Origin of the sequence: Streptomyces sp. NPDC091649, assembly GCF_044756785.1 — a bacterium.
Classification (GTDB): Bacteria; Actinomycetota; Actinomycetes; order Streptomycetales; family Streptomycetaceae; genus Streptomyces.
Map to the genome: position 1 here is coordinate 112314 of NZ_JBIVTR010000012.1, position 57671 is coordinate 169984.

The window sequence follows — 57671 nt, forward strand, 5'->3', positions numbered from 1 at the left end:
GGGATCGAGCGGGATGAAGGTGCGGCGGTCGGCAGCAGCTCGCGGATCCGCGGTCACTTGAAGCCCTTCTTCACGTCGGAGAGATAGGCACTGCCGCGCAGCACCCGCTTGCAGCGCGGGCAGTACTCGGCCCAGGAGTCGAAGCCGAGCCGGAGGTCACGCATGGTGCCGCGCAGGTTCTCGACGTAGGGCCCGGTGTCGATGGGTTCCTCGCAGCGGCGGCAGGCGAACACCTCGTCGTCCGTGCGGCCGGTGTACTTGAACAGCTGCATGCCGACGGCGGCCGGGCGCTGGACGATGTGGAAGAACTTGCCGAACGGGATGTAGATGAGGGTGAAGACCACTGACGCCATGTGCAGGATCGCCAAGAACTGGTAGCCGCCGCCGTGCAGGAAGATCGAGGAGAAGGTGAGCAGCAGGCCCGTCACGGAGATGACGATGAGGGCGATCAGTGGCACGAGGTCGTAGGCGAAGCGCTGGCCGGTGGCGGCGCCGCGGTCCTTCATCCGGCGCCACAGGAAGTACGAGGCGCCGGGGATGACGAGGATCGCGGCGATGTCCAGGCCGTGGAACATCAGCCAGCCGAGCACGTTGAGGGAATCGAAGCCGAGGATCTTGAAGCCCCAGATCCGCATCTCGTAGCCGGGTCCGGAGCCGTTGCCGGAAGTGAAGGTGAACCAGCCCCAGGTGAGAGGGAAGGTGATCAGGGCGGCGAGGACGCATCCCCAGAAGATCAGCTGGTGGGCGGCCCAGCGGGCGTGGGAGCGGGCGCCGAGGAACTTCTGGAATCCCAGGTAGGTCGCGATCATCTTCGGCAGGGCGGTAGGGGCCCTGCGGAAGTTGTCCAGGGAGAACAGGCTGCGCCAGCCCTGCTTGAAGAGGCGTCGGGCTCCGGGGGCGGAGATCCAGACGGTGTAGCGGTAGGCCACGCCGAAGGCCAGGAAGACCGTGGCCACGGCATAGGGGAGGAGGGCCGAGTCGAAGTTGCGGAGCATACGGCTGCCGAGCACGATCGCGAGGATCAGCAGAGCGGAGACCACCACTCCCGCGAGCGTGGCCCGGGTGGTGACGGACCGGGGCCCGGTCGTGGCGGGGGGCGCGGCCTCGCCGTCGCCGGGGGCGTGGGGCTCGGCTGCTGCGGCTTCTGAGGGCTCGGTCACTCGGCCACCGTAGGGCTGTTTGGGAGGATTGAACCCGTTTTAGTGGGTGAGAGGGTGAGCGGGTCGCCCGGACAGTCGCAAGGAGCGCCTCGTCCGGGCGGGGCCTTCCCGCCCATCCGGCTCGCCGGTACGTTGCGCATCGCATCGGCCCGCGCTCCGCGACGGGCCCCGATCCCCACCGAGGAGCCGCACGATGACCCCCGTGGACCCTGTCGGCGCCGTCGACCCTGTTGACCCCGTCGATGCCGTCGATGCCGTCGATCCTGTGGACCCCTTGGACGCCGAGTCCGGGGAGCCCGGGCAGCGGCCGCCGCTGGACGCGCTGACCGATGTGGCCGGAATGCGCGTGGGCCACGCCGAGGTCGCCGGCGCGGGAGCTCTGAGCGGCACCACCGTCGTCCTGGCGCCCGAGGGCGGAGCGGTGGCCGCCGTGGACGTACGGGGCGGGGGGCCGGGCACACGGGAGACGGACGCGCTGGACCCCCGGAACCTGGTGCAGCGGGTCGACGCCGTCGTCCTCACGGGCGGCAGCGCTTACGGCCTCGACGCCGCGTCCGGCGTGATGGCCTGGCTGGAGGAGCGGGGCCGGGGCGTCCGGGTCGGTGCCGGGCCCACCGAGGTGGTGCCGGTCGTCCCGGCCGCCGCCCTCTTCGACCTGGGCCGGGGCGGCGACTGGCGGGCCCGCCCCGACGCGACGACCGGCCGCGCGGCGGTGGAGGCCGCGGCCGCGACTGGACCGGGGGAGCCCGTCACCGAGGGCGGTGTGGGCGCGGGCACCGGTGCGGTGGCGGGACAGCTCAAGGGGGGCATCGGCACGGCGAGCGTCCGCCTGGCATCCGGCGTCACGGTCGCCGCCCTCGTCGCGGTGAACGCGGCGGGCTCGGTGGTCGATCCCCGCACCGGGGCGCTGTTCGGCGAGTACGGGGTCGCGGAGGCGCCGCCCCACCCTCCGGCCGAGGTCCACGCGGCGGCGATGCGGCGGCTGGCCCGGGAGCGGGAGGCCATGGAGGCGGCCGGGGGCGGGGTCCCGCCGTTCAACACGACGATCGCGGTCGTCGCCACGGACGCGGACCTGACCCGGGCGCAGGCCCAGAAGTTGGCGGGGACCGCACACGACGGCCTTGCGCGCGCGGTACGTCCGGTCCATCTGCTGACCGACGGGGACACCGTTTTCACGCTGGCCACCGGGCGGGTGCCGGTGCCCCCCGAAGGCCCGGCCGCCGTCAACGAGATCCTCGCGGCGGGCGCCGACGTCCTGGCGCGGGCCATCGTGAAGGCCGTGCGCGCGGCCCGGGGCGTCGAGGGACCGGGCGGCAGGCTCCTCTCGTACACGGAGCTGTACGGCGGCTCGGGCGAGGGGCCGGACAGCGGCGCGCGCACGTAGGCGGGCAGCGGCTCGCACACGGCGCCCGACAGCGGCTCGGGCGCGGGAGCGGCTCGCGACGCGGTCGGGCATCGACTCGCGCTCGGAGCGGCGCGGTGGCCGGGGGTGTCGGGGGTGCCCGCGAGCGGCGTACCGCGACTCGGGCAGGGCCCGATCACAGGGGGCGCGCGGCGCGTGCGCGGGGCGCGCGGGCGGCCGACTCGCCGTCACGGCAAGGGAGTTCGCCCCAAGCGCCCGAAATGCGCCGGGAACACGCGGGGAACTTTCTGCGTGCGCCTTACGTTTTTACCAACCCCGGTCACGATGTCGGACCCAGGGACTACGTTAAGCACGCATCAAGTAACACGCGGCGACGGCCTGGAGACACCACCTTGAGTGATCCGTACGAGACAACCGAGCACCACCTCGACCGACTCCTGCGACGCGCCCTCAACTCCTTCGACCTTCCCGACAGCACGGCCGACCGCCTCGGTACCGCGCTCGCCCACAGCAGTTCGCTGCACTCGTCGCACCACAGCTCCGTGCTGCACCGCGAGACCTACCGTCACACGTACCTGCTCGCCGACGGTTCCGCCCTCACCCTGTGGGAGCTGGTGCACAGCGAAGGGCGGGACGTGCGGGCCCCGAGCCGGCACGAGCTGTACGACCGGGAGAGCGACGCACGCATCGCCGCCTCCCGGCTTGCCGGCAGCTTCTCCGACTCCCCTGCTTTCGGAGACGCCCTCGGGGATTCCGCCGGGGATTCCTTCGGGGACGAGGTCAGCCAGGAGCCTTACGGGGATCTGGACATGCTGGCGGTCCTGATGTCCGCGCCTCCGGCCCCGCTCCCCCGCACGTACGCCCCCGACAACTCCGCGGACCACGCCCGCCGGGTCCTGCGCCGCGCGGAGAACGCCGACCGGCCGGGCGAGCGGAAGGCGCGGCTGCTCCGGTCCGCCTTCGCCCACCACATCACGCAGATCTTCGGACGTCAGTGCCGCGTCGACGGCCGGTCCGCGGGGTTCACGCTCTACGAGCACGCGTTCCTGCTGCTGGACGGCAGCGAGACGAGCCTGTGGGAGGTCGAGCACACAGCGACGCCGGACGGTCGTCACATGTGCGAGGTGTACGAGGACGAGCACACCGCCCGCACGGCGATGGAGAGCCGCACCCGGATCTGCTGACCCGACGCCAGGCCGACCGCCCCTTTCCTCCTCGGACTCTCCACCGCTACCGGAGTGCCGACCCCGGCGCCTGCGGCCGTACGCGACGGCTTCGACGCGGTGACCGGACCTCGGCGGGTCGCCCCACTGAGGTCCGGTCACCGCAGGTTGCCCAGCTGAGGTCCGGTCACCGCAGGTCCCGCCGCTGAGGTCCGTCACCGCGTGGCCGATTCCGGTCACGGTGCAGCCCGTTCCACCGGGCCCGGTCGCAGGGCCACCGGGGGGTCAGTTCGCGCCGTCCTCCACCTGGGCATGCGGCCGGGTCGGCAGGGCGAACATCACCAGGAAGATCACGGAGAACACTCCGGCCACCCACCACAGCGACTGCTGGAACGCGTCGACGTATACGGGGCCGACCGCTTCGGGGGACTGCCGGTCGCCGATCGCGCCGAAGAAGACGACGGACACCAGCCCCAGGCCGAGCGCCGTCCCCATCTGCTGCACGGTGTTGATCAGGCCGGATGCCGAACCCGCGTGCTCCTTGGGCACTTCGGAGAGGACCGCGTCGGTCAGCGGGGCCACGATCAGCCCCATCCCCGTGCCCATGACCACCAGCGGCACGGCCATCTGCCAGGACGTGATGCCCGTGCCGTACTGCTCGCTCTCCCAGAGGTAGATCAGCAGCCCGACGACCATGAGCAGGGCGCCGGCCTGGAGGACCTTGCGGCCGAAGCGGGGCACCAGCTTCTGCACCGAGATCCCGGCGGCCACGGAGACGGCGACGGAGAACGGGATGCCCGTCGTGCCGGCGCGGAGCACGCTCCAGCCGAGACCCGTCTGCATGTAGAGGGTCCAGACCAGGAAGAAGATCCCGAGGCCCACGCCGAAGGTCAGCTGGACGGTGATGCCGGCGGCGAAGCTCTTGACCCGGAACAGGGACAGCTCGATCAACGGCGAGCCGTCGGCCAGCGCCTTCTGCCGCTGGTACAGGACGAGCGCCCCGAAGACGAGCAGACTGCCCGCCATCGACAGATGGCCCCAGAGCGGCCAGCCCAGCTCGTGCCCCCGGGTGAGCGGGTAGATGAGCATCAGCATCGCCAGAGTGATCAGAGCGACGCCGAGCAGGTCGAGACGGACCGCCTTGGGCGCCTTGGACTCGGTGATGAACTTCGCGCCGAGAACCAGCCCGACGATGCCGACGGGCAGGTTGATGAGAAAGATCGGCCGCCAGCCGAGTCCGAAGAGGTCCCACTCGGTGAGCAGCGCGCCCAGCAGCGGGCCGGAGACCGCCCCGAGCCCGACGATCGCGCCGAAGAGCCCGAACACCTTGCCGCGTTCGTGCGCGGGGAAGGTGGCGTGCACGATCGACAGGACCTGCGGCACCATCAGCGCGGCCGTCGCACCCTGGAGTACCCGCGCCCCGACCAGGATCTCGGGACTGCTCGCGAAGCCGCACAGGGCGGAGGCGAGCGTGAATCCGCCGATGCCGATGAGGAAGAGCCGCTTGCGTCCGTAGATGTCGCCGAGCCGGCCGCCCGTGATCAACCCGGCCGCGAAAGCGAGGGCGTAACCGGCGGTGATCCACTGGATCGCGGAGACCGAGGCCCCGGTCTCACGCTGGATGCTGGGGATCGCGATGTTGACGATCGTGACGTCGACCAGGTCCATGAAGGCCGCGGTCATCACGATGGCGAGCGCGAACCAGCGACGCCGGTCGGCCGGGGCCGGCCCTGCCGCGCCCGCTGTCCCCACGGGCGCCGACGGGGGTACGACGGAGGCTTTCCCGTGTTCGGGCGTCCCGGGCGTTGTGGACGGTACCGGTGGCGTGGGTGATGGGGAAGGTGCGGATGGTGCGGGTGGTGAGGTGTGCGTCGCCACGGACGGCGGGGGTGCGAAAGAAGGCATGGGGAGGAACCTAGGGAGCGATTAGGTCAGATCATGACCTGATGGTCCGGCACCCTGGGGCCATGTCCGACACCCCCGCACGACTGCTGAAACTGCTGTCGCTCCTCCAGACCCCGCGCGAATGGCCGGGTGGGGAACTGGCGGAGCGGCTTGACGTCAGCCCGCGCACGATCCGCCGGGACATCGACCGGCTGCGCGACCTGGGCTATCCGGTCGAGGCCGCACGCGGCTCGGTGGGCGGCTACCGCCTGGTGGCGGGGGCCGCCATGCCGCCCCTTCTGCTGGACGACGAGGAGGCGGTGGCCATCGCGGTGGGGCTGCGGGCAGGCGCGGGTCACGCGATCGAGGGCGTCGACGAGGCATCCGTACGGGCGCTCGCGAAGCTCGAACAGGTGCTGCCCTCGCGCCTGCGCCACCGGGTCTCCGCCCTCCAGAAGGCGACGGTGCCCCTGACCCGGGGTGACGGCGCCACCATCGACCCGCGGACGCTGACGACGCTGGCTTCGGCGGCCACCGGGCGGGAGCGGCTGAGGTTCGCCTACCGCAGCGGCGACGGCACCCGGACCAAGCGCCAGGTCGAGCCGAACCGGCTGGTGAGCACCGGGCAGCGCTGGTATCTGGTGGCGTACGACCTCGACCGCGAGGACTGGCGCACGTTCCGGGTGGACCGGGTCGGCGAACCGTACGCCACGGGGGCGCGGTTCGCCCCGAGACCGCTGCCTGTCGACGGTACGGAGAGCGGGGCTGAGAACGGCGCGGACAGCGGGGCGGACAGCGGGCGTGTGGGCGGCACCGGGGGCGGGGGCGGGGACGCGGCGAAGTTCCTGGCGCGGTCCATGAGGCGGATGCAACCGGAACTGCGCCTCGATGTGTGGTTCGGAGCACCGGCGGAGTTCGTGGCGGCGCGGCTGCCCGGGTTGCTCGGGGCACCGGAACCGGACGGGGAGGGCGGTTGCCGGCTGCGGACGTCGTTCGCCGACTCGCTGGAGTGGGTGGCACTGCGGCTGGCGTTGGTGGACTGCGAGTTCTCCGTGCGGGAGCCTCCGCAACTGGTGGCTCACCTGGAGGGCCTGGGCGCCCGGCTGACCCGCGCCGCCACGCTCCCGCCCCGGCGGAACGCGACCGGAGAGGACTCAAGCACGGCCGACCCCGGACAGGGATGAGCCCCGACGCCGGGGGGGGTGGGCGCCGGGGCTCAGCTCAGGGACCGGTGAAAACCGGTCGGGTGACCGGAACGACCCGGTCGGTCGGCCGGTGCGAACCGGCTTGATGGGGAGATTACGGGTTATTGGCTCACGCCGCAGCGTCAAAGCCCGTGTCGTGAGCCATTCGCTTCAATTCGAGGAGCGCGTGCTTCTCTATCTGGCGGATCCGCTCCCGCGTGAGGCCGTGCTGCTTGCCCACTTCGGTCAGGGTCCGCTCGCGGCCGTCCTCGATGCCGTACCGCATCTTGATGATCGAGGCGGTCCTGTTGTCGAGCTTGCCGATCAGGTCCTCCAGCTCCTCGCTGCGGAGCAGGGTCATCACGGACTGCTCGGGCGAGACGGCGGAGGTGTCCTCCAGGAGGTCGCCGAACTGGGTGTCGCCGTCGTCGTCCACGGACATGTTGAGGCTGACCGGGTCGCGGGCCCAGTCCAGGACGTTGCCCACGCGCTCGGCGTTGGAATCCAGCTCGGCGGCGATCTCCGCGTGCTCCGGGTCGCGCCCGTGCTCGCGGTTGAACTCCCGCTGGACCCTGCGGATCCGGCCGAGCTCCTCCACCAGGTGGACGGGGAGCCGGATCGTGCGGGACTGGTCGGCGATGGACCGGGTGATGGCCTGCCGGATCCACCAGGTCGCGTACGTGGAGAACTTGAAGCCCTTGGCGTAGTCGAACTTCTCGACCGCGCGCACCAGACCCGCGTTGCCCTCCTGGATCAGGTCGAGCAGAGGGAGCCCGGCACGCGGGTAGCGGCGGGCCACGGCGACGACGAGCCGGAGGTTGGAACGGATGAATATGTCCTTGGCGCGCTCGCCCTCGGCGACCAGCGCCTCCAGCTCCTCACGCTTCGCGTCACCTGCACCGCTCTCCACCTGACCGTCGAGAATCTGCTGGGCGAAGACGCCCGCCTCGATGGTCTGGGAGAGGTCGACTTCCTTGGCGGCGTCGAGCAGCGGTGTGCGGGCGATCTCGTCCAGGTACATGCCGACCAGGTCGCGATCGGCGATTTCCCCGCCCGTGGCGCGAACACTGCTTGCCCGGCCGGTCCCACCGGAGGTGGTGGACGTACGACGGGCGACGGCACGGGTTGCCATGCGTGCTCCCTTGCTGAGTAGGTCGCGACACCCTTCCGGGTGCCCTGCATCCGATGGAAACAACGACTGGAATCCGGACAGAATTCCCATGCCGCCCATTCACTTTCGCGATCATGCAGTACCCTGTCCGCCCCTGACCGCTGGGCGGCGCTTCCTGGTTCCGTCGGACGCGCAGGTCAGAGCCTGTACCGGGGGCCGGCCGGCTTCTTTTCGGCTCTCCGGCCGGGTACCCGGGATCACCGCGTTCATGAGGCCGCGCTCACACACGTGCCTCCCTCTTCCCCGGCCGGTCGAGCCGATGCCCGGAGGGCCGTGCTCCCACCCCGAAGGACGAACAGCACGGCGCTCGGGTTGCTCCGGACAGTGGTGACGTGCTGGGCGGATGGCCGCACCGTCCGCGGCCTCGTCCGATGCTCGGCCGCCCGTCGCGGCGGGGTGGGCCGGCCCCGCGGACCGGGACCGCGGCCCGAGGCCGACCGGGACCACAGGCCCAGACCGACCAGGACCGCGGCCCGAGGCCGACCGGGACCGCAGCCCGATCCGTCGTGGCCCGCGCCTGCCTACCGTGATCGGCATGGACGACACCACGGGCACTCTCGACGAAGCACTGGAACGCATCCACATCTCGGGCCCTGAGCGCGACGGCTGGCTCAGCAATCACGCACCGATGGCCGTGGAGGCCCTGGTGCGGCACGGTCAGGCTTCGGCCGTGCACCGTTGGCTGGACCGTTACCGTCCGAAGCTGGAGGAGATGCCGGGCACCGTCTCGCCGGTGACCGCGCGGAACTGGCGAGAGGCGCTGGGCGATCCACGCCGTGTCGCCGACTGGACGGCGTACTTCGAGCGGAGGGTCACCGACAGCCCCTGGCGCGACGTGCTCGCCGAGTGGTGGCCCCGGCTGCTGCCGGGCATCGCGGCGGGCGCCACGCATCCGGTGATCCGAGTGGGCCATTCGGTACGGACCCTCCTGGCGGGCGAGGAGAGCGCCCCGCGCGTCCGCGAGCTGGCCCACGCCCTCGGCTACTGGGCAGCCCGGCACCAGCCGCTGCCCGCTTTGGTGCCTCTCGGCCCGGCGCCCGGCGCGGCGGCGGCGCTGGACCGGGTGCCGCTGATCGCCGACCGGAGCGGCGGCGTCCGGGACCGGTTCGCGCAGCTGACCGGCTTCCCGGACTGGCCGGCGCCGGGGCGGAACACTCTTGCGGGGCCGGGGCGGGATTCCGTACCCGGCCTCGCGCAGGAGACCGTCCCCGGCCTCGCCCGGGAGACCGTCGGGCCGGAAGCGGCCCGGTCCGCGCTCCGGGAGCTGGTACGGGCCTCGACGCACCGGTACGCCACCCACGCGCACGGCGAGCCGATCATGCTGGTCCACGCGGCGACCGCGCCGAACGCGGTCCTGCGCACCCTGCCGGCCCTCCCGGGCGAGCTGTGGGCCCCGAGCCTGCATGCCGCTTGGGCGGCGAGCGCGGCGGTCACCGCTGCCTACGCACCCCGCGAGGGGTCCCCGGTGCCGGCTCCGGCCGGGGGCGCCCCGGACGCCGGGGAGTTGTTCGCCCGGGCGGCGGCGCACGGCGACGACCACACCATCAAGTTCACCGACACGGCGCTGGACGTGGGCGACGCGCTCGCCTTCTCCGCCGCTCGACGCGCCATCGAGCTGAACCCACCGGCCTTCTGGAGCGATCCGGCGTGACCCCTGAGCCCAGCCCTGAGTCCTGAGCCCTCAGCCCTCAGCCCTCAGCCCTCAGCCCTCAGCCCTCAACCGAACTGCACCGAGCGCTTCGCCAGCCCCAGCCAGAAGCCGTCGATGACGGTCCGTCCCCGGTCGAGATCGCTCTCGGCCGCGCCCAGCGTGACGAACAGGGGCGCGAAGTGCTCGGTGCGCGGGTGGGCCAGCTTCCCGGCCGGCGACGCGTGCTCGAAGTCGATCAACGCGTCGATGTCCTGGGCCAGCAGCGCCCGGTCCCCCCAGTCGTCGAACTCCGCCGACCAGCCGGGAACACCGGCGCCCCGGTGTCGCAGAGCGGCCAGGTTGTGAGTGAAGAAGCCGCTGCCGACGATGAGCACGCCCTCGTCGCGCAGGGGGGCGAGTTTCCGCCCGATGTCCATGAGCTTCTGCGGGTCGAGGGTCGGCAGCGAGATCTGGAGTACGGGGATGTCCGCGTCCGGGAACATCTCCACGAGCGGTACGTAGGCCCCGTGGTCGAGGCCGCGGTCCGGGATGTCCTGGACCGGCGTACCGGCGCCCCGCAGCAGCTTGCGGACGCTGTCGGCGAGTGCGGGCGCGCCGGGAGCCGCGTACCGCACCCCGTAGTAGTGCTCGGGGAAGCCCCAGAAGTCGTACACGAGCGGAACGGTCCCGGTGGCTCCGAGCGCGAGCGGCGCCTCCTCCCAGTGGGCGGAGACCATCAGGATCGCGCGGGGGCGGGGCAGCCCCGCGGACCAGGCGGCGAGTTCACCGGGCCAGACGGGATCGTCGGCCAGCGGCGGTGCGCCGTGCGAGAGGTAGAGGGCGGGCATCCGCTCCGCGGTGGCTGTCATGGCACTCCCCATCGATTGGTCGAGGGCCCCGGACTTCACGGCGACGAGCGCCGCTCCGGACGCGCAAGGCACCAGAATCCGGCCACGCGTTCGTCCGAACGCGAGTTTCCCGAGGTCATCCGGGGGATCGTTGTTCAGGGGCCCTGTGGAATTCCCGCGGACCCCTCGCCGGGATCTCCCGAGGCAGGTTTCTTGAAAATTCAAGTTCCTACCTTCGGAGACCTTAGCCCTATCTAGTTAAACTTTCAAGAAAAGGTCGTACAGTGGAGTACATGACCACGGCATCCACCGGCGCGCCGCGCTGGCTCACCGACGAGGAGCAGCGCACCTGGCGCGCCTACCTGCATGCCACCACGCTGCTGGAGGACCATCTCGATCGCCAGTTGCAGCGCGACGCCGGCATGCCGCACACCTATTACGGGCTCCTCGTCCAGCTCTCCCAGGCCCCCCGCCGCCGGATGCGGATGACGGAACTGGCCCGGAACGCGAAGATCACCCGTTCCCGGCTCTCGCACGCCATCGCCCGGCTGGAACGCAACGGCTGGGTACGCCGCGAGGACTGCCCCTCCGACAAGCGCGGCCAGAACGCGGTGCTCACCGACGACGGTTACGCGATGCTCCGCCGCTCGGCGCCGGGCCACGTGGAGGCGGTACGGCAGGCGATGTTCGACCGGCTCACGCCCGAACAGGCGAGCAGCCTCGGGGAGATCATGCGGGTGCTCGCCACCGGTCTGGAGCCGGAGGGCGCGGACGCGGATCTGCCCTGGCTCCGCTGAGCGGTCGCTGAGCGGAACCAGGGCAGATGGACGGAGCCGGACCAGGGCGGAGAGCGAAGAAGCGGATCCGCCGCCGGGCGGTAGCGGCCGGCGCCCCGGCTCCCGTAGGCCGGCAGCGACCGTCGGGTCCGTCAGCGATCCCTCAGGGCCGTCAGTGGGCGACGACGGGGATCTTCCACTCCTCCTCGGCGCCCGCGTCGGACGCGCTGTCCGGCCCGTCCTGCCCCGCTCCGGGGCGGCCCGTGTTGATGAGGGCGATCGCGATGGCCGCGGCGGCGACGAGGATGCCGACCGCCCACCAGATCGCGGCGGCGAAACCGCTGACCATGGCCTGGAGTTCCAGGAGCTTCGGGTCCGTGGCGCGGGCCGCGTGATCGGCGACGTACGCGGTGGTGGCGCTCGCGGCGATCGTGTTCAGCAGAGCGGTACCGATGGCGCCGCCGACCTGCTGCGAGGTGTTGACCATCGCGGAGGCGACTCCCGCGTCCCGCGGCTCGATGCCGTGGGTGGCCAGGGACATCGCCGGCATGAACGCCGTACCCATACCGAGGCCGAGCAGCAGCATGCCGGGCAGGATGACGGCCGCGTAGCTGGTGTTCAGGTCCAGCTGGGTCAGGAGCAGCATGCCGACCGCGGCGACCAGGAAGCCGGGGCCCATCAGCAGGCGCGGCGGGACCCGGGTCATCAGCCGGGTGCCGATCTGGGTGGAGCCGGTGATCATGCCCACGATCATGGGCATGAACGCGAAGCCGGTCTTGACCGGGGAGTAGCCCTTCACGACCTGGAGGTAGTAGGTCAGGAAGAGGAACAGCCCGAACATCGCGATGATGGCGAGCCCCAGCGAGAGGTAGACCCCACCCCGGTTGCGCTCGGTGAGGACGCGCAGCGGCAGCAGCGGCGACTTCACGCGCGCCTCGGTCACGACGAAGGCCACCAGCAGCACGACGGCGGCGATGAACATGGAGACCGTCAGCGTGTCCGACCAGCCGGCCGACTCGGCGCGGGTGAAGCCGTACACCAGGGCGACCAGGCCGAGCGTGGAGAGCACGACGCCGGGGATGTCCAGCGGTGCGCGGTTGCGGGCGCCCGACGGCTCACGGATGACGAAGTACGCGCCCGCGGCGGCGACGATGGCGAACGGGATGTTGACGAAGAACGTCCAGCGCCAGTTCAGGTACTCGGTGAGGAAGCCGCCGAGGATGAGCCCGACCGCGCCACCGCCACCGGCGATCGCCCCGTAGATACCGAACGCCTTGGCGCGCTCCTTGGCATCGGTGAACATCACGGCGAGCAGGGACAGGGCAGCCGGGGCGAGCAGGGCGCCGAAGACGCCCTGGAGGGCCCGGGAGCCGAACATCATCGCCTCGTTCTGGGCCGCCCCGCCGAGCGCGGAGGCCAGCGCGAAGCCGATCAGACCGACGACGAAGGTGCGCTTGCGTCCCCAGAGGTCGGCTATCCGGCCGCCGAACAGGAGGAGCCCGCCGAAAGCCAGGGCGTAGGCGGTGATGACCCACTGCTTGTTGCCGTCGGAGATGCTGAGGTCCGTCTGGGCGGAGGGCAGCGCGATGTTCACGATGGTCGCGTCGAGGACGACCATCAGCTGGGCGAGCGCGATGAAGGCCAGGGCTTTCCAGCGGCTCGGATCAGGAAGGACGGTGTCAGCCGTTTTTGACATGGGTGTAGTCACCTAAGGACGTGCGAGGGCGCCGAGGCGTCGCGAAATGGGCGTCGGCGGTACGTGCTGGTGTACGCGCGACGGGAGAACGTGGGACATGGGACGTAGGACGTGGACATGTGGACATGCACGTGGACACGAGGGTCCGCGGAAGGCCGTTTCCCGCTGACGGATAGGCGTCGGGCGACCGGCAGGACGCCCGCGGGCGCTACCGGTTGAGCCGTAGACCGCCGGGACAGGCCCTCAGGACTGACGTCGGGCCTGGCCGTCGGATCCGGCCTGCGGGCTGGTCGCTCAGGACCGGCCGTTCGGGTCAGGCTCGGGGGCGGACCCGGGGGCCGGGGGCCGGCCTTCAGGACTGTCCCCGGGCGGGGTCGGAAGGTTCGGATCGGTGCGGGGCGTCACGGGCGCCGCAGGTCCTCCAAGGTCGCCGCCGATCCGGGCAGTTCGGAGCGGGCCGGTGCCTCCAGCCCGTCCAGGAACAGCTGCAGATGGCGGTGGGTGAACCGGTCGATGCCCTGGCAGGCGATACCGGGAAGCGGCCGGGTGAGCTGGGAGAGGGCGACGAGTACGTCACCGACGGCGATGTCGGTACGCAGCCGCCCCGCGGACATGGCGCGCGCCACGAGCCCTTCGACGACCTCTTCGAGGCGTCGGCGCTCGGCGAGCAGTTCGGGGTGGTCCTTGTCGAAGACGCCGGAGAGCATCGGACACAGGGCACCGATCCGCTCGTCGGCGGCCGCGTGCACGAAGCGGCTCAGCGCGGCGAACGGGTCGGGTTCCGCGGCGATGGCCTCTTCGGCCCGGAGTGTGGTGCGGGAGGTGACCGCGAGGACGACCTCGTGTGTGAGGGCGGCACGGTCGGGGAAGTTCCGGTAGAGCGTGGCGTTGCCGACTCCCGCCCGGCGCGCGACGTCGTCCAGGGCCACGTCCGGTCCGAACTCGACGAACAGCTCGCGTGCGGCCGTGACGATCCGCTCGCGGTTGCGCAATGCGTCGGCCCGCGGGCGGGCCGTGCGGCACTGCCCTGCCGACGCGGCCTTCTCGCCACTGTCCGCACCACCGCTCCCGGCGCGACTCCCGGCACTGTTCCCCGCGCTGTTCTCGTTCTCTGCACGGCTCTCGGCACTGTTCTCTGCGACGGTCTCCACGACGACCTTCCTCCCCTTCCCCCTGAGTAGCCGGTCGGCCCCTGCCGGTAACCGGGGGCCGATTCCCCGTTTAGCGGGGGACACGTGTGCAAACGGGGAGCGGGTCCCCGCTTATTTCCCGCACCCCTGTGACCTGAGTCACCCCCGCACGGAAGAAAAACCCTCCGATCGGCGCACCCAGCGAGCGGCCCCGGACCACCCGGCACAGGCTGATCGCCAGAGCGCAGTCAGAGTCGGCCGACTGCCGCGGACCCGAAGGCGCCTCTATGCAGCAGCCCCGCCACCGGATACGCAGACACCGCCACCCGATCGCCCTGGCCGGAGCGACCGCGCTGGTCATAGCGGCCGTGGCCTCGGCCAGCACCACCCTTCCGACCACCGGCCGCGCCTCGGCGGGCCCGGCGGCCACCACCCAGGACTCCGCGCTCGCCCCCTGCCGGATCTCCGCCGCGATGGGCGTACAGATGTCCGAGGGGCTGCCGACCCCGCCCGGCTACGCCCGGTCGACCGGCGAGGTCAGGGCGCTCAACCTGATGATCGACTTCCCGGACGCGGAGGGCACGGAACCCGCGGTGGACCGGTACGCGGAGTTCTTCCCGCAGACCTCCGAGTGGTTCACGACCAGCTCCTACGGCCGGCTCGTCTACCGGCCCGAGGTTCCCGTCAAGGAGTGGCTGAGGATGCCGATGCCCTTCACGGAGTACGGGATAGAACGCGGCTCACCGTTCGAGCCGGGCTACCGCCAACTGGTGAAGGACCTCGTCGAGGCCGCCGACCCCCGGGTCGATTTCTCCGCGTACGACCTGGTCAACGTCCTGGTCAGCCCGAACGCGGGCCCCTCCGCGCTGGACACCGTGCTCTCGGTGACCTTCTCCGGCAACGACGAGGCTCCGACGGCGGACGGCGTCCCGCTCTCCAACACGTCGTTCGTCTACAGCCGCCAGGACGACGGGTCGGGCTCGTACGCGGAGACGGGTTACCGCGTGCTGCCGCACGAGAACGGCCATGTCTTCGGGCTGCCCGACCTCTACACGATGGAGGGCGGCGGCTCGGTGGGGCACTGGGACATCATGTCCGAGGACTGGGGCGCCAACAACGACTTCCTGGCCTGGCACAAGTGGAAGCTCGGCTGGCTCGACAACGAGCAGATCAGCTGCGCGTCGGCACCCGGCGTCAGCGAGCACACACTCGGCCCGCTGGCCACCGAGGGCGGCACCAAGCTCGCCTTCGTCCCGCTGAGCGACCGGTCCGGCTACGCCGTGGAGGTCCGCACGGCGGCGGGCAACGACGAGGCGGTCTGCCGTCCCGGAGTGCTGATCTACAAGGTGAGCTCCGACGTGGACACCGGCCAGGGCCCCGTGTCCGTCGCCGACGCCACCGAGGACAGCGGCGGCTGCACCCGCCGCCCCAATGTGCACGCGGAACTCTCGGACGCGCCGTTCCGCCCCGGCCAGACCTTCACCGACCGGGCCAACGGCGTGCGGATATCCGTACTGGACGAGGACGACGACGGCACCTACCGGATACGGGTCACGCGCCCCTGAGGCAGCGGGTGCGTGGCCCGCAGCGCGGGTGCGTGGCCCGCAGCACGGGTGCGTGGCGTGCGCGGGCGCGGGCGCGGTTGACGCAGCCGCGTCCGCGCACGCACCCGCGCGTAGGACCCTCCACGGCCTGAGCGCGGGTACGAGTAACGAGTCACGGGCACGCGTCACCGGGACGCGTCGCTGGCACGGGTACCGGTACGGGGATCGACCCGCCACGGCCACCCCGCACGGCGTACGGGGCTCTACGCCTCGTCGGACGGCGCGGCCGTCTCCACCAGGGCCCGGACCCGGTGCTTGAGGAGCTTCCCGGTGGCGTTGCGCGGGAGCGGCTCGTCGGTGAACAGCACCTGGGAGGGCACCTTGAAGGCGGCGAGCTTCCCGCCGACGTGCTCGCGCAGGGCCCCCGCGGTGACCCCGGCTCCCTCGCGGAGCCGGACGACGGCCGCCACCTCCTCCCCCAGCACCGGATGCGCGATCCCGAGGACGGCGGCGTCGGCCACGTCGGGGTGGTCGTACAGAACGCCCTCGACTTCGACGCAGTGCACGTTCTCGCCGCCCCGGATCACCACGTCCTTGAGCCGGCCGACGACGGAGACCCGCCCCTCGCGGCGTACGGCGACATCCCCCGTACGGAACCAGCCGCCGTCGCGGAAGGCCGCCTCGGTCGCCGCCGCGTCGCGCCAGTACCCGCGGAACAGGGACTGGCCGCGCAGCCACAGCTCTCCCGGCTCCCCCTCCGGCCGTTCCTCCCCCGAGGGCCCGGCGACCCTCACCTCCGTGACGGGGGAGGGGCGTCCCGCGCCGCCGGGCTCGGCACGGTACTCGTCGCCGAAGTGTGCGAGGACCCCGCCGCTGGTCTCGGTGAGGCCGTAGCCGTTGCGGGGCTCGACGCGGTGGCCGTACCGGGCGGTGAGGCGGGCGACCAGGGCGGGCGGGGCGGCGGCTCCGCCCGTGCTGAACAGGGCGAGGCTCTCCAGCCCGTCCCCCGCCCGCTCGGCGGCGTCCAGCAGCTGGAGCCCGGTGGTGGGCACCCCGGAGAAGTGCGTGACCCGGTGCGTACGGATCAGGCGCAGCGCTTCGTCCGCGTCCCACTTGCGCATCAGGACGAGGGTCCCGCCGGCCGCCATCGCGCCGTAGAAGCCGGTGAACGCCGCGGCGTGGAAGAACGGGAAGGTCATCAGGGAGACCGGCGCCGGCCCCTGCCCCGGAATGACTCCGCGCGCCCACGCGGAGGCCGCCGCGTGGTAACGGGGATTGAGCGCGGCCCCGGCCTGCGCGAGATGGGTGGCCACCGCCCCCTTGGGCCGGCCGGTGGTGCCGGAGGTGTAGAGGATGGTGGCGTCGTCCTCGGGCCGGGGGTCCACATCCGGCGGCGCGGCCAGCGGATCGGGCGCGGGGAACTCCTCGTACCGCTCGACGCGCAGCCCCGCGTCCTCGTCCAGCTCGTCGCGCAGCCCCGCGACCTCGTCCAGCGAGCCCTGAGGGCCACCCGCCGTCGCCCCCTCGCCGTGGAAGACCACGACGCGCGTCCCGGTCCGCCGGGCCCAGTCGGCCACCCGCCCCAGCCGCTCCCCGTCCACGAGGAGCACGCCGGGCTCGCAGTCGTCCAGCGCGTGGACGAACTCGTCCTCGGTCCACCAGGCGTTGAGCGGTACGGCGACGAGGCCGGCCAGCTGTGCGGCCCAGAAGGCGATCTGCCACTCGGGGTGATTCCGCATCGCGATCACGGCCCGGTCGCCGGAGCGCAGCCCGTACTCCTCCCGCAGGCGTACGGCGAGGGCGGAGGCGGCGGCGAAGAACTCGGCGTAGGTGTACCGCTGTTCGCCGGCGATCAGGAACGGCGTGTCCCCGTAGGCCCAGGTGGTCTCCACGAACTCCCGCAGCGTGCGGGGCCCGTCGGCGTACTCCGGCGTCCCCCGCTCACCGATGACCACGGCGAAGGGCGCGCCCGGCGCGGTGAGAGACGCCTCGACGCGCGCGGCGCGCCGGGCACGCTCCGCCCGGGCGTCGGCGTCCTCGGGGGCCTGGGACGGGGACGGGGGCGGGGACAAAAGCGGAGGCGGGGACGGGGTCAGGGGCGGGGACGAGGTTACGGGTGAGGGCGGGGACGGGCGGTGGTGCGGCACGGACGGCCTCTCTCGCGCTGACGCTGGCTGCTACGCGGACGCTATGCGGGCGGGGCCTCGACGCCAAGGCCACTTGCGCGGAGGCGGGGGACGGGCGGGGGCGGGGGACGTTATGCGAGGTGAAGCGAGCTTGCGTGGGGGGGCGAGCTTGCGTGGGCGGGGGCGAGCTTGCGTGGGAGGGGGCGGCCGTGCGGGTCAGGGGCCCGTGCGTGCGGGGACAGGGTGGGGGCGGCCGTGGTCACCGCGCCGGCGCCTGTCCAGCCCGCCCCCGTTGTGCCGGTACGGCACCGGCTTCCTCACCGCGCCCGTACCACTCCGACCTGCCCGCCGCCCCCGGCGGGCGGACGTGGGAAGGTCAGGTTCCGGCGGACGGGGCAGCGGCCGGAGCAGACTCGCCGCCTGCCCCCGGGACCGGCGCGGGGGCCGCCGGGCGCTGCTTGATGGCGTCGACCACGGCCCGGTCCGTCACGGCCGTGTGGCCCCGGACCGTGCCCGCCTTGACGCCCTCGACATCACGCGTCTGGACGGTGCGCTCCCCCAGATACGTGTAGGTCTCACGGTCGAAGATCCACTCGGTGCGCGCGCCGTCCGCCTCGTCGGTACGCGCGATGGCAACCCCGTGCCGGCCGGCCGCGTCGGCGGAGTCGTCGACGAGGACCACACCGGGGATCCGGGCTGCGGCACGGTAGAGACCGGCGGCCAGTTCCGGCGGGAGCACCTGCTCCCTCAGCAGGTCACCGATGGTGCTGAACGCCTGCTGGTCGGGGCCGTTTCCCTGCCCGTTCGTCTCGTCGTAGATCTTCTTGAGCAGGACGTCCGGGTCGGTGGGCAGGGTCCTCAGATAGTGGTAGCTGGGCGCGTTGAGCGAGGGCTCCACGCTCCCGGGGTCGTCCAGCGTGACACCGTCGCGACCGATGCCCTCCTTGTAGGGCTCCATCAGCCAGCCCTCGGCACCGTCGGGAGACATCCACACCTCGCGAGGATGGATCTTGTCGACATAGCTCTTGTTCTTCCCGTCGACGCCTTCCCACGAGACCATCCAGGAGACCTGGCTCCGGACGTACAGGAACTGCCCCGGAAGCGGCTCGGGCAGTTCCGCCCTCGCCGCCGCCCCGGCGATGTCGTCCACCGCTCCGGCCACCCCCTCGGCACTGCCCCGGGCCACCTGGACGACCGGGGCGGGCACGGCCCCGGAGGGCGGAGCGGCCGGGACGGGCGGGGCGACCGCGCTGCCGGCGGCGGCCGGACCGCCGGCGCCGCCGTTGAGTCCGGCGATCCCGGCGACGGCTGCCAGGACGAGGGTGGCGCCCACACCCGCCAGAACCGGGCGTCGGGCGGAGCCACGGGCCGGCCGGGGGGCGCGGGCCTTCCCGTACACACCGGAGGGCCGTGCATCGGGCGCGGCGTCCGGCGCGGCATCGGGCGTCAGGTTCCGGATCTCGGTCATCAGGTGCTCCTCCAGGCCGCTCAGACGGTCGGAGGAAAGTTCCGGATCACCGGGCGGCGGCAGCAGCCGGGCCAGTTCCGCGCGGTCGAGCGGCTCATCGCGCCGCCGCCAGGAATTGCGGATCATCGGGTTGTCTCCTCGTTCGACCGGGCCGCGGTGGTGCGGCCACCTTGTACTTGTCCGCTCGCCCCGCCCGGTTCCGTCCCGCCGCCCCGCCGGCGCAATTCGCTGTCGGTGAGCCGACGGAGCCGGGACCGCGCACGGGAGAGCCGGGACCGCACCGTGCCGACCGGCACGCCGAGCGCTTCCGCGGCCTCCCCGTACCCGAGACCGGACCACACGCAGAGCGCGAACACTTCCCGCTCGGTCCGCCGCAGCTGCGCCAACGCCCGCTTCGCGGCGGCGAGTTCTTCGGAGTCGGCGATCCGCCCGACGAGTTCGTCGGCGAAGTCGGGAACGACGTCCCGCAACGGGGCCCTGGCCAGCGCCCGTTCATGACGCCGGGCGGCGCGTCCCGTGTTGCGCAACACATTGACGGTGATGCCCATCAGCCAGGGCCTGGGACTCACCCCCTCGTCCCGCAGCTTCCCCCGCAGCCGCCACGCCTCCAGAAACGTCAGCGACACGACGTCCTCGGCCGCACTCCAGTCCCCGGTGATCCGGACGGCGTGCCGGTAGACGAGCCGGGCATGATCGCGGAACAGCTCCCGGAAGGCGTCGGGATCCCCCGCCCGGATACGCGCGTGCATCGAGTAGTTCACTCCCTGACTTGTCCGCCCACCCGGACACGTTCCCGTGACGTACGTCACAGCACGCCCGCCAGAAGCGCCGGCACCCAAGACGCGAGCGGCACGGACGGCCCGGCACGCGCCCGCAAACCCGAGGAACCGCACTCACCTCACCCGCTACACTGTGGGCGGCGGCCCAGTCTTCACGACGGGGCCTCCGATGTATCCCGGCCTTCGTAGCTCAGGGGATAGAGCACCGCTCTCCTAAAGCGGGTGTCGCAGGTTCGAATCCTGCCGGGGGCACAGAGAAACAGCAGGTCAGAAGCGTCCGATGCCTGCCGTCCCGATGGGCGGCAGGCGTTCTGTGTGCGCGTCAGTGACAGCGCCGCCCCGGGAATCCGGTGCGGGCACGTCATGCTCTCCGCGCCGACGGGAATGCCCCGTCGCCCCTGCGGCGCGAGGGAACCCGCTCCCTCCCCCGGGTTTCCGCCTCAGTCCCGGGCGTCCTCCGGCCCCTTCCCGAGGATCTCGTCGATCACGTGCGCCGCGATTTCCGCCATCACCGGATTCGTCTCCCGGTAGTGCGCGAGTTCCAGCAGCGCGATGGACAGGGCCCATCCGCGCCCGCGCGCCCAACTGGCGTCGTCGGCCCCCACCGCCGTACGGAACGTTTCCCTGGCCCCGGCCGTCAACAGGTACCACGCCGCGATGAGGTCGACGGCGGGGTCGGCCAGACCGGTGCAGCCGAAGTCGATGACCGCGGTGAGGCGGCGGTCCGCGGTCAGGACGTTGCCCGGCTGAAGGTCCCCGTGCACCCATGCGGGCGGGTCCGTGAAGGGCGGGGCTGCCAGCGCTTCGTTCCAGGCGGCGGTGACGCTCGCCTGGTCCAGGACGCCGTCCAGGGCGGCGAGTGCCTTCCGTGTCGCTGTGTCGCGCGAGGACAGAGATTCGCTTCGGTAGGCGGGCGGTGCGTCCGCCGGGTCGACCCGGCGCAGTGCCAGCACGAACTCCGCCAGGTCTGCCGCAAGCGGTTCGGAGGCCGAAGTGCCGTCGCCGGGGGCCGGGTTCGTGCCGTCCAGCCAGGTGCAGACCGACCAGGGACGGGGGAACTCCTCGGCCGGAGCACCCTGGGCGAGGGGCAGGGGCACGGGGAAGGGCAGCTGTGAAGCCAGCAGGGGCAGCCAGCGGTGCTCCAACGCCACGTCGGCGGCGCTGCCCTCGGTACGGGGCAGCCGTACGGCCTTGTCGGCGCCCAGACGGTAGATCGCGTCCGCGGTCCCCCTCGCGTCGGCCGCCACCACGGGCAGGTCCGCCCAGTGCGGGAACTGGGCGGCGACCAGGCCGCGTACGAGCGACGGTTCAGTGATCATGCGGCGATCGAACCAGGTGCCGCCGGACCGCACAACGCGTCTCCCGCCCTCGCCCCTCTTCCGCCGGTTCCTCGCGCCGGTCCCTCGCCCCGTCCTCCCGTGGCCGGCTTCCTCCACGCCTCGCGCCGCCCTCCCGTGGCCGGCTTCCTCCACGCCTCGCACCGGCTCCTCTTCTCGCCCGTCCCTCTCCCCTCCCCTGCCGTGCCGGAAAAGCCGGTGCGGCGCGGTGCACCTGTACGGGAGGATCTGCCGCCATGAACTGCCCGCCGCGCACCCTCGTCCTCCCGCCCCGGCTCACCGCCTCCGCCCGGGCGTTGCGCGCCACCGCGCTGCGGCGCGGGCTGCGGATCGTGGAGGGGGCGGCCTCCGCCGTACCGGAAGGGCTGGGAAGGCCCGGGTGGACGGACGCGGCCGGGCGGACGCAGGGGACAGCGCGGAGGGAGACGGCAGGGCCCAAGGAGGGGGCGAGGCCGAAAGGAGGGGCAGCGTCGACGGAGGGCATGGGAACGGAGGGTATGGGAGGTGACGGGCCCGCCGTACATCTGCACGCCGGCCCCTCCTTCGCCGACGTCGTCGCTCCCGCGCTCGGGATCGCTCTCCTGGAGGCTCCCGCCGACTGGCTCGCGCGGCTTCCTCGGGCGCTGACCCGGCGGGACGTCCGGGCGATGCCCATCGGTGAGGCGTACCGTCTGCGGCGGCCGGCCTTCGTCAAGTCGCCCAACGACAAGAGCATTCCGGCGCTCGTGTACGCGGACGGGTCGCGGCTGCCCGGTCCGGATGCCGTGGATCCGGCAACCGTGGTCCTGGTGAGCGACGTGATGACGTTCACCGTCGAATACCGGCTCCACCTGCTGGACGGAGCCGTCCACACGGCCGGACAGTACGCCGAGGCGGGCCGCCTCCGGCTCGGACCGCCGGACGGTGACGCGCTCGCCTTCGGACGCGATGTCCTCGCAGCCGCCGGGGAGACGCTGCCCTCCGCGATCGTCGTCGACGTCGGCCGGGACGAGGAGGGCCGGTGGGCCGCGATCGAAGCCAATGCCGCCTGGGCCAGCGGATGTTACGCGGCCTCCCCGGACCGCGCCCTCGACACCGTCCTCCGCGCGGCGGGACCTGCCACGGACCTGACCCCGCACGACCGCGGCTTCGTGCGGTAGCACCTGTAAGGCCAGTGGACCGGTGGGTCAGCCGGCCCGTGGGTCATTCGGCCCGTGGGTCATTCGGCCCGTGGGTCATTCGGCCCGTGGGTCAGCCGGCCCGTGGGTCAGCCGGCCCGCGGGTCAATGTGCCCGCGGGTCAGTCGGCCGTTGGACACGCCGCTCGGCTCGGCTCAGCTCAGCTCAGCTCTTCGGGGCAGGGCGTGCCCGGCGTCAGCTGGTACGGGGCCGCCAGCCGGTACACGCCCGGGCGCGGCGCGAGCAGTTCGGTCCACTCGTCGCCGTACGGGCCCTCCTCGACCTTGTTCAGGCAGCCGTGGGTGTTGACGAAGGTTTTCGGGGCGGTCTCGTCGGCCGCGGACCGCTCCTTCGACTCCTCGGTCTCCTGCGGGCGCTCCACACTCTTGCCGTCCTCGTCGACGAGCGCGAGCCAGCGCGTGTACGGGATCCGGATCAGCACCCGGCCGGCCGACTTCACGGTGATGGTCAGCTCGCCCGCGCCCGCCCGTTCCACCATCGCGGGCGGATCGGCGAGGGGCACCGGGTCCAGGACCCGGAAGAGCTTCCAGTTCTCGTCGCTCCAGATCTCTCGCAGATACGGCTGCCCCTGCTCGACCAGCTGCGCCTCCTGGACCGCCCCGCTGGAGTCCGGCCGGTCCTCGGGGAGCACCACGTAGTGCACGGCCCAGCGGTCCAGCCACTCCCGGTAGTTCACCGGGTCGAGCGTGTCGTCGTAGAAGAGCGGGTTGCGCTTCATGTCCGCCTGGCGGTTCCAGCCGCGGGCCAGATTGACGTACGGGGCGAGTGCGGACGCCTCGCGGTGGCTGCTCGCGGGCACGACCTCGACCCGGCCGCGTTCGGCCTCCACCTGCTGGAGCTGGTTGATCAGCGGGGCCAGTTCACGGTTCCAGGACGCGGCGGGCGCGGTGCGGACGATGTCGTCGACGCTCTTGAAGCCGATCCAGAAGTTGAGTCCGGCGAAGGCGAGCACCAGGGCGTACCAGCGGCGGCTCCGCGGCACCGCGTAGGGCAGGGCGGCGAGCAGCGCCACCCCGGCGAACAGCATCGCCATGCGCGTGATGTTCGACCCGATCTGCGAGTCGATGACGTACGTGAGCAGCGTGCCGAGTCCGTAGACGGCGGCGGCGGTGCGGACCGTGTTCCAGTCGCGCGGCACGAGGACGTAGACCAGGGCCGCGAAGATGAACGGCAGCGACAGTGTCCCCAACGACATCGGCTGCGTACCCGAGAAGGGGAACAGCCAGGCGGACATCCCCACCACGGCCACCGGGGCGAGCCCGATCGCGTACGCGCCGGGGCGTCGTTTGTGGAGGAACAGCGCCGCCGCGACGACGCCCAGGAAGAGTCCGGCGACCGGGCTGGACGCGGTCGCGAGCGCGGCGAGCGGGGCGGCGACCCCGGCCTTGGCCCACCGCTTGTACCGCCACCGGTGGGGCCAGCAGAACACCGCGGCCACCGCGCCGACGGCGAACATCATGCCGAGCCCGAACGTCACCCGGCCCGACAGCGCGTTGCACAGGAAGGCGAAGACCGCGGCGAGCGAGCAGGCCAGCGGATTGCGGACGGCCGGCACCCGCACGAGGATCAGCGCGGTGAGCGCGGAGGAGAGCGTGCCGGCGACCATCATCGTCGTGCGGACGCCGAGCAGCGACATCAGGTAGGGCGAGACCACGCTGTACGAAACGGGGTGCATGCCCCCGTACCAGGCCAGGTTGTACGCCGTACCGGGGTGCCTGCCCACGAACTCGGCCCAGGCGTCCTGTGCGGCGATGTCGCCGCCGGTGTTGGCGAAGAAGAAGAACCACAGCAGGTGGACGGCGGCGGCCGCCGCCGTCGCGATGGTGACGGGGTGCCGCAGCATCCGTCGGACCGGGGTGGACGCCGGCGCGGGGGCGGCCGGTTCCGCGGAGGGTTCGGGAGACACGGGAGACCCAGGGGAAGCAGGGGGAGCAGAGCCGGCAGGGGAAGCAGAGCCGGCAGCGGAATGAGACGAGTTTGGGGGAGCAGAGGTGCCGCGGGGAGCGGAGAGGTCGGGGGAGGCGACGGAGCCGACGGAGCCGGCGGAGGCAGGCTCGGGAGGCTCGGGGGAATCGGGGCGAACAGGGGTTTCCGGGATGCGGGGGGACGGCACGCGAACCTGCGGGGTGTCGCCCCCGGCCCCGGTGGTTTCGTCCGCCTCGCGGCCGGGCTTCGGCTCCGCGGTGGTCACTACGGCTCTCCCCGTCCTCCGCGCCGGGCCCCGGGCCCTTCAAGGACCCGTCCCAGCATCCTTGAGTTGTCCGGGGACGCTAACACGTACCTCCGACACGTATCTCTGTCATAAACAGGGAGGGGCGGGCTGCGCCGCCCGCCCCTCCCGTGCTCCGGCGTCTCAGCCGATCCGGGTCAGCTTGTCGCCGAAGGCGGCCTCGGTCAGGTCGCTCTGCAGCACCACCGGCGCCGTGACCTTCCCGGGTCCGGTGCCCACGGTCACCATGCCGACCTCGCTCCCGGCCTTCGCGGCGTGGTCGATGCCCTCGCCGTTGTCCGTGACCTCGAGCTCGACCTCCAGGCCGGACCAGCCGACCGCCTTGAGGTTCTTGGTGGCGACTACCGGGGTCTGCGCGCCGAACCCGTTGTCCACGTACCCGACGACATCGCCCTTCTTCACCACCGTCGCCGAGGTGGCGGCCTTCTGCGCGTCCTTGATCAGTTTGAGACTGTTCTGCAGGGACAGCTCCAGGCTGTCGTAGACCCGGCCGGTACCGGCCTGCTGGCCCATGACCGCTCCGTAGATCCACAGCATCTTGCCGTCGACCTTGGTATTCGCGGACCAGAGCAGGTTCCCGCCCGCGGGGGTGGAGGACCCGGTCTTGATGCCGCTCACACCCGGCTGAAGCAGAATGTTGTTGTTGTTGTAGATCATGCCGTCTATGCCCTCGATCTTGATCTGGGGCATGTCCACGATCTTCCTGAAGACCTCGTTACGCATGACCGCCTGCGCCAGCTTCAGCTGGTCGGTGGCGGTGGAGACCGTGGACTTCTTCAGCCCGCTCGGGTCCGTGTACGTCGAGCCGGTCATCCCGAGCTCCTTCGCCGCGTCGTTCATCTTGTCGAGGAACGCGTCCTCGGAACCCGCGTCCCAGCGGGCGAGCAGCCGCGCCGCGTTGTTCCCCGAGGGGATCATCAGCAGCTGAAGCATCTGCCGCTGGCTGAGCCGCTGCCCCTTGGTCAACGGGGCCGTCGACTCGTCGGGTCGCTTGGACTCGTCCTCGGCCTGCTGGTCGACAGTGATCGTCTCGCCCTCCTCGTCGCCCTTGAGGGGGTGCTCCTGAAGGATCACGTAGGCCGTCATGACCTTCGCGACGCTCGCGATCGGGGCCGGCTTCTGCGCGCCCTCCGAACCGAGGGATCCCACGCCGTCCACCATCACGGCCGACTGGCCCTGGCCCGGCCAGGACAGCTCCGTCGCGCCGCCCTCGAAGGTGTACGTCGGCTTCGCCGTCAGCTCCAGCGAGGGCTCCGGCAGCGGGCGCATCACCTGCACGATCGCAAAGACGATCAGCAGGAGGAGCACCAGCGGGGTCCAGATCTTGACCCGTCGGACGGCGGTCCGGACCGGGGTCTCCGGGGGTGGCGGGGTGTTCGTCAGCTCGGCCAGGAGGTCGAGCGGCGGCCTCGGCGGCAGCGGCTGCTGCCGGGTCCGCTCGGCTGCCGCCCAGGACGGGGCGGCGGGCGCCGTGGGGGCCGAAGAGCCGGTCTCCGGGGTGCCTGCGGACGCCTCGTGCGCCGCGGACCCTGCCTCCCCGGGCCGGGCCGCGGTCCCGGGCTCCGGCTTGCGGGGCGCGGGGGTCGGCCGTACGACGTCGGAGCGCAGCGGCACGAACGTGCTCGTGCGCTCGACCTCGTTCTCGGGGCTGCTTCCGCTCTCGCCCGGGCTCCGGCCCTCGTTCCGGTCCTGCTTCTTGTCCCGGTTCGCGTCCCGGTCCGTGTCCCGGTCCGTGTCCTGATTCTTGTCCCGGCTCCTGCCCTCGCTCCGGCTCTCGCTCCCGGACTTGTCCGCGCCCTGGCTCCCGCTCCCGGACTTGTCCGCGTTCGGGGGGAGCTTCAGCGCGGTCGTCGCCTGGTCGACCGGCTCGGCCGACCCGGCCGTCCTGCCCGGCTTGACCGCCTTGAAGATCGCGGTGGGCTGATCGATTCCTTGCAGGTCGGAGGCATCGTCGGCGTCCGGCTCGGACATGCGCTCGGGCTTTGGCCCGGTCGGGGACGTGGGCTCGGGCTTCGGCTTGTCGTCCGGCTGCGGCTCCGGCTTCGCTTCGGCCTCAGGCTTCGGCCCGGTCTCGGACCCTGCATCGGACACCGCGTCGCCCTCGGCGCGAGCCGTCGGCTCGTCCTCGGCCGCGGCGTCGACCCAGGCTGCCACCGCAGCACGCAGCCGGCCGTCACCGGGCTCGGTCCCGGGACCGGGCTCGGGTCCGGCCTCGGGCCGGCCTGCCGGTCCTTCCACAGACGCCTTCGCCCCGGACGCCTCCGCGGCCGTGTCCGGGCTCGTGCCGCCCTCGGCGTCGCCCGTGCCCTCCGAAGGCGTGGCAGCCGCCCCAGGGCCCGTGGAAGCGGTCACAGCCTCACTCACGGGCTCGGACTCGGGCTCCGGCTCGGACTCGGGCGCGTGTCCAGGCCCGGACTCGCCTTTCGGCCCGGGCTCGGACTTCGACTCGGGCTCCGGCTCGCCGGTCCCGGAAGGGGGCTGAACATCGGACGCGCGCCGCGCGGCGTCCGCCGGAAGACGGGGGCGGAACACAGCGGTCGCCGTGTCGGACGTAGCGCCCGTGCCCGCGCCGCCGTTCGCATCCCTGCCCGTATCCGCGTCAACCGCGTCCGTGGCGCCCGTATCCGCGTCAACCGCGTCCGTGGCGCCCGTATCCGCGTCGCCCGTGCCCGTGTTCCCGCTGCCGCCCGCGTTCGTGTCCTCGCCCGTCTCCGTCTTCGTGTCCGCGCCGGGGGCACGGAACACGGCGAAGCGCGGGTCGCGTTCCTCCGCAGCCGTCCCCGACGACTTCTGCTGCTCCGTTTTGTCGGGGGACTCGCCCGCCACCGATGCCTCCTCATGCGCTGCGGGGCCACCCCGCGCTGTCCGAACCATCTACCAGTGTCCTGTGTGAACCCCTGGCCGAGCTGCTAGACGAGAACGACATACCTACTGGTTCCCATACAAAGCAGTCAGGCGCTCTCGACAGACCAATGTGAGAGGGGTCACCCTGTCAGACATCCACGCGGGGAGGCATGGATGGGCAGGAGCCGCAGAACAATCCCGGAGGAGCTTCTGTTGCTCGCTCTGGACCCGACCACGGGTACCACAGCGCAGCCGCAGTCGCTCGACCTCGGCCTGGCCGGGGCACAGCTAGTGGAGCTGGCTCTGGCAGGACGGATAGCCCCTGACGGGGATCGTATCGCCGTGGTGATGCCACGGCCGACAGGAGATCCGACTCTGGACTCCGCACTGGAACTGCTGCGCCGTCGTGGCAGCCCGGTCCGGGCGGTCCACTGGATCGGCGGGCCCCGCCTGGGGCTGCGCCAGATCTACCTCGCTCATCTGGAGCGGTGCGGCATGGTTCATGCCGTGGCGGGCCAGATGTGCGGAGTGCTGCCGACGACTCGCTACCAAGCGACGGAGACGGCGATCAGCCGGGACATCAGGAACCGGCTGGACAGTGCGATCCGCACCGGCGTACCGCCGGACCCGCGGACCGCGGCACTCGCCGCGCTGGCCCACGCGGTCGGACTCGGCAAACATCTGTACCCCGGGAACGAGGGGCGTTCATCGCGCTCCCGGCTCCGGGACCTGATCAGGCACGACCCGATGGGCGGACTTGTGGCGCACGCCGTGATGGACGTCCAGAACGGTGTGGCCGTCCAGCCGCGCCGTACGCAGCAGCAGGCAGCGGGCGTTCCGTTGCAGCCGCAAGCACAGGCCCGTCGCGGCAGCATGGCGCACACCGCCGCGAGCTGACCGCAGGGCCTGAGAACAGCACACCGCCGTACCGTGGTCCCGTCGTCACAGGACCCGGTCCGGGAGCCGCACCACGCACGGGGCAGCCGGTAGTCACCATCACCGGCTGCCCCGTGCGCTTGTGCGCCGTCGCGCGCACCGGTGCGTACGCCCCCGCTGCCCGCGTGTGGCCGTTTCCCAGCGCGGCCGGGGCAAGGGGTGGCAATCTGCTGAGCAGTAGATACGCACAGCTACATAGCCGGAGGTGCCGTTTCCGTGCCGTCCAACGTCAATCCCACTGTCAGGCGACGCAGGTTGGGCCAGGAATTGCGCCGCCTGCGCGAACTCAAAGGCATGACGGCCGAGGAAGTCGCGGAGCGGCTGCTGGTCTCGCAGTCGAAGATCAGCCGCCTGGAGAACGGCCGCCGCTCCATCAGCCAGCGCGATGTACGCGATCTCTGCGGGGTGTACGAGGTCGAGGACCACCGCATCGTCGACTCGCTCATGCAGATGGCGAAGGACTCCCGCCAGCAGGGCTGGTGGCATGCCTTCGGTGACATCCCGTACAGCGTCTACATCGGCCTGGAGACCGACGCGGAATCCCTGCGGGTGTACGAGCCCCAGATGGTTCCGGGCCTGCTCCAGACCCGGGCGTACGCCGAGGCGCTGATCAGCGGAGCCCTGCCCGAGGCCCCTCCCTCGGACATCGAGAAGCGGGTCAACGTACGGTCGCGGCGGCAGGACCGGGTCAACGCGCCCGACAACCCGCTGCGGCTGTGGGCCGTGATCGACGAGTCGGCACTGCGCCGACGGGTCGGCGACAAGCAGGTCATGATCGAGCAGCTGGAACACCTCGTCGAGCAGTCGCACCTGCCGCACGTCACCGTGCAGGTCCTGCCGTTCGACATGGGCGCGCACCCGGGCATCAACGGTCAGTACGCGATCCTGGAGTTCCCGGACGCCGCGGACTCCAGCGTCGTCTACATCGAGGGCGTCACGAGCGATCTCTACCTGGAGAAGGCGAACGACGTGCAGCGCTACAGCGTGATGTACGAGCACCTGCGGGCGCAGGCTCTGAACGTGGAGCAGACCCGGGAGTTCATCAGCAAGATCGCCAAGTCGTACACGAGTTGAGCCGCCGCGCACGAGCCGGTCCGGGCCGAGCGCCTCTCGCCCCGGCCGGCCGGAGCGGCCCCGAACCGCCCGGCCGCCCGAGCCACCCGGGACGCCTGGGCCGCCTGGGCCGCCTGGGCCGCCTGGGCCATGGAATGCCGAGGCCACTTGGGACGCCTGGGCCGCCGAACCTCCGGAGCCGCCCGAGCCACCCGGGACGCCGAGCCGCCGAGCCGCCTGCCGGAACGAGCAGGCCGAGCCGCCTGGCGAAGCCATCCGTCCGCCTCTGCGGCACCGGCGGATTCAGGACACCCGCACCCGCGGCCGCAGTGGAATCCGGGAAGCATGAGCGAGCGGCGGCGGGATAGTACACCGCCACCCACTCGCCACGGAAGGTCTACTGGGGAAGGATCATCCGGTCGAGTGAACGACCATCTCATGGACGAGGCTTGGCGAGTAGCGTCGATCACGCCAATCGGAATCAGGTTGGTGCGACTCACCCAACTCTCTGAACCGGAGTGAACATGGCAATTCTTGAGGGTGCTACGGACAAGTGGACGAAGTCGTCGTACTCCGGGGGCAACGGCGCATGCGTCGAAGTCAAGTCCCCGGTCGCTCTGTCCATCGCCGTACGTGACTCGAAGGCCCCCGAGGGCCCCGCGCTCACCTTCGTCCCCGGTGCGTGGAACGCGTTCGTGCGTGACGTCGCCACGGGCACGGCCAGCGCCTGATCGCCGCGCATCGCCACTGATCAGCAGCGCTGATTCAGGCAGCACTGATCACCACATCACCGCATCACCGCATCACCGCATCACCGCATCACCGCATCACCTGATGGAGCCCTCTCGACCGGTTCGCCGTCCTGGCCGAGGGGGCTCGGCACGATCCGGCACCCTCTCCCGGTGTCGCCGCGGCCGGACACCGCGGTCGGGCACCGCAGCCGGACGCCGCGTCCGGTCAGCGCAGCTGGTCGACGTACCGGTCCGTACCCGGCACAGTCGGTACGAACGGGGCGACCAGTTCGACCCGCCCGAGACCGCTCTCCGCGACCGCCGCGTCCAGGCCGGTGAACCGCCCCTCCCAGCAGGCCCGCGGATCTTCCTGGAGAAACCACAGCAGCGTCAGCCGGGTGCCGACCCCTTCGACCTGTTTCACGTACGCCATCCGGTCGCCGGGCAGCGGCGTCGGCCGGAACACCGTGACCATGGCCGCCGGCGAATCCTTCAGCCGCTTCGGAAGATGGCGCGAGCGCAGCCATTCCAGCAGCTCCGCCCGTTGTCCGGGTCCCTCGGCGTCGATGACCTGGAGGACGAGACCCGCGTACGGGTGGTCGAGAGCGCGTGGACGTCCCGGGGGCCGGCGGCCCCGTCGCGGTAGACGGTGGCCTCGTGGTCCTGGAAAGCTGTGAAGACGTGGGTCCGGTTCCGGTAGACACGGCCGTCCCGGTTCAGTCGCTTGTTGATGGCGACGGTCCACTTCATGTGGTCGTCGTAGCGCCCCTCGGTCACCCAGTACGTCGACAGGTAGCATCCCGCGCCGACCGGCCGGGCGACCGCCGACTCCCGTGGATACCGCAGCCCCCGAAGGTCCTTGGTGGCCACCCAGCGCCGCCCGGCGAATATCCACGGCATCGCCGTCGCACCCGCGTAGTAGTGGTCGTCCTCGTACCAGCGGTTGTACGCGTACTCATGTCCCGGATGCGGTTCGACCATGGTGATCAGGGGGTGCCCCGGCCGCACTCCGTACGGCCCCGCCCCCGCCAGTTCCGCGTACCACTCGCTTCCCGCCCCGCCGCGCGCCGCCCCGTCGAGCGCCGCTTCATCACGCGCCGTCCCGGCCCCATCGGTCATCGTGCCGCCTCCCTCTCTCTTCCATCAGGTGCCGCGCCCGTCTACCCTGACGCACCGTCAATTCAACTGCCAGGGCCGGGGGGCACGGATGTCGCTCGCGGGGAAGACCGTCATCGTGTCGGGTGTCGGCCCGGGGCTCGGGCGCCGGGTCGCGGAGACCGTCGTGCCGGACGGCGGGCGCGCGGTGCTCGGTGCGCACGGCGGGGAACCTGGCCAAGGTGGCGGCGGAGATCGACCCGGGGAGCCGGCACACGGCCCACCTGCCGACCGACATCACGGACGAGGCACAGTGCGCGGCGCTGGCCGCACTGGCGGTGGAGCGGTTCGGTGGCATCGACGCGGTGGTCCATGTCGCCGCCCTGGACAGCCACTTCGGCGGGCTCCAGGACGCGGACTTCGCCACCTGGCGCTCGGTCATCGATGTGAACCTCCTGGGCACACTGCGGATGACCCGGGCGTGTCTGCCCGCCCTCAAGGACGGGGGCGGTTCGGTGGTGGTGATCGGCACGCAGTCCGCGGTGGCCGCCCCCTCCCAGGTGTGGCAGGCGGCGTACGCGGCGTCCAAGGGAGCGCTCACCTCGGCGATGCACTCCCTGGCCCGGGAGCTGGGGCCGGACCGGATCCGGGTCAACACCGTGCTGCCGGGCTGGATGTGAGGGCCGCCGGTACAGGCGTACGTCCGGTTCGCCGCACACTCCGAGGGCGTACCGGAGTCCGAGGTGCCGGCCCGGCTCACCGAACGGATGGCACTGCCGGAGCTGGCCACGGACCGGGACGTGGCGGAGGCCGTCGCCTTCCTCGCCTCCGACCGGGCTCGGTCGATCACCGGTCAGTCCCTGCTGGTCAACGCGGGTGAGCTGATGCGCTGACGCGCAGATGTACGGAATGCACCGACGCGCGGGCGCACAAACGCACAGACGCGCAGACGCGCAGACGCGCAGAGGCGCAGAGGCGCCGGACGTACAGAGGCGCCGGACGTACAGAGGCGCCGGACGTACAGACGTACAGACGTACGGAATGCTCGGACGCGCCCGACGTACGGACTCGCCGCTGATGTACGAGCGCGCTGACGTACAGGCGCGCCGACGGCGTGCGGGCGCGTTCGACGGTGTTGTGCCCGGCCGCCGTTGAGCCGTTCGGTCAGCCGCGCGGGTAGCGGGCCAGCCAGCCCGGGGCTACGGCCGTCGGGCTGTGCAGGGCGGGGCCCTGGGTCATCTCCATCGCGAAGTCGTCGGCCAGTTGGAGGAGCGTGGCCCGCCCTTCCAGCTCCACCAGCCAGGCCGGCGGCAGCGCGGTCTCGCCGTGCAGCGCCCCGAGCAGCGCGCCGCAGACGGACCCCGTGGCGCGGGAGGGGCCGCTGTGGTTCACCGCGAGGCGCAGCCCGTGCCGGATGTCCTCGCTGACCAGCGCGCAGTACACGGCAACGGCGAGGACCTCCTCGGCGGCGTCGCTCGCGCCCAGCGCCTCGATCAGCGCCGGACCGGGGATGCCCTGCCGCACCGATCCCAGGGCCTGCCGCAGGGCCTCGGTCACCGGCTCGTGGCCGGGGCGTTCGGCGAGCAGGGCCAGCGTGTGCTGCACGGAACCGTCCAGGCTCTCCCCGCGCGCCAGCCCGTGCACGAGTACGGCGAAGGCTCCGGCGGCCAGTTGGGCGGTGGGGTGGCCGTGGGACTGGGCCGCGCACTCGACGGCCAGCTGGAGCACGAGCCCCGGCTCCCAGCCCACGAGGAGCCCGAACGGCGCGGACCGGGTGAGCGCGCCCGCGTCCCGGGCGGTGGGGTTCTTCGGGCGATCGAGGGTGCCCATGACGGTGTCGCCGAAGCCGCCCAGGCATTCCCGGGCGGGGGCGCGGCGGGCGTAGAGCCATTCCTCTGCGGCCAGCCAGCCGTTGTCCGCACGCCGCTCGTCGGGCCCCCAGTCGTGCTGGGTGGCGGCCCAGCGCAGATGGGCCCGGTGCACATCGGTGGGCGGGTGCCAGGCTCCGGTGTCGCGACGGACCTGGGCCCGGATCAGTCCGTCGACGGTGAACAGGGTGAGCTGGGTGAGGGCGGTGACGGCGCCGCGTCTGCCGTGCGCCGGGACGTAGTCGGTGACCCCCTCGCCTCCGTGGGCGGCGCGGATCTCCTCCAGCACGAGCCCGCTGACCCCGGCCCCGAGCGCGTCCCCGACGGCTCCGCCGAGCAGGGCCCCGCGGACCCGGCTGCGGAAGTCCTGCTGCTCGGCCCGGCCCCAGACCGCCGTGGTCCCTGTGCTCACCCCGCCCCCCTCCCCGTCCCTGCCCGTACCCGGCACCGGGTGCGTCCGCGCGGGCCCGGGTGCGGGCGACCGCGCAAGCACTGTAATCGAACGGGAACGGGCGGTAGAGGGGGCGATCTGAGTACGTGCGGGTATGTCGACGGACGTCCCGCAGGTCGTTTTTGACCGGTGCGGTGAGGCTTCCGCCCTCAGATCCGCCTGCGGTCGGTGATCAGCTCCCCGCACCTCTCGCGCGTCCCGCCCTACGGCCCGGCCACCGCCCCCAGCCTCTCCCGCTGCGCCCGCGCCCATCGGTACCCCGGGTCCAGCTCCAGCGCCCGGTCCAGGTCCGCCAGCGCCTCCGGGACGCGGCCGAGCGCCTCCTGCGCGAGGGCCCTGCTGCCGTGCGCCCAGGCGTAGCCGGGGTCCAGGGCGAGGGCCCGGCCGTAGCAGGCGACGGCTTCCTCGTACCGGCCCGTCGCCCGGTACACCTCGCCGCGCTCCCCCTCGGTCCCGGCCAGACCGGGGGAGATTTCCTCGGCCCGGTCCAGGTCGGCGAGGGCGCCCACCGGGTCGCCCAGAACGGTGCGGACCCGGGACCGCCGCACCAGCGCCCAGGTGTATTCCGGCCACAGCGCGATCGCCCGGTCGAAGTCGTCGAGCGCCTCCTCGGACCGGCCCAGCACATGGCGTACCAGGCCCCGGCTGCCCAGGGGCACGGCGTCGGACGGGTCCAGGGCGTGCGCCCGGTCCAGGACGGCCAGGGCCTCCTCCAGCCGGCCCATCCGCCGGTACGTCTCACCTCGCTCACGCACCACCCAGGCCCAGGCGGGCGCGATCTCCTCGGCCCGGTCCAGGTCGGCGAGGGCCTCCTCGTGGCGGCCGAGCGACCGCAGGATCACCGCCCGTCCGTGGTGGGCGCGTTCGCTGCTCGGGTCCACGGCGATCGCCCGCCCGTGGTCGGACAGCGCCGCGTCGGTCTCCCGCGCCCGGAAGCGGTCCCAGGCCCGGGCCACGAGCGCCGCCGCCCGGTCCCTGTCGGTCAGCTCCGCCCGGGTGAGCAGCAGCCCGAGGGCGGCGGTGGGGCGGGGCCCATGGTCGGTCACCGCCGCGAGCAGGTCCCGGCCCCAGTCGCGGAGCGCGGCGCTGTCGGCGTCCTCGCCCGCCTCCACGAGCGTCCGGGCCCAGTGGCGGGCGGCGGAGGGCTGCTGCCCGCACAGCGCGATCCCGGCCCGCAGCGCGTCGGGCAGCGCGGCGCGGGGGCGGGCGCAGAGCCGGTGGTACAGGACGTCGAGGGCGGCCCGCCGCCACGGTTCGTCGGCCCAGAGGCGTTCCGGGTCGACGCCGTGGGCCGCCGCGTCCCGCCGGGCGGCGAACGCGTCGGCCAGCCGGTCGTGCGTCCCCGTCCACCGCTGCGGGGAACCGGTGCGCTGGAGGCGGAGCATCGGGGCCCGGACGACGGCGTGGTAGCGGGAGCGCCCGGTGTACGGCTCGGCGACGAACGGCAGTTCGTGCAGCCAGTCGTAGAGCCCCGGCACGGCGTGCGGCCCGTCCTGCGGTACGGCGACGGCGACCAGGTCCTCGTCGAACCGGCGGGGCAGCGCACAGGCGAGCGCGGCCGCCCGGCGGACCGGGTCGCTCTCGCCCGCGAGGAAGCGCTCGACGGCGGTGGCGTTCGCCTCACCGGCCGCGCCGGGGTTGGCGGCGAGCGTCGACACCAGGACCGGCAGCCCGCCGGACAGCCGCAGCACCTCCCGTACGGCGGGCTCCGCCACCACGCCGCGCTCCGTGAGGAGTTGGCGCGACTCCTCCTCCGTGAAGGGCCCCAGCGGCACGTCGGCGACGAGACGGCCCCGGTCGCCCCAGCACACCGGGTCGAGGCGGCGCTGTCCGGCCAGGGTCAGGACGAGGTTGGCGGGCAGTTCGCCGTACCGGCCGGGCGTCAGCAGGTCCGCCAGCCACCGGTCCAGCTGGGGCGCGGTGCGCTCGTAGGTGTCCAGGAACAGGGCGACCCAGGGCACGGTGTCCGCGACCCGGTCCAGCTCGGCGACGAACACCGGCGTGAGGACGCCCACCGGTTCCGCCAGCAGCCGGGCCTCCTCCTGCTGCCGGGCCCGCCCCCCGAACACCGCCCGCAGCCCGCCCGCGCCCCGCGCGACGACCGCCGGGTCGATGCCCCCGGCCAGCGCACCGACGACCGGTATCGCCCCGGCCGCGATCAGCCCGGCCTGCGCGGCGGCGAGCGCCCCGGGCGAAGGGCCCCCGGTCGCGGCCTCGCCGTCCGTCGCGAGCCGGCCGGCCGCGTCATGGAGCGCGCGCCGGTACGTCGCGAGCAGCCGGTCCAAAGCCTTGAGCGGACAGCCCTGCTCGGCGAACTGTCCCGCGATGGCGGCGAGTACGTCAGGCACCGAGTCGGCGCCCTCGTCGACCCAGGCGGTGACGGCCCCGAACTCCCGCGCGGCCTCCCGCCATTCCCGTACGAGCGAGGTCTTGCCGACCCCCGCGTTGCCCCGCACATGGAAGACGAACCGGTGCCGGGGGTCCTCGGGCGGCCGGGCGAAGTTAGCGCGGAACAGGTCTAGTTCGGCCGTACGCCCGACGAAGGCGGCGCGGCGCCGACCTTCGACGATCTGCTGGAGGGAGAGCCGGCGAGGGCTGGACGGAGGCATGGGTCCAGTCTGTCAGCGGACCCGGGCGCGGGGAGCCGCCGCCCAGGAGCGCGGAGGACCACGAAGCGCCCGCCCGACGCCTCGCCCGCGACCCGGTGACAGCGCCGCCGCCGGCCGCACCGGTGGGGGCGCGGGCCCTGGCGCCTCCGCTGGGCCGCCGGGAAAGTGCGTAGCGGCGCGGGCACCGCCGCCGTAGGCTTCCGTGCGGGGCGGGGCCCGTAGCGCAGTGGTCGTCGCGCCTTCACCGCATGTGGGAGCACGCCGGTTCGAATCCGGTCGGCCCCGTCCTGTCGACCGCCGGGATGCACCGCGCCTACTCGACCGCGCCTTGAGTACCGAAGCTCATGAACCCGCGCCGGTCGCTGACTAGCGTGCCGCGTATGGACCCGGAAGCGACCGCAGCAGACACGCCGCCCGCGAACGCCTCCCCCGGCGACGCTGCATCCGCCACCAGCTCGCGGCGGGCACGCGGCTGCGCGATCGCGGTGGCCGCCCTCGTCGTCCTCGTCCTCATGGGAGCGGCCGCGGTCGCGGAGTTCGAGAAGAACCTCACCGCCGACGGGCGGAAGGAGCAGCCCGGCCGTTCGGGCGGCGCGGACCATCCGCACGGGGCCGGCGCGACAGCCCGGTACGAGGACGGCCTGCGGGTCACCGTCAGCCGCCCCCGGCCTCATGGCGACGGCACCTACAGCCTCACCGTGACCTTCGAGAACGGCACCGGTGACGAACTGCGGCTCGGCGAGGACACGTTCCCCGCTCCCCTCGTCGTCCGGGCCGGCCCATCGGGCGATGACGACGACAGCGGCTACGACATGTCCTGGCCGCACAAGGACCAGTCCACCGCCGCCCTCGCGCCGCCTCTCGCCGAGGGCGACGAACGCGAGGTCCCGATCCGCCTCAAGTCGTCCCGGCACGGCATTCCGGTGACGGTGGAGATCACCCCTCCGGGCGCCGCCTACCGGGAGACCGCCCATTTTCAGCTCACTCTGGGCTGAGCCGGTCCCTTCACAACCTGTCCCGCGCCTCGGCCCACGCACGGGCGGCCGTCACGTCCTGAGTGGCCATGGTCGGGCAGCCCCAGAGATTCTCGCCGCTGTGGATCGCTTGCGCGCGCTCCGCCGGGATGTCCGCGGGTGCCACGAAGGCGAGGCCGCGGCAGAGCGCGGTGAGCCCGGGCCGGATCAGCTTGAGGGTCCGGATGCGGTCGGCGGTGGAAGTGGCGGGGGCACCGGATGCCACAGGAGCGCGCCCCTCCGGTGGCCCGGGCATCAGGAGGACCGCCGTGAAGGGCTCGGCACGCTCCGTCAGCGCACGCAGCTCGTCGAGGACGAGCGCCTGGGCCTGCTCCACGGGCAGCTGGGAGGCGTCGATCTCTCGTGGGCCGGGTGCCGTTCCTCGTACTCGCCGGGTGTCCATCGGGCGACCCTAACAGGATTAGTGACCAGCGGTCACTAATGAGGGTGCGACCGTGCCTGCGTACGCTTGCGCCGATGAACAGCACCGGAAGGAACGGGCCCGGGCGGCCGCCGCGGCTGAGCCGGGAGCTGATCGCCGAGGCCGCCCTGCGAGGGGGCGTCCAGACGCTCACCATGCGCGCGCTCGCGGCACGACTCGGGGTCTCGCACGCGGCGCTCTACCGGTGGGTGCCCGATCGCGACGGCGTCCTGGACCTCGTCAGCGAGGTCATGGTCGGGCGCGTGCTCCCCGAGGACGACCCCGGCGCGGGGACCTGGCTCGACTGGCTGGCGCGGCTGGCGTGGGCGATGCACGACGAGTTCCTGGCGGTACCGGGATACGCCGCCCATGTGGCCCGCCCGCACCGCCACCACCCCGCGTCCTTCGAGCGGCTGCGCCAGAAGGCCATCGCCGCGTTCCGCGCCGGGGGCGCCGACGCGGAACAGGCAGAGCTGAACTGGAACCTCTTCGGGCTCGGCGTAGTCCGCTGGCTGGCGGCCGCGGGCGACGCCCCGGAGGAGCCGCCGTTCGGCCTCTACCTCGACACGCTGCTACGCGGCCTGCCCCGCCACGGCGACGAGCGCCATACGTCCCGGCATATCCCGCACACCGCCCGGCCCGGGCGGGCGGGCACGGACGCATGACCTTCTCCGCGCTCCTCGCCCACGGCCGGTGCGTGCGCCCCGGGCATCGCCCACGGCCGGTGCGTGCGCCCCGGGCATCGCCCACGGACGGCGTGTGCGCCCCGGGCATCGCGCACGCCCACCCTTCGGCTTCCGGCTTGGAGGCCGTGAAGCTCCCGTCAGGCCCAGGGGTCGAACGGGATTCCGGCGGGCTTGGAGCTGTCGAGGAGGCGGCGGAAGCGGTCGTCCTTGTCCGTGACCTTGATGGTCGCGGCCCCGAAGTCGGCGTTCATGAGCCTGTCGCGCAGCTCGGTGCTGGGGAAGCCGTTCCAGTCGACGACCGGGGGGTAACGCCAGTTGCCGTAGTGGTTCTCGGGCGGCTCGTCATTTCCGTTGGCGAGGCGGAAGAAGTGCGTGCTCCAACCGTCCTTGTGGTAGACGGCCTTGGGGTGCGTGCCGTCGAACCGGACCTGCGAGCGCGGATAGGTCTTCACGGTGCTGTGCTGGGTCGTCGATACGTAATCCACCCGGTCGGACCCCTGGTTGACCCAGGAGATCACGTGCTCGAAGTCGTGGCGGTGGCCACCGAGTCCGCTGCCGTGGACGGCCTGGTCCTTCTCGAAGTAGCTCGCGTAGACGATGGCGCACCAGCCGTTGTTGCACTTCGAGCGGGCGTAGGTCTGGGAGTTGTCCAGATCCCACCGGTCCCGGCAGCTTCCGTTGATCGCACCGGTCGTCCTCAGCCCCGTCGCGAGCGTGCCGTCCGGGCCGATGGCGGGGGTGGCGTAGCAGCCGTCGCCGTCGTAGTCGAAGGCCGGCGAGAACGTCTGCTCGTAACCGCCGGCGTTCTGGGGAAGGTTGCCCGGCGGGTCGGCGTGGGCGGCGGACGCGGTGCCCAGCACGAGGAGGCCGGCGGCGGCGAGGACGGCCGCGGTGCGGGCGACGCCGTTGCGGGCGCGAGTCGATCCGGCGGAGCGGTTACGAGCGGCGCCGTCGCGGGCCGCGATGCCGGCACGGGCGCTGACGCGACTGTTGGCGCGATCGCTGACGGGAAGTGGAGCGTTCACGCCGCCGGCGCCGGCACCGGGGCTACCGGTGGGCATGGGCGGTATCGGCGGAGTTCGCATGTTTTCTCGCTCCTGACTCATCTGACGTAGCAGCACATGAGGGCGGGGGTCGACCCTCGCAAGTGTTGCCCGGGTCATGACAAAGAGAAACGAAGGATCGCCTCTCACCTGTCACCTGGCAGGCGGTTCTCGCCCTCCCGGCGAACGATCAGGGAGCGAAGATAACGTGGGGGAACAGGCGGCCCCATCGCAGACGAAGAATCGACGCACGGCCCCACGGAGGGCCTATGGTTTGGGACGGTCGAGAGCAGGCGTAGGCAAGGACGCGGCAGGACGCGAGTTCGGCGAACGCGGCCAGCACGGCGCGCGACAGCGGGTCCAGCTCGCACGGGTCCTTGACGGACCGGGCGTAGTCGGCGGCGACGGCGTCGTACGACTGTCGTGTCGTGTCCAGGTGCGAGGGTTCGATCACGGCGCAACGCTATGCCGAGCGACGTCGCGGGATCCACGGGCGGGTGCGGGTATCGGTGTGACCGAGTTGCGCCCACCCACCTCCGACGGCTTCATCCGACACACGGGTTGCTAACGTGCAGGGTGAAGAGCTCTTGGTCGGCCGCGCGGGGGGACGGTTCAGTTCATGGCATGGGACGAGTGGGAACAGCTCAAGAGCGAGGCGGCCCAGCGAGACTCCGCCCGCATGCGGCTCAACGAGGCGACGCCCGGTGGAGGCGGCACGGCGGGCGACGGTGATCTGGTCGTCCACGACGACGAGCTGGGCAAGATGGGCAACACCGCCTACGAACTGCGTCAGAAGTTCGGCGTGGACAGCGACTTCGCCCGCCCCAGCACGTTCACCGCGTCGATCGACCTGTTCAACGACGGGCTCGACATGGGCGCGGCCCTGACCGAGCTCCATGACGCGTGGAACACCCAGGCCGGGACGCTCAAGGACGCCTGCGCGCACATCTCCAACCACTTCGACTTCACCCGCGCGCAGCACGCCAAGGACCAGGTCCAGGTCGCGACGAGCCTGCCCGTGTCGAAGATCGACGACTACATCAAGTAACTATCGCAAACCGGGAAGATCCGGCGAACAGCACACGGGGGCTGGGCAACGCATGGCGACCGAGACGATGACCGCGCAGGAGCTGACGGACCTGCGCCTGGGCACACTCGACACGGCGGTGGCGGACTGGGAGACCATGGCCAAGCGCCTCAAGACGCTCTCCACCGGTGACGGGGGCGGGGTGAACGCCAAGAGGCTGGAGACAGAGGCGAAGGCCGCTGACTGGCAGGGGCTCAATGCCACCGTCACCAAGGAGTTCGTCACCAAGACGGCGATCGAGTTCCAGGACGTGGCAGGCCAGGCCACGAGCGTGCTCGGCATCCTGCGGGACGCCGGCGCGGCGTTCAAGAAGCACAAGGCGGACCTGCGGACGGTCATCGACGACGTCGCCAAGCAGAACATCTACATCAACGCCAAGGGCGGTGCCGTCGCTTCCGTGCCCTCGGGCGCCGCGGCAGGCACCGGGGACATCCACAACCCCAGCGACGAGGAACTGGCCGTCGCGGCACGCCGGGTCAAGCGGGTCCTCTGGGAGGCGAGCGAAACGGACCGGATCGCCGCTCGCGCCCTGCGCGCACTCGCCAAGAACAAGCACGACTTCACCGGCGACGGCCCCGGCGGGCTCAAGGAGGCCGACGACCGGCAGGGCAGGGCGGACGCCGACTACTGGGCGAAGAGGGTGAAGGAGAGCGACCCCGGGGAGTGGAGCGACAAGGACGTCGAACGCTTCAACGAGACGCTGATCGACCAGCGCGACAACCCGGGGTTCAGCGAACGGTTCGCCACCACGCTGGGCGCGGACGGCACACTCCAGTTCTGGCGGGATCTGGCGGCTCCGCCCGGCGGTGCGGTAGAGGGCGAGCGGGCGAAGGTTCTCGCCCAGGTCCAGGACAACCTGAGCATGACCCTGGCCAACGCCTCACACAGCGACAGCCCGGCCATGGAGACCTGGAAGCGGGATGTGATCGCCGCCGGGGACAGGCCGTTCACGATCCAGACGCTGCCCATGGGGCCCAGCGGCTTCCAGGTCATGAGCAGCCTGATGGGCAAGGGCAAGTTCGACGACGAGTTCCTCAACGACTACGGCACGGCCCTGGTCAAGCACGAGCGCGAGTTCCCCGGGGACCCGGACGTGGCCTGGCGCGACACGGCCAACCTGAACTACCCGCCGACCGACGAGCCCAACGACCCCTTCGCCGGTTTCATGGAGGGCCTCGGGCATAACCCCGAGGCGTCCCTCGAATTCTTCAACGACTCCATCGAGGCGGGCGGCAAGGACCTCGACAACTGGGACTACCTGGTGGCCAAGGGCGACGACGCGCGCGAATGGCCCGTGGGCGAGAACGGCAAGCCGCTCGGCCACGACGCGTTGGGCCACGCCCTCGAATCGGCGACGATCGGCACGCCGCACGACTCGGACGCCACACCGCCCAAGCACTCGGCCGGCAGCGCCGAACTCGTCAACCGGATCGTCGCGGAGTTCGGCGAGAACCCCGGCCGTCTGGACGGCTCGGCCATGAACGACAGCCTCGGGAACATCAGCGCGGAGTACATGCGGGATGTTCAGGATGCGGTGGGCGGACGCATCGAGGTCAAGACGTACGGCAGCAACGCCGATCTGGAATACCTGGCCGATCAAGGGCAGCTGGCCCGCTTCCTGGGAGCAGTGGGGAAGGACCCCGATGCCTACGGTGCCATCGTCGCGTCCCAGCAGGCCGTCAGTACAGAACTCATCAACGACGCCTTCCACCAGCGAGACTCGTACGGGGACGTACTGCCGGAGGAATTGAGCAACCGCATAGCCCCGGGAGCGGAAATTGTGGGGATCATGGCTGATTCCCGGACCCAGGCGGTGTACGACGACAAAATCGCCTCGGACGCAGAGTTCAACAAGGGCATCGAAACCGCCGACAAGTGGGCCGGTCGCGCGATCGACACCGGCCTTTCCCGGTTCCCGGTGGCCGGGGATGCGGCAGGCTGGATCATAGAAGACATCCGCGGGGCAATCGTGGAAAACTACACTCGAGATTCAAGCGAAGAAGCCGGAATGAAGAGGGAGGAGTTCCTGTCCGTGCAGCGCTCCGGATCCGCGGCGGCCATGTACGACGCAACGTATACAGCAGCGATCGAGGCGGGCATGAGCGAGACGCACGCGAAGACCGTGGCCGGCAGCGCGTCCCAGCAGGTGAAAGACAGTTACGGTCAGGGACGGCAATAGCCTTGACAGCGGGCTGTGCCATGCGAGCAGGAGGAAATTCGTTGCCGGAACGTGCAGTCGGACACAGGAAGCTCGTTCTGGTGTCCGCGATAGCCTTGACCGCTGTAGTCGCGCTAGGCGTCTGGAAGGTCTGGCCTGCCGCCGATTCGGTCATAGCCGTACCGGACCGTGTGTGCGACGCCTCCATCGACGGGAGCCTCGTCAGCCCCCTCCTCCCTGAGCGCGGGGAGCCTTTCAAGGAAGAACGCTTTTCCTATTTCGGACAGGGGAGCATCTCGGCCCCCGGCAAGTGCTATTTGTCCGCAGGAGGCGAGCAAGTAAGCATCGCTTACGTGCATATTCTGTCTCCCGAAGACTACTCGCGCGAGGACATCGAGCGGGACGCCGCCAAACCCGGTAGCACCCCTGTGTCGCTGGGAAACGCAAAGGGCTATGCCGACGCCCGCTCCGTCTCGCTCTTCACCGGCTGCCGCAGCGAGGCGGGACGCGAAACGCTGGTGGAGGTGAAGACGTCCATCAGCGACAGCACGAAGGACGAGACCGCCCTGCGAAGGGCAGCTGCCTTGACCGCCGAGGTCTCCCGTTCGGTAACTCCTCGCATGAAGAGTTGCACGGCCGAGGCACTCCCCCAGGGAGATCCCACCCTCGGCTGAGTCCAACGTGGTGAGCAGGCTCGGGGGCGACCAGCTCAGGACCTCGGACGCCCGTGACGATGCCGTGGTGTCCGCACCCGCTCCGTGGTGGCTCCGTGCCCGAAAACCGGGAAGAACTACATCCTCGACCTGGACCCGCCGCCTACCGAGAGCGACCACAGCGACGACCTGGAGCGCTTCGTCAGCTCCTACCTGCCGACCGGCCTCGCCGCCATGGGCTGCCGAGCCGAGGGGGAAGGGCAAGGGCGGGAGTGAGCCGAAGAGGAAGGGCGGGAGCCCGCCCCGCCCCGCACACCGGCCTCCCCCGCCCCTCAGCTCGGCAGCACCGGCAGCAGTTCCGGCAGGTGGCCGTCCGAGGCCGTGGCCGCCGCGACGCGTTCGGCCGGGACCTGCCCGTACAGGGTCGTGCGCGGGCGGGAAGGGCGGCCCGCGAGCTCGGCGATGGCCTCCAGACCCTGGATGGAGCGGTACGAGCCGTAACTCGACCCGGCCATCCGGGAGATGGTCTCCTCCATCAGCGTGCCGCCCAGGTCGTTCGCGCCGGAGCGCAGCATTTCCGCGGCGCCTTCCGTGCCGAGCTTCACCCAGCTCGTCTGGATGTTGGCGATGTGCGGGTGGAGCAGGAGCCTCGCCATGGCGGTGACGGCCCTGTTGTCGCGGTCCGTCGGGCCCGGGCGGGCGATGCCGGCCAGGTAGACCGGGGCGTTGGTGTGGATGAAGGGGAGGGTGACGAACTCCGTCAGCCCGCCTGTCTCCTGCTGGAGCCGGGAGAGCGTGCGGAAGTGGCCGAGCCAGTGGCGCGGCTGGTCCACATGCCCGTACATCATCGTCGAGGACGAGCGCAGACCCACCTCGTGCGCCGTTCTGATGACCTCCAGCCAGGTGGCCGTGGGCAGCTTGCCCTTGGTGAGGACCCAGCGGACCTCGTCGTCCAGGATCTCCGCCGCCGTGCCGGGGATCGAGTCGAGCCCGGACTCCTTGGCGGCGGTCAGCCAGTCGCGGATCGACAGGCCGGTGCGGGTCGCCCCGTTGACGACCTCCATGGGCGAGAACGCGTGGACGTGCATGCCGGGGACGCGTTCCTTCACCGCACGCGCGATGTCGAAGTACGCCGTTCCGGGCAGGTCCGGGTGGATGCCGCCCTGCATGCAGACCTCGACCGCGCCGACGTCCCACGCCTGCGCCGCCCGGTCCGCGACCTGGTCCAGGGAGAGGGTGTAGGCGTCGGCGTCCGTGCGGCGCTGGGCGAAGGCGCAGAAGCGGCAGCCGGTGTAGCAGACGTTGGTGAAGTTGATGTTCCGCGTGACGATGTACGTGACGTCGTCGCCGACCACGTCCCGGCGCAGCGTGTCCGCGATCCGGCACAGCTCGTCCAGCGCCGGGCCGTCCGCGTGGAGCAGGGCCAGTGCCTGGTCGTCGGTGAGCTTCGCCGGGTCGTCGGCGGCCTGGCTCAGGGCCTGGCGTACGTCGGCGTCGATGCGGGAGGGGACCATGCCGGGGGCGGCGGCCTCGCGGAGCGCCTCCCAGTCCCCGTACACCTCGTCGAAGTCGTCACGGCGGTCGCCGGTGCGGCCCTCGGTGTCGATGGTGGTGTGCAGGTCGGTGCGGCCCGAGGAGGTGAAGCCCTCGTCCGGCTCCTGCCAGGGCAGGCCGGCGGGGATCACGTCCTCGCGCGCGAGACCCGTCTCCGGGTCGGCGAGGGCGCGGACGTGCGGGAGGAGGCGGGGGTCGAGCCACGGCTCTCCGCGCTGGATGAACTCCGGGTAGATGGTGAGGCGTTCGCGGAGCTGGAAGCCCGAGTCCGCCGTCCTCCGCGCCAGTTCGTCGATGTGCGGCCAGGGGCGCTCGGGGTTCACGTGGTCGGGCGTGAGCGGTGAGACCCCGCCCCAGTCGTCGATGCCCGCGCCGATGAGGAGGGCGTACTCGGCGTCCACCAGGTTCGGCGGGGCCTGGATTCGGGCCGACGGGCCGAGGATGTGCCGGGCGACCGCGATGGCGGCGGCCAGCTCCTCCAGCTCGGCGTCGGGCATCTTGCGCATCGCCGTGTCCGGCTTGGCGCGGAAGTTCTGCACGATGACTTCCTGGATGCCGTGGTAGGCCCGGGCCGTCTTGCGCAGCTCGAAGAGGGAGTCGGCGCGCTCCTCGTACGACTCGCCGATCCCGATCAGGATGCCGGTGGTGAAGGGGACGTTGGAGCGGCCCGCGTCTTCGAGGACGCGCAGCCGTACGGCCGGTTCCTTGTCCGGGGAGCCGTGGTGCGGACCGCCCGGCTCGGACCACAGGCGGGTCGCCGTCGTCTCCAGCATCATCCCCATCGAGGGGGCGACGGGCTTGAGGCGCTGGAGGTCGGTCCAGGTCATCACGCCCGGGTTGAGGTGGGGCAGCAGACCCGTCTCCTCCAGGACCCGGATCGCCATGGCGCGTACGTACGCGAGCGTGTCGTCGTACCCCTCCGCCTCCAGCCACTCCCGCGCCTCGGGCCACCGGTCCTCGGGGCGGTCCCCCAGCGTGAACAGCGCTTCCTTGCAGCCCATCGCCGCACCCTCGCGGGCGATGGCCAGCACCTCGTCGGGCGAGAGGAACATGCCGTGGCCGGCCCGGCGGAGTTTGCCGGGCACGGTGACGAAGGTGCAGTAGTGGCACTTGTCGCGGCAGAGACGGGTGAGGGGGATGAAGACCTTGCGCGAGTACGTGATCACGCCCGGCCGGCCCGCCGCCTCCAGCCCCGCGTCCCGGACGCGGGCGGCCGACGCCGCGAGGTCCGTCAGATCGTCGCCGCGCGCCCGGAGCAGGACGGCGGCCTCGGTGACGTCGAGGGCGACACCGTCACGGGCGCGTTTGAGCGCGCGCCGCATGGCGTTGGAGGTGGGGCGTCCGCTCTGAGCATCGGTCATGGACCGAGCATACGAGCGAGGCCGGTGCGCCGGACGGGGGCACCGGGTCGGGATCGACCGGTCGCGGGGTGCTCGTGGTCACTCGTGCGGGCCGACTCACCCGGATGAGAGCCCGCCGACGGTGCCCGCACGCTTAATGTCGGAACGGTGATGGAAACGATCGTCCTCGACATCGGCGAAACCCTCGTACGCGACGACCGGCACTGGGCGTCCTGGGCCAACTGGCTCGGCGTACCGCCGCACACGCTCAGCGCGCTGGTGGGCGCGGCCGTCGCCCAGGGCCGCGAGGCCACGGACGCGCTGCGGATCCTGCGGCCCGACATGGACGTCGAGGAGGCGTATCGCGCACGGGCCGCCGCCGGGCGCGGAGAACACCTCGACGAGTCGGACCTCTATCAGGACGTCCGGCCCGCGCTGGGCGAACTGCGCTCCGCGGGCATCCGGGTCGTCGTGGCGGGGAACGGCACGGTCCGGGCCGGGGAGCTGCTGCGGGCGCTGGACCTGCCCGCCGACCTGGTGGCCACCTCGGAGGAGTGGGGCGTACGCAAACCGGACCCGGCGTTCTTCGCCCGGGTGGCCGAGGTGGCGGGCGCGGCCCCGGAGGCGACGCTGTACGTGGGCGACCATCCGGCCGACGACCTGTTCCCCGCCGCGGCGGCGGGGATGCGGACGGCGCATCTGCGGCGGGGGCCGTACGGGCACTGGTGGGCGGACCACCCGGACGTGGTGGAGACGGCGGACTTCCGCATCGACGCGCTGACGGATCTGGCGGGGTTGGCGGGATCGTCCCAGACCGCTGACCCGGAGGAGTCGGACGCGCCGGATGTGCCGGACGCGTCGGCCGGTGAGAGGCAGAAGGTCGTGCGGCGCGGGGCGTTGAGGTCGGTGCGCTGAGGGTTGACCCGTAATCCCTGATGGATCGGCGCGCGCGGCGTCGGATGAGGTGCATCGCAAGGCGGAGAGGCGTCCGCATGCCGGATGCATACCGTCCCCGCCACCGCCTTCCCCCGCCACCGCCTTCGCGGCGTTCGTCGCGGGCGTCCTGGGCGTCCTGGGCGTCCTGGGCGTCCTGGGCGTCCTGGGCGGGACGATCGACACCTTCTGACGAACGAGCGGCAGGATGCCCCGCCGTGCCGCGCGTGGCGGGGCATCCTGCCGCTCGGCCGGCCCGCCTCCAGGGCGGGTCGCCACACTCCCGACTTCCGGGCTGCGGCGAGGACGGGAACAGCGCGCCTCAGTCCCCCAGCACCGCCTGCATCACGCTCTTGGCGATCGGCGCGCCGAGCCTGCCGCCCGAGATGTCGGAGCGGGAGATGTCCATGTCCGTCGGGTCGATGAACACCGCGACGGCGACCGAACGGCCGTCGTCCTTCTTGCCGTAGCTGACGAACCAGCCGTACGGGACCTTGTCCCGGACGTCCACGCCGCGCTGGGCGGTGCCCGTCTTGCCGCCGACCGTCACACCGTCGATCAGGGCACGCTGCGCGCTGCCCTCCTTCGCGGTGTGCTCCATCATCTCCTGGACCTTCTTCGCCGTCTCGGGCGAGACGGCCTGGCTCATCTCCATCGGCTCGTTCTTCTCCAGCGTGGAGAGGTCCGGGCCGCGCAGCTCGTCGACGATGTAGGGCTGCATCAGCTTGCCGTCGTTGGCGAGGGCGGCGGTGACCATCGCCATCTGCATCGGGGTGCTGGTGAGGCTGCCCTGGCCCATGCCGGTGAGGGCCGTGCCGGGCTTGTCGAGCTTCGGCGGGTAGAGGCTCTTCGTGGCGAGCATGTCGCCGAACTCCTCCGCGTACACGTCCTCGTTGAAGCCGAACTTCTCCGCCGTCTCCCGCATCCGGTCCTCGCCCAGCTCGGACGCGGCGTCGAGGAAGACGTTGTTGCAGGAGTACTGCATGGCGGTCTTCATCGACGCCTTGCTGCACACGGCGTCGCCCGCCTCGCTGCCGATCTTGTTGCTGGACAGCGGCAGGGGGTAGGGGGAGACCGCGTCCGTCTTGGCGTCCACGTCGGTGACCACACCGTGTTCCAGCGCCGCCGCGGCGGTGAGGATCTTGAAGGTGGAGCCGGGCGGGTAGGTCTCGCGCAGCGGGCGGTTGGCCAGCGGCTTGCCCTTCTTCTTCTCCAGCGCCGTGAAGCGGTCGCTCTCCTTGAACGAGATGCCGGCGAAGACCTCGGGGTCGTACGAGGGCGTGGAGACCAGGGACAGCACCTTGCCGGTGCGCGGGTCCAGGGCGACCACCGCGCCCCGGGCGCCCAGGTCCGTCAGCCCCTTGTAGGCCGCCTTCTGCGCCTTGGCGTCGATCGTGGTGATCACGTCGCCGCCGCGCCTGGGCTGCCCCGTCAGGACGTCCTTGGCGTGCCGGAAGGCGAAGCGGTCGTCCTGGCCGCTGAGGACGCTGTCGTAGGTCCGCTCCAGCAGCGAGGTGCCCCGGGACTGGGAGGCGTACCCGGTGACGGGCGCGTACATCGGACCGTCCTTGTAGGTCCGCAGGAACGCGTAGTCCCGGCTCTCGGTCTCCTTCGACCCGGTGATCGCCTTGCCGCCGACGATGATGTCTCCGCGTGGGGTGGAGAACCGTTCGAACCGCACCCGGGCGTTGTGCTCGTGCTGGGCCAGCTCCTGCCGGTCCACGTGCTGGAGCCAGTTCGCCCGCAGCAGCAGGGCCAGCACCAGCAGCCCGCAGAAGATGGCTATGTGCCGCAACGGCCTGTTCATTCCACTCCCCACCCGGGCGGGCTTCCGGTCCGCGCGGCGGAGCGCCTGCCGACCGGGCCCGCGTATGCGATCCCAGATGAGTAAGGATGCCTTGTGGGCGGTCCCGGTTGCACCGGCGGCCCCGCGCACGGGGCCGGACCCCTGGCACGGAAGGCCCGGAAGCCCCGTCGCGCGAGGCCCGGAAGCCCCGTCGCGCGAGGTCCGGAAGCCCCGTCGCGCGAGGTCCGGACGCCCTGTCGCGGAGAGCCCGGGTTTCCTTCGCGTAGGGCCCGGCGGCAGCGTCACGGAGAGCCACGCCCCCCTCTCGCGGAAGGGCCGGCAGCCCCGTCGCGGACAGCCCGGACCCCGTCGCGGAGAGCCCGGGCCCCCTTCACGGAGGACGGTGGCGTTCTCCTCAGAGGTACGCGGCGTAGGCGTCCAGCGTCCGCAGGACCTCCGGCGCGTCCGCCGGGGGCAGCTGGAGCACGACCTCCTCGATGCCCAGATCCGCGTAGTGGGCCAGCTTCCCGGGACCGGGCAGGACCGCGTACGGCACCACCTGGAGATCCTTCGGGTCGCGACCGGCCTCCTCCCAGGCGTTCCGCAGCTTCGGCAGGGACTCGGTCAGGCCCCGGCCGCCGATGGGCAGCCAGCCGTCCGCGTACTCCGCGATGTGCGCGAACAGCTTGGGGCCGGCCCCGCCGCCGATCAGGGTGCGCGGGCCGTTGACGGGCCCGCGGGGGCGCTGGACCGGCTTGGGGTGTGCCTCGCTCGCCCGCACCGACCCGAACGCACCCTCGTACCCGGTCGGCTCGTCCGCCCACAGGGCCCGCATCAGGGCCATCCGGTCCCGCGCCAGGTCCCGGCGCGTCGACCACTCCACCCCGTGGTCGGCGGCCTCCTCGACGTTCCAGCCATAGCCGATGCCGAGGGTGAACCGGCCGCCGGAGAGGTGGTCCAGGGTGGCCGCCTGCTTGGCCAGGCCGATCGGGTCGTGCTGGGCGACCAGAGTGATGCCGGTGCCCAGGGCGAGCCGCTCGGTGACGGCTGCGGCCTGGCCGAGGGCGACGAAGGGGTCCAGGGTGCGGCCGTACTCGCGGGGCAGCTCACCGCCCGCCGGGTACGGCGTGCGGCGGATCACCGGGATGTGCGTGTGCTCCGGCAGGTACAGTCCCCCGAACCCGCGCTGCTCCAGCTCACGGGCGAGCCTGACCGGGGTCACCGTCTCATCGGTGAGGAAGATCGTTGTGGAGATCCGCATCGAGAACACCTCCGTCGTCCTTGAGCCGCCCTGAAGCCGGCCTTGAGCCGTTCGCCCGTCGTCCGTCGTCCGTCATGCTTCGGTGGTCCGCCGGCCGACCGGCTTTTCCGCCGTCCGTTCCGTCGTCCGCCGGCCGTCAGGCTTAGGTCGTCCTTCAGCGCGTCATGCTCGCGAAGGGCCAAGGTATGCCGTACGACGAGGAAATCCGAGACCGCCGCCCCCGAGCGACGGGACCGGAAGGAGAGGAGCTGCGATGGGACCGGGGCTGGGGTACTTCCTGCTGCCGGCGGGCGGCGCGCTGAGCCTGACCGGGGTCGTCACCGGCAACGGCACGCTGATCAGCCTGAGCTGGATCATGTGGGTGCTCGGCATCCTGCTGGTGTTCCGGAACCGTTCCCGCCGCCCCGCCGATCCGCGGAAACTCGCGGCGGCGGCCGCCGCCGGGGACACCCGGGCGGTACGGCGGCTGCGGGCGCTCGCCCTGGCCGCGCGGGCCGAGGGGCGTCCCGACGCGGCCGAGCGGCTGCTGCGGCAGGCGGTGCGGGCCGGCGACGTGGAGTCGATGTGGGAGCTGGGCCGCCTGGTCGAGCAGCGCGAGGGCCTGGCGGCGGCGGAACCGTGGTTCCGCATGGCGGCGGAGCGCGGGCACGCGGTGGCCAGGCGGCTGTTCCGGCCGGGTGGCGCGCTGCACGCGGACGGGGCGGACCCGGCCCCGTAGGGCCCGTCGGCGAACTGCCGCCTGCCCTGCGTCGCCCGGCAGGCGGCAGTTCGCCGACACGACCTGGGCCGTGCCCCGGCCCGCCCCGGCCGGGACCGTCTCCGGCGCGACCGGGGCGGATTCTCCGCGGCGCCTACGCGAGTCCCACGGCCGCCCGCGTCAGGAACGCGAGCCGGGCCGTCTTCTCCGGCTTCACGATCTCCGGGCCCAGCTCGAATCCGACCCGGACCATCCGGGCGAGGGCCTTCTCGTTGCGGGCGTCTGGCTCGACGACGACCCGCAGGCGGGCCGGGTCGCTGAAGACGAAGCCGATGAACGCGGTGAGGAGGGCGTCCGTGTAGCCCTTCTCCGCTCCTTCGGCCGGCGCGATCAGCAGGTGGACGCCGAAGTCGCCCGGCCGCACGTCGTAGCACTCGCCGACCGGGTCCGCGTCCGGCTCGTACGTCTGGAAGAGCGCGGCCGGGACCCCGTCGCGCAGGGCGAGGTAGGCGTGGTGCGTGGCGAGCCCGTCGAGGAACTCATAGGTCTCCAGGACCTGCTCGCGGGTGTGACCGCCCATGCCCCAGAAGCGGGCCCGCTCCTCGGTGACCCAGCCGTGCAGCAGGTCGAGGTCGGCCGCGGGGTCGACGGGGACCAGGCGTACCGTCCCGAAGCCCTCGACCTTCTGCTCGTGGACGGCGGTGCGAAGGGCCGGAACGGTGGCTTCGTCGGCGGAGGCGGGAGAGGCGGCGGAGGCAGAGGCGGGAGAGGCAGAGGCGGGAGAGACGGAGGCGGCGGTCAAGACGGGATTCTCCTCGGAGGGGTGCGGCGTGCCGGACGAGCGGGACGTCCGGGACGGTTGGTACGCCTGGTGCGACCGGGATGATTGGGGCGACTGGGACAGTTGGGCCGACCGGGCCGGCTGGGGCGACTGGGGCGTCATGCGGTGCAGCAGGTTCCAGTCGGTGACGACCGGGGCGAGCGCGCCCCGCGCCCACAGGGGCGTCTGGTCGCGGTGGTGGGCGGATCCGGGGGCTCCGGACGCGCCGAACGGGACCACCCACCGGCTGTCCTCGCGGCGGGCCAGGTCCCAGACGTAACGGGCGGCCGGGCCCCGGGCGAACAGGTCGGTGACGCCGGGGACGCTGGAGGTGGAGAGCACGCAGTCGTGGTCGCCCCCGAGCCCCGGCCGGATGGCGTCCTCGCCGGCCTCGTCGCCCGGCGTCGCGCCCGGCAGGGCCTGCCAGGGCGACAGCCGGTGCACCTCGTCCCAGCGGCCCGGCGGCGTCTCCCCGGCCGCCGCGGCGACGGCCTCGGCCGAGGCCGCGACCACCGCCAACCGGTCCTCGTACGGCAGGAATCCGCCGGACAGCAGGGTCTCCAGGGCGTAGCCGATCCGGGGGACGGCGGCGAGCCAGGCGCGGAAGACCGCCGGGTACGCGGACGAACGCCACGGGTCATCCGCACCCGTGACACGGCTCAGCGCGGGGTGGCCGGCCAGCCGGTGGACGACGTCGGCGCGGAGGCGGGCGTAGAGCGTCGCGTCGGTGCTGCCCGCGTCCATGTGGCGGTCCCAGCGCAGCAGCCGGTCCCGGAGGCGTTCGGCGGCGGGCCCGAGGCCGGCGGCCCGGCCCAGCAGGGCCAGCAGCGGGCGGGCCGAGGCAAGGCGGGTGTCCGTGTGGACAGCGGCCGTGGCGGCGGGCGACCACTCCGTGCCCGCGGCGAGCAACTCCCGTATCCGGTCGGCCCGGTGGGCGGGGGCGAACTCGACGCCGAGCGGGGTGGCGAGGCCGCGCTCGTTGGCCATCACGGCGATCCCGCCGCTGCCGTCCACGTCCGTACGGGGCAGGGGGACGGTCTCGCCCTCGCGCCAGGCGTACGCCGGGTCATCGGCCGGGACGACCCGCAGCCGGTTGGCATAGGGCCGCGCCGGGACGTGCCCGGCGACCCGGTGCAGGGTGCCCCCGGCGGTGTCGGCGGCCAGGACCACGTTGACCGGCTCGACCCAGCGGTCGAGGGCGGTGTCGAGTTCGTTGACCGTACGGGCCCGGAGCAGCGCGGGCAGCACGTCGAACCCGAGCTCGCCGGTGACGCGCGGCGGGTGGCGCAGGCTGATGAAGAGGCCGTGGCCGGACGCGTCGCCCTCGCCTCCGCCCTCGCCTCCGCCCCCGCCTCCGTCGCCGTCTGAGTCTCCGCCTCCGTCTGCGTCTGCGTCTCCGTCTCCGTTTCCGTTTCCGTCTGCGTCTGCGACTCCGTTGATTCCGCCTCGCGCGGCGTGGGCGGCGGCGGTCCCGGCGTCCCCCGCCTCCCCGACGTGCCCGGCATCCGCCGCGTGCCCGGCATCCGCCGGGTGTTCCGCGCGCTCCGCGTACTCCGCGTACCCGGCGTCACCCGCGTGCGCTGCGGCCCCGGGCACCTCTCCGATGATCACCGGACCCCGGTCCGTCTCGATCACCTCGACCGTCTCCGGGTCCGCTCCCGCCACCTCGATCGTCTCGGTGTGGGCGTGGGCGCGGCGCCAGCCGTCCGGGCCGAGCGCCTCCACCCCGCCGTCCGGGGTGCGGCGCAGCCGCTCCCGGTAGAGGTCCTGGTAGTCGGCCATGGCGTTGGTGATCCCCCAGGCGACGCCGCCGGTGTGGCCGAAGTGGGCGATGCCGGGGATGCCGGGGACCGCGAGGCCGACGACGTCGAACTCGGGGCAGGCCAGCCGGATCTGCTGGTAGACGCCGGGATTCTCGATGAAGCGGTGCGGGTCGCCCGCGAGGAGCGGGGCGCCGGTGGCGGTGCGGTCGCCGGTGAGGAGCCAGCCGTTGCTGCCCGCGGTGCCGGGGCCGTCGGTCGCGAAGAGGGTCACGTGGCCCTCGCCGAGCCGGCGGGCGACCTCTTCGCGCCAGAGTTTGGTCGGGAACCCGGCGAACAGGATGTGTGTGGAGAGCCATACGCCGAGCGGGGTCCAGGGCTCCCAGCGGCCGGGCGTGAGGCCGACGGCGGCGAACTCGGGCGCGCGGGCGGCCCCTTCGGCGAGTCCGTCGTTGATCCCGTCGACGTATGCCTCCACCCAGGCGGCCGTCTCCGGCATGAGGCGGTCGAAGCAGCGGCGTGCGGTGTCGGCGATCCGGGCCCGCCGGACGAACCGGTCCCAGTCGGCGGCCTCCGCACCGAGGCGGGAGGCGCTGGTGCCGAGCACCCGGTGCCGCTCGGTCTCCAGTTGCCAGGCCCGGTCGAGGGCGGTGGTGCGGCCCTGGGCGCGGGCCAGCGCATGGGCGTCGGCGGCCCGCAGGTGGGGGATCCCCCAGTCGTCGCGGAAGAGTTCGAACGCCCCCGGCCCTTCGTCCGGCCCTTCTCCCGGCCCGGCGCCCGGTCTCTCGCTGCCGACGTCGGCGGTCTCGGCGGTCATCGCGCTACCTCTCCCCACTTCCGGTGCTTTTCAGCCACTCCCCAACTCAGGAAATTTAGGTTAGCCTAACCTAAAGTGACCTTTTGGGCAGAGGGCCGGGGGCACCGGACGAGGTGGGAGACACCGTGGGGCATGGCTGGGAAGGCGTCGTTCTCAAACTGTTGCGGGGGCGTGACTTCACGTTCACGGTGACCGGTGCGGAGCAGGTCACCGACCGCTTCCACCGGGTGCACATGAGCGACGGCGGCCTGCTCGCCGCGACCGGCGGAGCCCATCCGACGATGTGGGTGCGCCTGTGGTTCGAGAAGGACGGCAAACCGCACCAGCGCGCCTACACCCTGGTCGACCCGGACCCGGCAGCCGGGACCTTCAGTCTGGAATTCGCCCTGCACGAAGGGGTCGCGTGCACCTGGGCGCGGGAGGCGAAGGCCGGGGACACGATCGACGCGACGCTCCAGGGCACGGGTTTCACCCTGCCCGACCCGACACCCTCACGGCTTTTCGTGATCGGTGACGCGGCGGCGCTGCCCGCGATCAACTCCCTGCTGGACGCGGTTCCTTCGACCCCGGCGACGATCTGGTTCGAGACCGGCCACGAGGAGGACCGCGCCCTGCCCTTCCGTCTCGACGAGGCCCACCACACCCTGCACCCCGTGGAGCGCCGCGAGGCGGGCGCGCACCTCGTCTCCGAGGTGAAGGCGGCTCTGCCGGAGCTGCTGGGCGAGGACCACACGGACGCGTACGTCTGGGTCGCCTGCGACACGTCGACCACCCGGACCCTCTCGGCGTACCTCCGCAAGGAGCTGGGGCTGCCCAAGGACCGGGTGAACGCGCTGGGTTACTGGCGGCCGTAGGGCTCCGGCCCGCCCCTGCGCCCGGGGTGCGGACCTACGCGCTCCCGGACCGCAGCGACCTGCGCAGCAGGACGCCGCCGATCCCCACCAGGCTGGGAAAGCCGCTCTTCGGCATGGCCACCGTGCCCACCACGCCGACGGCGGTCAGGGCGATGCCCGCGGCGCGCTGGGCCGGGACGTCGTCGTGCTCCTCCGCCGACCGCAGCAGCCGGCCGCCCAGCCACAGGGTGGGGGCGGCGGCCATGAACCAGAAGGCGGCGGCGCGGTCGCCGCGTTCGGGCACGGAGTCGACCACCTGCCGCCCCACCCCGGCGAACACGTCGCGGTAGGCCACCGCGCCGATGGCGCCGTGTGCGATACCGACTGCCTGGAGCCAGCGTCCCGCGGAACCTCGTGTCATGGCCTCATCGTACGAGGCCCCCGCACAGCCCGCCCCTCAGTTCTCGACCACAAGGGCCGGGGTCTCCTTCGTCAGGACCTCGCCCCGGAAGAACGCCGGACTGCGGCGCTCCATCGCGACCATGAGCACCACGCCGAGGAGCAGCAGCCCGACCCCGATGACGAACACCGACCCGACGCCGAGGACCGAGGATCCGGAGCCGTACGCCGGGTCCCACATGTCGTAGAGGGTCTTGGCGAAGACGGCGGCGAGCAGCGTGCCACCGAGGAGCGGGAAGAGGCCCTTGAAGACCAGGTCCCGGGCGGAACGGGTCAGTTCGGCGCGGAAGTACCAGGCGCAGGCGAAGGCGGTCAGCGCGTAGTAGAAGCAGATCATGAGGCCGAGCGCGTAGATGGTGTCGACCAGGACGTGCTCGCTGACCAGGGTCATCACGGTGTAGAAGACGCCGGTGCCGATGCCCGCCGTGATCGTCGCCCGGCCGGGCGTCCGGAAGCGCGGGTGGACCTTGGCGTACGAGGCCGGCATCGCCTCGTACGCGGACATCGCGAGCACCGTGCGGGCGACCGGGATGAACGTGGTCTGGAGGCTGGCGGCGGCCGAGGCGAGGACCGCGACGAAGAGCAGGACGCCGAGGCCGGGGCCCATCACCGGTCCGGCGAGGGCGGCGAAGACGTTGTCGGAGGTCTCCGGATTGGCGAGGCCGAGCCCCGAGGTGCCGGAACCGACGGCCATCTGCGCCGCGATTCCGGTGGCGAGGTAGGAGCCGACCAGGACGACCATCGCGATGAGGGCCGCACGGCCGGGGGTCTTCTCGCTGCCGGTGGTCTCCTCGTTGGCGGTCAGGCAGGCGTCCCAGCCCCAGAACATGAAGATCGAGAGGGACAGCCCGGCGGTGAAGGCGGCGAAGGACTGGACGGCGAAGGGGTTCAGCCAGGACCAGGAGAAGTCGAGCGAGGACGCGAAGCCGGCCCCGCCGTCGCCCGCCTTGTTCAGGGCCATCGTCACGAACAGGGCGAGGACGGCCAACTGGAGCCCGACGAGGGCGTACTGGATGCCCTTGGTGGCGGTCATGCCCCGGTAGCTGATCGCGGTGGCCACGGCGATGAGGAGCAGACAGGTGAGGATGTGGACGGGCCTGCTGTCGTCCAGGGCGGCGACCGCGTCGCTGCCGGTGACCTCCCCTGCCAGCAGCCAGAAGTACGAGGTGGCGACGCCTGCCAGGTTGGAGAGCACGATGATCGTCGCGATGACGAGGCCCCAGCCGCACATCCAGCCGACGCGCGGTCCGAACGCCTTCACCGTCCAGGTGAAGGAGGTGCCGCAGTCCGGCATCGCCTTGTTCAGCTCGCGGTAGGCGAAGGCCACGAGCAGCATCGGCAGGAACCCGGCCAGGAAGACGGCGGGCATCTGCACGCCGACCTCGCCGGCGGTGGAGCCGAGGGTGGACGTCAGGCAGTAGACGGGGGCGACGGTGGAGACGCCGATGACGGCACTGCCCATGAGGCCGACGGAGTTCCCGCCGAGCCCCTTGCCCCGTACGCCGCCACGGCCGTCACCGCCGTCGGCCGGGGCGCTTCCCCGTACCGTGCCTCCGGCCCGTGGCCGCGCGTCCAGCTGAGTCATGGGGAGGACGCTATGCGCTGCGATATCCACATCCGGAGCGTGAGACTCCAACGTCTCATCCTTCGTTGTGGTAACCAACTCCCCCTGAACGCTTCATTAATTCAAGGTGACATGCGCGTACGACCTTGCAATACATGCCGCTCGACCGAGCGTGACGCCGTACGGTAATCGCAGCACTGTCCATTTTGTGCGGGTTCAAAATTTTCCCGTACCTCTCGGCGAACGCCCCCGGGGGCGGCCCGACAAGAGCCCCGGGGGCGGCTCCGGCGAGGGCCCCGGGGCAGCCCCCGCGCCGCCGGCGGAATCAGCCGGGCCAGACGATCGCCTGGGTCTCGCTGTAGGCGTGCAGCGCGTACGAGCCCACGTCCCGCCCCACGCCGCTCCTCTTGAACCCGCCGAACGGGGCCTCCATGTTCCGTCCGACCGTGTTGACGCCGACCCCGCCCGCGCGCAGCCGGCGGGCGACCCGGAAGGCGCGGGCCACGTCGCCGGACCACACGTAGTCGATGAG

43 protein-coding genes, 2 tRNA genes and 4 pseudogenes (2 of these 49 cut by a window edge) are annotated in these 57671 nt (G+C 72.1%); 23 read left to right on the forward strand and 26 right to left on the reverse strand.

Annotated features, from left to right (window positions below; genetic code table 11):
- Together ACIQMU_RS21060 and ACIQMU_RS21065 are read right to left on the reverse strand one after the other, a co-directional pair.
- A protein-coding gene (locus ACIQMU_RS21060; RefSeq protein ID WP_402689433.1) for a molybdopterin oxidoreductase family protein crosses the window boundary here: on the reverse strand, window positions 1-57 show its 5' portion. The gene continues 2271 nt to the left of window position 1, outside the view; the window shows 57 of its 2328 coding nt (coding positions 1-57); the start codon lies at window positions 55-57; the stop codon falls past the left edge of the window.
- Window positions 54-1160, reverse strand: a complete 1107-nt coding sequence (locus tag ACIQMU_RS21065) for an MFS transporter (protein WP_352240064.1) — start codon at window positions 1158-1160, stop codon at window positions 54-56. Before ACIQMU_RS21065 ends, ACIQMU_RS21060 begins: the two co-directional genes overlap by 4 nt.
- Window positions 1161-1500: 340 nt before the next feature.
- Between ACIQMU_RS21065 and ACIQMU_RS21070 the strand changes: the two genes are divergently transcribed.
- Together ACIQMU_RS21070 and ACIQMU_RS21075 are read left to right on the forward strand one after the other, a co-directional pair.
- The gene (locus ACIQMU_RS21070; protein WP_402689476.1) at window positions 1501-2544 is read left to right on the forward strand and encodes a P1 family peptidase; all 1044 of its coding nucleotides are present in this window, start codon (window positions 1501-1503) and stop codon (window positions 2542-2544) included.
- A gap of 371 nt (window positions 2545-2915) precedes the next feature.
- Window positions 2916-3707, forward strand: a complete 792-nt coding sequence (locus tag ACIQMU_RS21075) for a DUF6227 family protein (RefSeq protein WP_352240066.1) — start codon at window positions 2916-2918, stop codon at window positions 3705-3707.
- 264 nt (window positions 3708-3971) lie between these two features.
- Here ACIQMU_RS21075 and ACIQMU_RS21080 read toward each other — a convergent pair whose 3' ends face one another.
- Window positions 3972-5369, reverse strand: a complete 1398-nt coding sequence (locus ACIQMU_RS21080) for an MFS transporter (RefSeq protein WP_352240195.1) — start codon at window positions 5367-5369, stop codon at window positions 3972-3974.
- Window positions 5370-5653: 284 nt separating this feature from the next.
- Between ACIQMU_RS21080 and ACIQMU_RS21085 the strand changes: the two genes are divergently transcribed.
- Window positions 5654-6754 carry a transcriptional regulator gene (locus tag ACIQMU_RS21085; RefSeq protein ID WP_352240067.1) on the forward strand — a complete coding sequence of 367 codons (1101 nt, stop codon included), beginning with the start codon at window positions 5654-5656 and terminating at the stop codon, window positions 6752-6754.
- Between the two features lie 130 nt (window positions 6755-6884).
- Here ACIQMU_RS21085 and ACIQMU_RS21090 read toward each other — a convergent pair whose 3' ends face one another.
- Window positions 6885-7886, reverse strand: a complete 1002-nt coding sequence (locus ACIQMU_RS21090) for an RNA polymerase sigma factor RpoD/SigA (protein WP_402689434.1) — start codon at window positions 7884-7886, stop codon at window positions 6885-6887.
- A gap of 574 nt (window positions 7887-8460) precedes the next feature.
- On the opposite strand from ACIQMU_RS21090, the gene ACIQMU_RS21095 reads away from it, so the two are divergent.
- On the forward strand, window positions 8461-9576 hold the full coding sequence (locus ACIQMU_RS21095; RefSeq protein WP_402689435.1) for a questin oxidase family protein: 1116 nt from the start codon (window positions 8461-8463) through the stop codon (window positions 9574-9576).
- A gap of 65 nt (window positions 9577-9641) precedes the next feature.
- Here ACIQMU_RS21095 and ACIQMU_RS21100 read toward each other — a convergent pair whose 3' ends face one another.
- On the reverse strand, window positions 9642-10424 hold the full coding sequence (locus ACIQMU_RS21100) for a dioxygenase (RefSeq protein WP_402689436.1): 783 nt from the start codon (window positions 10422-10424) through the stop codon (window positions 9642-9644).
- A gap of 263 nt (window positions 10425-10687) precedes the next feature.
- On the opposite strand from ACIQMU_RS21100, the gene ACIQMU_RS21105 reads away from it, so the two are divergent.
- Entirely contained in the window at window positions 10688-11200 is a 513-nt protein-coding gene (locus tag ACIQMU_RS21105) for a MarR family transcriptional regulator (RefSeq protein WP_356726989.1), read from the forward strand.
- Between the two features lie 151 nt (window positions 11201-11351).
- Here ACIQMU_RS21105 and ACIQMU_RS21110 read toward each other — a convergent pair whose 3' ends face one another.
- A complete protein-coding gene (locus ACIQMU_RS21110; protein WP_352240072.1) occupies window positions 11352-12875 on the reverse strand; it encodes an MFS transporter in 1524 nt (507 codons plus the stop codon).
- Between the two features lie 401 nt (window positions 12876-13276).
- Window positions 13277-14026, reverse strand: coding sequence for a TetR/AcrR family transcriptional regulator (locus ACIQMU_RS21115; RefSeq protein WP_352240073.1), 750 nt, complete (start codon window positions 14024-14026; stop codon window positions 13277-13279).
- 266 nt (window positions 14027-14292) lie between these two features.
- Between ACIQMU_RS21115 and ACIQMU_RS21120 the strand changes: the two genes are divergently transcribed.
- The gene (locus ACIQMU_RS21120) at window positions 14293-15570 is read left to right on the forward strand and encodes a M6 family metalloprotease domain-containing protein (protein WP_352240074.1); all 1278 of its coding nucleotides are present in this window, start codon (window positions 14293-14295) and stop codon (window positions 15568-15570) included.
- 242 nt (window positions 15571-15812) lie between these two features.
- On the opposite strand, the gene ACIQMU_RS21125 is transcribed toward ACIQMU_RS21120, so the two are convergent.
- The 3 genes from ACIQMU_RS21125 to ACIQMU_RS21135 form a co-directional block, all read right to left on the reverse strand.
- Window positions 15813-17621 (reverse strand): class I adenylate-forming enzyme family protein, encoded by a 1809-nt coding sequence (locus ACIQMU_RS21125; protein ID WP_352240075.1) that lies wholly within the window; start codon window positions 17619-17621, stop codon window positions 15813-15815.
- Window positions 17622-18051: 430 nt separating this feature from the next.
- Window positions 18052-19269, reverse strand: coding sequence for a CU044_5270 family protein (locus ACIQMU_RS21130; protein WP_402689437.1), 1218 nt, complete (start codon window positions 19267-19269; stop codon window positions 18052-18054).
- Window positions 19266-19892: an RNA polymerase sigma factor gene (locus ACIQMU_RS21135; RefSeq protein ID WP_352240077.1), complete on the reverse strand. Its 627-nt coding sequence runs from the start codon at window positions 19890-19892 to the stop codon at window positions 19266-19268. The genes ACIQMU_RS21130 and ACIQMU_RS21135 overlap by 4 nt, the downstream gene beginning before the upstream one ends.
- Window positions 19893-20101: 209 nt before the next feature.
- Here ACIQMU_RS21135 and ACIQMU_RS21140 point away from each other — a divergent pair.
- Window positions 20102-20174: transfer RNA gene (locus tag ACIQMU_RS21140), tRNA-Arg, on the forward strand.
- 188 nt (window positions 20175-20362) lie between these two features.
- Here ACIQMU_RS21140 and ACIQMU_RS21145 read toward each other — a convergent pair.
- Window positions 20363-21241: an aminoglycoside phosphotransferase family protein gene (locus ACIQMU_RS21145; protein WP_402689438.1), complete on the reverse strand. Its 879-nt coding sequence runs from the start codon at window positions 21239-21241 to the stop codon at window positions 20363-20365.
- A gap of 254 nt (window positions 21242-21495) precedes the next feature.
- Here ACIQMU_RS21145 and ACIQMU_RS21150 point away from each other — a divergent pair, with 254 nt between their 5' ends.
- Window positions 21496-22398, forward strand: a complete 903-nt coding sequence (locus tag ACIQMU_RS21150; protein WP_402689439.1) for an ATP-grasp domain-containing protein — start codon at window positions 21496-21498, stop codon at window positions 22396-22398.
- A gap of 178 nt (window positions 22399-22576) precedes the next feature.
- On the opposite strand, the gene ACIQMU_RS21155 is transcribed toward ACIQMU_RS21150, so the two are convergent.
- A complete protein-coding gene (locus ACIQMU_RS21155) occupies window positions 22577-24628 on the reverse strand; it encodes an MFS transporter (protein WP_402689440.1) in 2052 nt (683 codons plus the stop codon).
- A gap of 162 nt (window positions 24629-24790) precedes the next feature.
- Window positions 24791-27493 carry a serine hydrolase gene (locus ACIQMU_RS21160; protein ID WP_402689441.1) on the reverse strand — a complete coding sequence of 901 codons (2703 nt, stop codon included), beginning with the start codon at window positions 27491-27493 and terminating at the stop codon, window positions 24791-24793.
- Between the two features lie 192 nt (window positions 27494-27685).
- Between ACIQMU_RS21160 and ACIQMU_RS21165 the strand changes: the two genes are divergently transcribed.
- The 3 genes from ACIQMU_RS21165 (at window position 27686) to ACIQMU_RS21175 (ending at window position 30231) form a co-directional block, all read left to right on the forward strand.
- Window positions 27686-28408 (forward strand): GPP34 family phosphoprotein, encoded by a 723-nt coding sequence (locus ACIQMU_RS21165; RefSeq protein ID WP_352240093.1) that lies wholly within the window; start codon window positions 27686-27688, stop codon window positions 28406-28408.
- Between the two features lie 255 nt (window positions 28409-28663).
- Window positions 28664-29521 (forward strand): helix-turn-helix transcriptional regulator, encoded by an 858-nt coding sequence (locus ACIQMU_RS21170; protein WP_352240094.1) that lies wholly within the window; start codon window positions 28664-28666, stop codon window positions 29519-29521.
- Between the two features lie 503 nt (window positions 29522-30024).
- Window positions 30025-30231: a DUF397 domain-containing protein gene (locus ACIQMU_RS21175; RefSeq protein WP_352240095.1), complete on the forward strand. Its 207-nt coding sequence runs from the start codon at window positions 30025-30027 to the stop codon at window positions 30229-30231.
- Between the two features lie 226 nt (window positions 30232-30457).
- Here ACIQMU_RS21175 and ACIQMU_RS21180 read toward each other — a convergent pair.
- Window positions 30458-31350: pseudogene (locus ACIQMU_RS21180) on the reverse strand (hypothetical protein).
- Between the two features lie 88 nt (window positions 31351-31438).
- On the opposite strand from ACIQMU_RS21180, the pseudogene ACIQMU_RS21185 reads away from it, so the two are divergent.
- Window positions 31439-32219, forward strand: a pseudogene (locus ACIQMU_RS21185) (SDR family oxidoreductase).
- Window positions 32220-32490: 271 nt separating this feature from the next.
- Here the strand turns inward: ACIQMU_RS21185 and ACIQMU_RS21190 are convergent.
- Both ACIQMU_RS21190 and ACIQMU_RS21195 read right to left on the reverse strand, forming a co-directional pair.
- Window positions 32491-33606, reverse strand: coding sequence for an ADP-ribosylglycohydrolase family protein (locus ACIQMU_RS21190; RefSeq protein WP_402689442.1), 1116 nt, complete (start codon window positions 33604-33606; stop codon window positions 32491-32493).
- Between the two features lie 242 nt (window positions 33607-33848).
- Window positions 33849-36254, reverse strand: coding sequence for a tetratricopeptide repeat protein (locus tag ACIQMU_RS21195; RefSeq protein ID WP_402689443.1), 2406 nt, complete (start codon window positions 36252-36254; stop codon window positions 33849-33851).
- 211 nt (window positions 36255-36465) lie between these two features.
- Between ACIQMU_RS21195 and ACIQMU_RS21200 the strand changes: the two genes are divergently transcribed.
- Window positions 36466-36539: transfer RNA gene (locus ACIQMU_RS21200), tRNA-Ala, on the forward strand.
- A 95-nt stretch (window positions 36540-36634) separates the two neighbouring features.
- A complete protein-coding gene (locus ACIQMU_RS21205) occupies window positions 36635-37249 on the forward strand; it encodes a hypothetical protein (RefSeq protein WP_352240098.1) in 615 nt (204 codons plus the stop codon).
- 10 nt (window positions 37250-37259) lie between these two features.
- Here the strand turns inward: ACIQMU_RS21205 and ACIQMU_RS21210 are convergent, their stop codons facing one another.
- Window positions 37260-37670, reverse strand: a complete 411-nt coding sequence (locus ACIQMU_RS21210) for a hypothetical protein (RefSeq protein ID WP_352240099.1) — start codon at window positions 37668-37670, stop codon at window positions 37260-37262.
- A gap of 74 nt (window positions 37671-37744) precedes the next feature.
- On the opposite strand from ACIQMU_RS21210, the gene ACIQMU_RS21215 reads away from it, so the two are divergent.
- The gene (locus tag ACIQMU_RS21215) at window positions 37745-38353 is read left to right on the forward strand and encodes a TetR/AcrR family transcriptional regulator (protein ID WP_402689444.1); all 609 of its coding nucleotides are present in this window, start codon (window positions 37745-37747) and stop codon (window positions 38351-38353) included.
- 158 nt (window positions 38354-38511) lie between these two features.
- Here the strand turns inward: ACIQMU_RS21215 and ACIQMU_RS21220 are convergent, their stop codons facing one another.
- Together ACIQMU_RS21220 and ACIQMU_RS21225 are read right to left on the reverse strand one after the other, a co-directional pair.
- Complete coding sequence (locus tag ACIQMU_RS21220; RefSeq protein WP_402689445.1) at window positions 38512-39459, reverse strand: NPP1 family protein; 948 nt, start codon at window positions 39457-39459, stop codon at window positions 38512-38514.
- A 277-nt stretch (window positions 39460-39736) separates the two neighbouring features.
- A pseudogene (locus ACIQMU_RS21225) lies at window positions 39737-39871 on the reverse strand (SAM-dependent methyltransferase); the annotation flags it as partial.
- 165 nt (window positions 39872-40036) lie between these two features.
- Between ACIQMU_RS21225 and ACIQMU_RS21230 the strand changes: the two are divergent.
- The 4 genes from ACIQMU_RS21230 (at window position 40037) to ACIQMU_RS21245 (ending at window position 43591) form a co-directional block, all read left to right on the forward strand.
- On the forward strand, window positions 40037-40465 hold the full coding sequence (locus tag ACIQMU_RS21230) for a hypothetical protein (protein ID WP_352240102.1): 429 nt from the start codon (window positions 40037-40039) through the stop codon (window positions 40463-40465).
- A gap of 52 nt (window positions 40466-40517) precedes the next feature.
- Complete coding sequence (locus ACIQMU_RS21235; RefSeq protein WP_402689446.1) at window positions 40518-42683, forward strand: DUF6571 family protein; 2166 nt, start codon at window positions 40518-40520, stop codon at window positions 42681-42683.
- A gap of 80 nt (window positions 42684-42763) precedes the next feature.
- Window positions 42764-43336, forward strand: coding sequence for a hypothetical protein (locus ACIQMU_RS21240; RefSeq protein ID WP_402689447.1), 573 nt, complete (start codon window positions 42764-42766; stop codon window positions 43334-43336).
- Between the two features lie 84 nt (window positions 43337-43420).
- Window positions 43421-43591, forward strand: a complete 171-nt coding sequence (locus ACIQMU_RS21245) for a hypothetical protein (protein WP_402689448.1) — start codon at window positions 43421-43423, stop codon at window positions 43589-43591.
- 56 nt (window positions 43592-43647) lie between these two features.
- Here the strand turns inward: ACIQMU_RS21245 and ACIQMU_RS21250 are convergent, their stop codons facing one another.
- Window positions 43648-46230 (reverse strand): bifunctional FO biosynthesis protein CofGH, encoded by a 2583-nt coding sequence (locus ACIQMU_RS21250; protein WP_402689449.1) that lies wholly within the window; start codon window positions 46228-46230, stop codon window positions 43648-43650.
- Between the two features lie 150 nt (window positions 46231-46380).
- Between ACIQMU_RS21250 and ACIQMU_RS21255 the strand changes: the two genes are divergently transcribed.
- Together ACIQMU_RS21255 and ACIQMU_RS21260 are read left to right on the forward strand one after the other, a co-directional pair.
- Window positions 46381-47124 (forward strand): HAD family hydrolase, encoded by a 744-nt coding sequence (locus tag ACIQMU_RS21255; RefSeq protein ID WP_352240197.1) that lies wholly within the window; start codon window positions 46381-46383, stop codon window positions 47122-47124.
- Window positions 47125-47173: 49 nt separating this feature from the next.
- Window positions 47174-47335 carry a hypothetical protein gene (locus ACIQMU_RS21260; RefSeq protein ID WP_402689450.1) on the forward strand — a complete coding sequence of 54 codons (162 nt, stop codon included), beginning with the start codon at window positions 47174-47176 and terminating at the stop codon, window positions 47333-47335.
- A gap of 129 nt (window positions 47336-47464) precedes the next feature.
- On the opposite strand, the gene ACIQMU_RS21265 is transcribed toward ACIQMU_RS21260, so the two are convergent.
- A complete protein-coding gene (locus ACIQMU_RS21265; protein WP_352240105.1) occupies window positions 47465-48949 on the reverse strand; it encodes a penicillin-binding protein 2 in 1485 nt (494 codons plus the stop codon).
- A gap of 394 nt (window positions 48950-49343) precedes the next feature.
- A complete protein-coding gene (locus ACIQMU_RS21270) occupies window positions 49344-50189 on the reverse strand; it encodes an LLM class F420-dependent oxidoreductase (RefSeq protein WP_352240106.1) in 846 nt (281 codons plus the stop codon).
- A gap of 253 nt (window positions 50190-50442) precedes the next feature.
- On the opposite strand from ACIQMU_RS21270, the gene ACIQMU_RS21275 reads away from it, so the two are divergent.
- Window positions 50443-50907: a sel1 repeat family protein gene (locus ACIQMU_RS21275; RefSeq protein ID WP_352240107.1), complete on the forward strand. Its 465-nt coding sequence runs from the start codon at window positions 50443-50445 to the stop codon at window positions 50905-50907.
- A gap of 133 nt (window positions 50908-51040) precedes the next feature.
- Here the strand turns inward: ACIQMU_RS21275 and ACIQMU_RS21280 are convergent, their stop codons facing one another.
- Window positions 51041-54283: a GNAT family N-acetyltransferase gene (locus ACIQMU_RS21280; protein ID WP_402689451.1), complete on the reverse strand. Its 3243-nt coding sequence runs from the start codon at window positions 54281-54283 to the stop codon at window positions 51041-51043.
- A gap of 125 nt (window positions 54284-54408) precedes the next feature.
- Here ACIQMU_RS21280 and ACIQMU_RS21285 point away from each other — a divergent pair, with 125 nt between their 5' ends.
- On the forward strand, window positions 54409-55137 hold the full coding sequence (locus ACIQMU_RS21285) for a siderophore-interacting protein (protein WP_402689452.1): 729 nt from the start codon (window positions 54409-54411) through the stop codon (window positions 55135-55137).
- A gap of 34 nt (window positions 55138-55171) precedes the next feature.
- Here the strand turns inward: ACIQMU_RS21285 and ACIQMU_RS21290 are convergent, their stop codons facing one another.
- The 3 genes and pseudogenes from ACIQMU_RS21290 to ACIQMU_RS21300 all read right to left on the reverse strand — a co-directional run.
- The gene (locus ACIQMU_RS21290; protein WP_352240112.1) at window positions 55172-55537 is read right to left on the reverse strand and encodes a DUF6463 family protein; all 366 of its coding nucleotides are present in this window, start codon (window positions 55535-55537) and stop codon (window positions 55172-55174) included.
- A 36-nt stretch (window positions 55538-55573) separates the two neighbouring features.
- Window positions 55574-57160 (reverse strand): APC family permease, encoded by a 1587-nt coding sequence (locus ACIQMU_RS21295; protein WP_402689453.1) that lies wholly within the window; start codon window positions 57158-57160, stop codon window positions 55574-55576.
- 304 nt (window positions 57161-57464) lie between these two features.
- Window positions 57465-57671, reverse strand: a pseudogene (locus ACIQMU_RS21300) (aldehyde dehydrogenase family protein); its annotated part runs 214 nt beyond the window's last position; the annotation flags it as partial.

Excerpts from the sequence above, each read along its gene's own strand:
- ACIQMU_RS21100 (WP_402689436.1), bottom strand. The coding sequence starts at position 10,424 with ATGACAGCCACCGCGGAGCGGATGCCCGCCCTCTACCTCTCGCACGGC.
- ACIQMU_RS21235 (WP_402689446.1), top strand. The coding sequence starts at position 40,518 with ATGGCGACCGAGACGATGACCGCGCAGGAGCTGACGGACCTGCGCCTG.
- ACIQMU_RS21230 (WP_352240102.1), top strand. The coding sequence starts at position 40,037 with ATGGCATGGGACGAGTGGGAACAGCTCAAGAGCGAGGCGGCCCAGCGA.
- ACIQMU_RS21270 (WP_352240106.1), bottom strand. The coding sequence starts at position 50,189 with ATGCGGATCTCCACAACGATCTTCCTCACCGATGAGACGGTGACCCCG.
- ACIQMU_RS21205 (WP_352240098.1), top strand. The coding sequence starts at position 36,635 with ATGGACCCGGAAGCGACCGCAGCAGACACGCCGCCCGCGAACGCCTCC.
- ACIQMU_RS21110 (WP_352240072.1), bottom strand. The coding sequence starts at position 12,875 with ATGTCAAAAACGGCTGACACCGTCCTTCCTGATCCGAGCCGCTGGAAA.
- ACIQMU_RS21135 (WP_352240077.1), bottom strand. The coding sequence starts at position 19,892 with ATGCACGCGCGTATCCGGGCGGGGGATCCCGACGCCTTCCGGGAGCTG.
- ACIQMU_RS21275 (WP_352240107.1), top strand. The coding sequence starts at position 50,443 with ATGGGACCGGGGCTGGGGTACTTCCTGCTGCCGGCGGGCGGCGCGCTG.
- ACIQMU_RS21250 (WP_402689449.1), bottom strand. The coding sequence starts at position 46,230 with ATGACCGATGCTCAGAGCGGACGCCCCACCTCCAACGCCATGCGGCGC.
- ACIQMU_RS21145 (WP_402689438.1), bottom strand. The coding sequence starts at position 21,241 with ATGATCACTGAACCGTCGCTCGTACGCGGCCTGGTCGCCGCCCAGTTC.
- ACIQMU_RS21195 (WP_402689443.1), bottom strand. The coding sequence starts at position 36,254 with ATGCCTCCGTCCAGCCCTCGCCGGCTCTCCCTCCAGCAGATCGTCGAA.
- ACIQMU_RS21255 (WP_352240197.1), top strand. The coding sequence starts at position 46,381 with ATGGAAACGATCGTCCTCGACATCGGCGAAACCCTCGTACGCGACGAC.
- ACIQMU_RS21295 (WP_402689453.1), bottom strand. The coding sequence starts at position 57,160 with ATGACTCAGCTGGACGCGCGGCCACGGGCCGGAGGCACGGTACGGGGA.
- ACIQMU_RS21095 (WP_402689435.1), top strand. The coding sequence starts at position 8,461 with ATGGACGACACCACGGGCACTCTCGACGAAGCACTGGAACGCATCCAC.
- ACIQMU_RS21120 (WP_352240074.1), top strand. The coding sequence starts at position 14,293 with ATGCAGCAGCCCCGCCACCGGATACGCAGACACCGCCACCCGATCGCC.
- ACIQMU_RS21090 (WP_402689434.1), bottom strand. The coding sequence starts at position 7,886 with ATGGCAACCCGTGCCGTCGCCCGTCGTACGTCCACCACCTCCGGTGGG.
- ACIQMU_RS21265 (WP_352240105.1), bottom strand. The coding sequence starts at position 48,949 with ATGAACAGGCCGTTGCGGCACATAGCCATCTTCTGCGGGCTGCTGGTG.
- ACIQMU_RS21080 (WP_352240195.1), bottom strand. The coding sequence starts at position 5,369 with ATGACCGCGGCCTTCATGGACCTGGTCGACGTCACGATCGTCAACATC.
- ACIQMU_RS21215 (WP_402689444.1), top strand. The coding sequence starts at position 37,745 with ATGAACAGCACCGGAAGGAACGGGCCCGGGCGGCCGCCGCGGCTGAGC.
- ACIQMU_RS21280 (WP_402689451.1), bottom strand. The coding sequence starts at position 54,283 with ATGACCGCCGAGACCGCCGACGTCGGCAGCGAGAGACCGGGCGCCGGG.
- ACIQMU_RS21210 (WP_352240099.1), bottom strand. The coding sequence starts at position 37,670 with ATGGACACCCGGCGAGTACGAGGAACGGCACCCGGCCCACGAGAGATC.
- ACIQMU_RS21175 (WP_352240095.1), top strand. The coding sequence starts at position 30,025 with ATGGCAATTCTTGAGGGTGCTACGGACAAGTGGACGAAGTCGTCGTAC.
- ACIQMU_RS21220 (WP_402689445.1), bottom strand. The coding sequence starts at position 39,459 with ATGCGAACTCCGCCGATACCGCCCATGCCCACCGGTAGCCCCGGTGCC.
- ACIQMU_RS21130 (WP_402689437.1), bottom strand. The coding sequence starts at position 19,269 with ATGATCCGCAATTCCTGGCGGCGGCGCGATGAGCCGCTCGACCGCGCG.
- ACIQMU_RS21070 (WP_402689476.1), top strand. The coding sequence starts at position 1,501 with ATGCGCGTGGGCCACGCCGAGGTCGCCGGCGCGGGAGCTCTGAGCGGC.
- ACIQMU_RS21085 (WP_352240067.1), top strand. The coding sequence starts at position 5,654 with ATGTCCGACACCCCCGCACGACTGCTGAAACTGCTGTCGCTCCTCCAG.
- ACIQMU_RS21165 (WP_352240093.1), top strand. The coding sequence starts at position 27,686 with ATGGGCAGGAGCCGCAGAACAATCCCGGAGGAGCTTCTGTTGCTCGCT.
- ACIQMU_RS21290 (WP_352240112.1), bottom strand. The coding sequence starts at position 55,537 with ATGACACGAGGTTCCGCGGGACGCTGGCTCCAGGCAGTCGGTATCGCA.
- ACIQMU_RS21150 (WP_402689439.1), top strand. The coding sequence starts at position 21,496 with ATGAACTGCCCGCCGCGCACCCTCGTCCTCCCGCCCCGGCTCACCGCC.